General features: G+C 63.7%; 55 protein-coding genes and 1 tRNA gene (1 of these 56 cut by a window edge). 40 read left to right on the top strand and 16 right to left on the bottom strand.

Annotated features, from left to right (window positions below; genetic code table 11):
• A protein-coding gene (gene lepB, locus AX735_RS12560) for a signal peptidase I (RefSeq protein ID WP_066280604.1) crosses the window boundary here: on the bottom strand, nt 1–740 show its 5' portion. Its footprint begins 73 nt before the window's first position; the window shows 740 of its 813 coding nt (coding positions 1–740); its start codon is at nt 738–740; its stop codon lies beyond the left edge, outside the window.
• Nucleotides 741–863: 123 nt separating this feature from the next.
• On the opposite strand from lepB, the gene pgi reads away from it, so the two are divergent.
• A complete protein-coding gene (gene pgi / locus AX735_RS12555; protein WP_082751073.1) occupies nt 864–2,381 on the top strand; it encodes a glucose-6-phosphate isomerase in 1,518 nt (505 codons plus the stop codon).
• A 34-nt stretch (nt 2,382–2,415) separates the two neighbouring features.
• A complete protein-coding gene (gene gor, locus AX735_RS12550; protein WP_066280599.1) occupies nt 2,416–3,762 on the top strand; it encodes a glutathione-disulfide reductase in 1,347 nt (448 codons plus the stop codon).
• Nucleotides 3,763–3,780: 18 nt separating this feature from the next.
• Here gor and AX735_RS12545 read toward each other — a convergent pair whose 3' ends face one another.
• Entirely contained in the window at nt 3,781–5,187 is a 1,407-nt protein-coding gene (locus tag AX735_RS12545) for a helix-turn-helix domain-containing protein (protein ID WP_066280597.1), read from the bottom strand.
• Nucleotides 5,188–5,300: 113 nt separating this feature from the next.
• On the opposite strand from AX735_RS12545, the gene AX735_RS12540 reads away from it, so the two are divergent.
• The 12 genes from AX735_RS12540 (at nt 5,301) to alr (ending at nt 18,744) form a co-directional block, all read left to right on the top strand.
• Entirely contained in the window at nt 5,301–6,827 is a 1,527-nt protein-coding gene (locus AX735_RS12540; RefSeq protein ID WP_066280595.1) for an acyl-CoA carboxylase subunit beta, read from the top strand.
• A 31-nt stretch (nt 6,828–6,858) separates the two neighbouring features.
• Nucleotides 6,859–7,866, top strand: a complete 1,008-nt coding sequence (locus tag AX735_RS25175) for a hypothetical protein (RefSeq protein ID WP_156447495.1) — start codon at nt 6,859–6,861, stop codon at nt 7,864–7,866.
• 4 nt (nt 7,867–7,870) lie between these two features.
• On the top strand, nt 7,871–8,314 hold the full coding sequence (gene mce, locus AX735_RS12530) for a methylmalonyl-CoA epimerase (protein ID WP_066280590.1): 444 nt from the start codon (nt 7,871–7,873) through the stop codon (nt 8,312–8,314).
• Between the two features lie 179 nt (nt 8,315–8,493).
• Complete coding sequence (locus AX735_RS12525) at nt 8,494–9,276, top strand: enoyl-CoA hydratase-related protein (protein WP_066280587.1); 783 nt, start codon at nt 8,494–8,496, stop codon at nt 9,274–9,276.
• Nucleotides 9,277–9,299: 23 nt separating this feature from the next.
• Nucleotides 9,300–11,438: a methylmalonyl-CoA mutase gene (gene scpA, locus AX735_RS12520; protein WP_066280584.1), complete on the top strand. Its 2,139-nt coding sequence runs from the start codon at nt 9,300–9,302 to the stop codon at nt 11,436–11,438.
• Complete coding sequence (locus tag AX735_RS12515; protein ID WP_066280582.1) at nt 11,435–11,785, top strand: hypothetical protein; 351 nt, start codon at nt 11,435–11,437, stop codon at nt 11,783–11,785. Before scpA ends, AX735_RS12515 begins: the two co-directional genes overlap by 4 nt.
• Nucleotides 11,786–11,798: 13 nt before the next feature.
• Nucleotides 11,799–12,794, top strand: a complete 996-nt coding sequence (bioB, locus tag AX735_RS12510; protein ID WP_231750102.1) for a biotin synthase BioB — start codon at nt 11,799–11,801, stop codon at nt 12,792–12,794.
• 7 nt (nt 12,795–12,801) lie between these two features.
• The gene (locus AX735_RS12505; protein ID WP_066280578.1) at nt 12,802–13,668 is read left to right on the top strand and encodes an alpha/beta hydrolase; all 867 of its coding nucleotides are present in this window, start codon (nt 12,802–12,804) and stop codon (nt 13,666–13,668) included.
• Entirely contained in the window at nt 13,647–15,644 is a 1,998-nt protein-coding gene (locus AX735_RS12500) for an acetyl-CoA carboxylase biotin carboxylase subunit (RefSeq protein ID WP_066280575.1), read from the top strand. Before AX735_RS12505 ends, AX735_RS12500 begins: the two co-directional genes overlap by 22 nt.
• Nucleotides 15,641–16,075 carry a hypothetical protein gene (locus tag AX735_RS12495; RefSeq protein ID WP_066280573.1) on the top strand — a complete coding sequence of 145 codons (435 nt, stop codon included), beginning with the start codon at nt 15,641–15,643 and terminating at the stop codon, nt 16,073–16,075. Before AX735_RS12500 ends, AX735_RS12495 begins: the two co-directional genes overlap by 4 nt.
• A 31-nt stretch (nt 16,076–16,106) precedes the next feature.
• A complete protein-coding gene (locus tag AX735_RS12490; protein WP_066280571.1) occupies nt 16,107–17,696 on the top strand; it encodes an MFS transporter in 1,590 nt (529 codons plus the stop codon).
• A 22-nt stretch (nt 17,697–17,718) separates the two neighbouring features.
• A complete protein-coding gene (gene alr, locus AX735_RS12485) occupies nt 17,719–18,744 on the top strand; it encodes an alanine racemase (RefSeq protein ID WP_066280627.1) in 1,026 nt (341 codons plus the stop codon).
• A 106-nt stretch (nt 18,745–18,850) separates the two neighbouring features.
• Here alr and AX735_RS12480 read toward each other — a convergent pair whose 3' ends face one another.
• Together AX735_RS12480 and AX735_RS12475 are read right to left on the bottom strand one after the other, a co-directional pair.
• Nucleotides 18,851–20,023, bottom strand: a complete 1,173-nt coding sequence (locus tag AX735_RS12480) for an acetyl-CoA C-acetyltransferase (protein ID WP_066280569.1) — start codon at nt 20,021–20,023, stop codon at nt 18,851–18,853.
• A 42-nt stretch (nt 20,024–20,065) separates the two neighbouring features.
• The gene (locus AX735_RS12475; RefSeq protein ID WP_066280566.1) at nt 20,066–20,950 is read right to left on the bottom strand and encodes an alpha/beta fold hydrolase; all 885 of its coding nucleotides are present in this window, start codon (nt 20,948–20,950) and stop codon (nt 20,066–20,068) included.
• A gap of 223 nt (nt 20,951–21,173) precedes the next feature.
• Here AX735_RS12475 and phaR point away from each other — a divergent pair, with 223 nt between their 5' ends.
• The 3 genes from phaR (at nt 21,174) to rnr (ending at nt 25,685) form a co-directional block, all read left to right on the top strand.
• Nucleotides 21,174–21,749: a polyhydroxyalkanoate synthesis repressor PhaR gene (gene phaR / locus AX735_RS12470; protein WP_066280563.1), complete on the top strand. Its 576-nt coding sequence runs from the start codon at nt 21,174–21,176 to the stop codon at nt 21,747–21,749.
• A 95-nt stretch (nt 21,750–21,844) separates the two neighbouring features.
• A complete protein-coding gene (gene proS / locus AX735_RS12465) occupies nt 21,845–23,377 on the top strand; it encodes a proline--tRNA ligase (protein ID WP_066280560.1) in 1,533 nt (510 codons plus the stop codon).
• A gap of 58 nt (nt 23,378–23,435) precedes the next feature.
• Nucleotides 23,436–25,685 (top strand): ribonuclease R, encoded by a 2,250-nt coding sequence (gene rnr, locus AX735_RS12460; protein ID WP_082751071.1) that lies wholly within the window; start codon nt 23,436–23,438, stop codon nt 25,683–25,685.
• A gap of 6 nt (nt 25,686–25,691) precedes the next feature.
• On the opposite strand, the gene AX735_RS12455 is transcribed toward rnr, so the two are convergent.
• Nucleotides 25,692–26,147 carry a universal stress protein gene (locus AX735_RS12455; RefSeq protein WP_023838999.1) on the bottom strand — a complete coding sequence of 152 codons (456 nt, stop codon included), beginning with the start codon at nt 26,145–26,147 and terminating at the stop codon, nt 25,692–25,694.
• Nucleotides 26,148–26,278: 131 nt separating this feature from the next.
• Here AX735_RS12455 and AX735_RS12450 point away from each other — a divergent pair, with 131 nt between their 5' ends.
• The 3 genes from AX735_RS12450 (at nt 26,279) to lpdA (ending at nt 29,506) form a co-directional block, all read left to right on the top strand.
• Entirely contained in the window at nt 26,279–27,568 is a 1,290-nt protein-coding gene (locus AX735_RS12450; protein ID WP_066280558.1) for a pyruvate dehydrogenase complex dihydrolipoamide acetyltransferase, read from the top strand.
• Between the two features lie 79 nt (nt 27,569–27,647).
• Nucleotides 27,648–28,088: a hypothetical protein gene (locus AX735_RS12445; RefSeq protein ID WP_066280555.1), complete on the top strand. Its 441-nt coding sequence runs from the start codon at nt 27,648–27,650 to the stop codon at nt 28,086–28,088.
• 23 nt (nt 28,089–28,111) lie between these two features.
• Complete coding sequence (lpdA, locus tag AX735_RS12440) at nt 28,112–29,506, top strand: dihydrolipoyl dehydrogenase (RefSeq protein WP_066280552.1); 1,395 nt, start codon at nt 28,112–28,114, stop codon at nt 29,504–29,506.
• A 36-nt stretch (nt 29,507–29,542) separates the two neighbouring features.
• Here lpdA and AX735_RS12435 read toward each other — a convergent pair whose 3' ends face one another.
• On the bottom strand, nt 29,543–29,989 hold the full coding sequence (locus AX735_RS12435; protein WP_066280624.1) for a globin domain-containing protein: 447 nt from the start codon (nt 29,987–29,989) through the stop codon (nt 29,543–29,545).
• 93 nt (nt 29,990–30,082) lie between these two features.
• Here AX735_RS12435 and AX735_RS12430 point away from each other — a divergent pair, with 93 nt between their 5' ends.
• Both AX735_RS12430 and AX735_RS25170 read left to right on the top strand, forming a co-directional pair.
• Complete coding sequence (locus tag AX735_RS12430; RefSeq protein WP_066280549.1) at nt 30,083–30,511, top strand: Rrf2 family transcriptional regulator; 429 nt, start codon at nt 30,083–30,085, stop codon at nt 30,509–30,511.
• A 261-nt stretch (nt 30,512–30,772) separates the two neighbouring features.
• Nucleotides 30,773–31,303 (top strand): hypothetical protein, encoded by a 531-nt coding sequence (locus AX735_RS25170; RefSeq protein ID WP_137775512.1) that lies wholly within the window; start codon nt 30,773–30,775, stop codon nt 31,301–31,303.
• A 199-nt stretch (nt 31,304–31,502) separates the two neighbouring features.
• Here AX735_RS25170 and AX735_RS12425 read toward each other — a convergent pair whose 3' ends face one another.
• Together AX735_RS12425 and AX735_RS12420 are read right to left on the bottom strand one after the other, a co-directional pair.
• Nucleotides 31,503–32,906 (bottom strand): serine hydrolase domain-containing protein, encoded by a 1,404-nt coding sequence (locus AX735_RS12425; RefSeq protein WP_231750105.1) that lies wholly within the window; start codon nt 32,904–32,906, stop codon nt 31,503–31,505.
• Nucleotides 32,907–32,978: 72 nt separating this feature from the next.
• On the bottom strand, nt 32,979–33,749 hold the full coding sequence (locus tag AX735_RS12420; protein ID WP_066280544.1) for a helix-turn-helix domain-containing protein: 771 nt from the start codon (nt 33,747–33,749) through the stop codon (nt 32,979–32,981).
• Nucleotides 33,750–33,898: 149 nt separating this feature from the next.
• Here AX735_RS12420 and AX735_RS12415 point away from each other — a divergent pair, with 149 nt between their 5' ends.
• From AX735_RS12415 to pip, 3 genes are all read left to right on the top strand, one after another.
• Entirely contained in the window at nt 33,899–35,185 is a 1,287-nt protein-coding gene (locus AX735_RS12415) for a Xaa-Pro dipeptidase (RefSeq protein ID WP_066280539.1), read from the top strand.
• A gap of 101 nt (nt 35,186–35,286) precedes the next feature.
• Nucleotides 35,287–35,625 carry a hypothetical protein gene (locus tag AX735_RS12410; RefSeq protein ID WP_137775513.1) on the top strand — a complete coding sequence of 113 codons (339 nt, stop codon included), beginning with the start codon at nt 35,287–35,289 and terminating at the stop codon, nt 35,623–35,625.
• A 14-nt stretch (nt 35,626–35,639) separates the two neighbouring features.
• On the top strand, nt 35,640–36,587 hold the full coding sequence (pip, locus tag AX735_RS12405; RefSeq protein WP_082751070.1) for a prolyl aminopeptidase: 948 nt from the start codon (nt 35,640–35,642) through the stop codon (nt 36,585–36,587).
• 18 nt (nt 36,588–36,605) lie between these two features.
• Here pip and AX735_RS12400 read toward each other — a convergent pair whose 3' ends face one another.
• On the bottom strand, nt 36,606–37,793 hold the full coding sequence (locus AX735_RS12400; RefSeq protein ID WP_066280532.1) for a vWA domain-containing protein: 1,188 nt from the start codon (nt 37,791–37,793) through the stop codon (nt 36,606–36,608).
• A 151-nt stretch (nt 37,794–37,944) separates the two neighbouring features.
• Between AX735_RS12400 and AX735_RS12395 the strand changes: the two genes are divergently transcribed.
• Together AX735_RS12395 and AX735_RS12390 are read left to right on the top strand one after the other, a co-directional pair.
• Nucleotides 37,945–39,345 (top strand): methyl-accepting chemotaxis protein, encoded by a 1,401-nt coding sequence (locus AX735_RS12395; protein WP_066280529.1) that lies wholly within the window; start codon nt 37,945–37,947, stop codon nt 39,343–39,345.
• A gap of 102 nt (nt 39,346–39,447) precedes the next feature.
• On the top strand, nt 39,448–40,539 hold the full coding sequence (locus tag AX735_RS12390; RefSeq protein WP_082751069.1) for an energy transducer TonB: 1,092 nt from the start codon (nt 39,448–39,450) through the stop codon (nt 40,537–40,539).
• A gap of 14 nt (nt 40,540–40,553) precedes the next feature.
• On the opposite strand, the gene AX735_RS12385 is transcribed toward AX735_RS12390, so the two are convergent.
• The 4 genes from AX735_RS12385 to AX735_RS12370 all read right to left on the bottom strand — a co-directional run bounded on the left by AX735_RS12385 (nt 40,554) and on the right by AX735_RS12370 (nt 44,016).
• Nucleotides 40,554–41,396, bottom strand: coding sequence for an AAA family ATPase (locus AX735_RS12385; RefSeq protein ID WP_060977003.1), 843 nt, complete (start codon nt 41,394–41,396; stop codon nt 40,554–40,556).
• Between the two features lie 141 nt (nt 41,397–41,537).
• Nucleotides 41,538–42,293, bottom strand: coding sequence for a DUF6975 family protein (locus AX735_RS12380; protein ID WP_181265984.1), 756 nt, complete (start codon nt 42,291–42,293; stop codon nt 41,538–41,540).
• 35 nt (nt 42,294–42,328) lie between these two features.
• Complete coding sequence (aroB, locus tag AX735_RS12375; RefSeq protein ID WP_066280525.1) at nt 42,329–43,456, bottom strand: 3-dehydroquinate synthase; 1,128 nt, start codon at nt 43,454–43,456, stop codon at nt 42,329–42,331.
• A complete protein-coding gene (locus AX735_RS12370; RefSeq protein ID WP_081096859.1) occupies nt 43,444–44,016 on the bottom strand; it encodes a shikimate kinase in 573 nt (190 codons plus the stop codon). Before AX735_RS12370 ends, aroB begins: the two co-directional genes overlap by 13 nt.
• Nucleotides 44,017–44,087: 71 nt before the next feature.
• On the opposite strand from AX735_RS12370, the gene AX735_RS12365 reads away from it, so the two are divergent.
• The 5 genes from AX735_RS12365 (at nt 44,088) to AX735_RS12345 (ending at nt 49,635) form a co-directional block, all read left to right on the top strand.
• A complete protein-coding gene (locus AX735_RS12365; RefSeq protein ID WP_066280522.1) occupies nt 44,088–44,297 on the top strand; it encodes a hypothetical protein in 210 nt (69 codons plus the stop codon).
• 4 nt (nt 44,298–44,301) lie between these two features.
• The gene (locus AX735_RS12360) at nt 44,302–46,131 is read left to right on the top strand and encodes a hypothetical protein (protein ID WP_137775516.1); all 1,830 of its coding nucleotides are present in this window, start codon (nt 44,302–44,304) and stop codon (nt 46,129–46,131) included.
• A 3-nt stretch (nt 46,132–46,134) separates the two neighbouring features.
• A complete protein-coding gene (locus AX735_RS12355) occupies nt 46,135–47,055 on the top strand; it encodes a tyrosine recombinase (protein WP_082751068.1) in 921 nt (306 codons plus the stop codon).
• Nucleotides 47,056–47,072: 17 nt separating this feature from the next.
• Complete coding sequence (locus tag AX735_RS12350; protein WP_066280615.1) at nt 47,073–48,020, top strand: acetyl-CoA carboxylase carboxyltransferase subunit alpha; 948 nt, start codon at nt 47,073–47,075, stop codon at nt 48,018–48,020.
• Nucleotides 48,021–48,150: 130 nt separating this feature from the next.
• The gene (locus AX735_RS12345; protein ID WP_066280518.1) at nt 48,151–49,635 is read left to right on the top strand and encodes a M48 family metalloprotease; all 1,485 of its coding nucleotides are present in this window, start codon (nt 48,151–48,153) and stop codon (nt 49,633–49,635) included.
• Nucleotides 49,636–49,690: 55 nt separating this feature from the next.
• Here the strand turns inward: AX735_RS12345 and AX735_RS12340 are convergent, their stop codons facing one another.
• Entirely contained in the window at nt 49,691–49,924 is a 234-nt protein-coding gene (locus AX735_RS12340; RefSeq protein WP_066280516.1) for a Flp family type IVb pilin, read from the bottom strand.
• A gap of 128 nt (nt 49,925–50,052) precedes the next feature.
• Nucleotides 50,053–50,229: a Flp family type IVb pilin gene (locus tag AX735_RS24335; RefSeq protein ID WP_082751067.1), complete on the bottom strand. Its 177-nt coding sequence runs from the start codon at nt 50,227–50,229 to the stop codon at nt 50,053–50,055.
• 89 nt (nt 50,230–50,318) lie between these two features.
• Between AX735_RS24335 and AX735_RS12335 the strand changes: the two genes are divergently transcribed.
• The 8 genes from AX735_RS12335 (at nt 50,319) to AX735_RS12300 (ending at nt 54,016) form a co-directional block, all read left to right on the top strand.
• Nucleotides 50,319–50,750 carry a (deoxy)nucleoside triphosphate pyrophosphohydrolase gene (locus AX735_RS12335; RefSeq protein ID WP_066280513.1) on the top strand — a complete coding sequence of 144 codons (432 nt, stop codon included), beginning with the start codon at nt 50,319–50,321 and terminating at the stop codon, nt 50,748–50,750.
• A 66-nt stretch (nt 50,751–50,816) separates the two neighbouring features.
• A tRNA-Arg gene (locus AX735_RS12330) sits at nt 50,817–50,893 on the top strand.
• A gap of 151 nt (nt 50,894–51,044) precedes the next feature.
• Nucleotides 51,045–52,148: a 4-hydroxyphenylpyruvate dioxygenase gene (gene hppD / locus AX735_RS12325; protein WP_066280510.1), complete on the top strand. Its 1,104-nt coding sequence runs from the start codon at nt 51,045–51,047 to the stop codon at nt 52,146–52,148.
• Nucleotides 52,145–52,693: a VOC family protein gene (locus AX735_RS12320; protein ID WP_066280504.1), complete on the top strand. Its 549-nt coding sequence runs from the start codon at nt 52,145–52,147 to the stop codon at nt 52,691–52,693. Before hppD ends, AX735_RS12320 begins: the two co-directional genes overlap by 4 nt.
• 9 nt (nt 52,694–52,702) lie before the next feature.
• A complete protein-coding gene (locus AX735_RS12315; protein WP_066280498.1) occupies nt 52,703–52,966 on the top strand; it encodes a hypothetical protein in 264 nt (87 codons plus the stop codon).
• A 2-nt stretch (nt 52,967–52,968) separates the two neighbouring features.
• Nucleotides 52,969–53,148: a DUF4169 family protein gene (locus AX735_RS12310; protein ID WP_066280496.1), complete on the top strand. Its 180-nt coding sequence runs from the start codon at nt 52,969–52,971 to the stop codon at nt 53,146–53,148.
• Nucleotides 53,148–53,351 carry a hypothetical protein gene (locus AX735_RS12305; protein ID WP_066280494.1) on the top strand — a complete coding sequence of 68 codons (204 nt, stop codon included), beginning with the start codon at nt 53,148–53,150 and terminating at the stop codon, nt 53,349–53,351. The genes AX735_RS12310 and AX735_RS12305 overlap by 1 nt, the downstream gene beginning before the upstream one ends.
• A 227-nt stretch (nt 53,352–53,578) precedes the next feature.
• Complete coding sequence (locus AX735_RS12300) at nt 53,579–54,016, top strand: hypothetical protein (RefSeq protein ID WP_066280492.1); 438 nt, start codon at nt 53,579–53,581, stop codon at nt 54,014–54,016.
• Between the two features lie 98 nt (nt 54,017–54,114).
• Here AX735_RS12300 and AX735_RS12295 read toward each other — a convergent pair whose 3' ends face one another.
• A complete protein-coding gene (locus AX735_RS12295) occupies nt 54,115–55,020 on the bottom strand; it encodes a haloalkane dehalogenase (protein ID WP_066280490.1) in 906 nt (301 codons plus the stop codon).
• Between the last annotated feature and the right edge of the window lie 391 nt (nt 55,021–55,411).

The following is a 55,411-nucleotide window of genomic DNA, read 5'->3' as shown; positions in this document are numbered from 1 at the left end:
CCGTCGGTCGAGAACACCGTGACCAGTGCGCGGCCGACGAGATATTTCTGCGGCACGATGCCGATGCCCTGGCCTTCGACGGCGGGAAAACGGCTGTCGAGGCTGTTGTCGCGATTGTCGCCCATCAGGAACATGTGCCCCTCGGGCACGATGATCGCCTCGGTGGTGTCGCGCGGCGCGTCGATCAGGTCGAGCACGTTGTAGCTCTTGCCGTTGGGAAGCGTTTCCTGGAAGCGCGGATAGCTGCACACCGCGCTGCCATCGGGCCGGGGCAGCTCGAAGCTGCGGTCATAGCAGCGTGTGTTGGGCGAGACGGGGATAACGAAATCGGAAATGCGCTTCTTCGGAATCGGCTTGCCATTGAGCCACACCACACCATCGCGCATTTGGATGGTATCGCCGGGCAAGCCGATCACGCGCTTGATATAGTCCGCGCTGGCGCCCGGTGGGGCCTTGAAGACCACCACGTCGCCGCGCTCGGGCTGGCTGGCGAAGATGCGACCAGGGATCAAGGGCAGGTTGAACGGCAGGCTGTAGCGCGAATAGCCATAGGACCATTTCGAGACGAGCAGATAGTCGCCGACCACCAGCCGCGGCTGCATCGATTCCGACGGAATATTGAACGGCGAGACGATGAAGCTGCGCAGAATGAAGAAGAAGATCGCGAGCTTGACCAGAAATTGCAGAAAGTCCGCCGTTTCCGACTTGGGCTTGGGCGATGTGGCGGCGGTTTCGGTCATTTTTCCCCTTTGATGACCGCGCAATGCGGCGTCAAGTCCCATCGCGAGCGGGCAAAGCCTCTCGCCAAGCCGGGATCGGCCCGCTAAACCCCGCCCCAGCGCCCCCAGCCTGAAAGGTACATGATGTCCGTCCAAGCCGATGCCATTTGGCAATCGATTGCAGAAATGCCGCGCCCGACCCTGGCCACGCTGTTTGCCGATGATGCTGCGCGGGTCTCAAGCCTGTCGCACCGCATTCCGCTCGCGGGTACCGACATCCTGTTCGATTTTTCCAAGACGCATCTCGATGCCGCGCTGATCAAGAAGTTCGAGGAACTGTCCGCAGCGATGCATCTGGCCGGCATGCGCGACCAGCTGCTCGCCGGCGCCAAGATCAACACCAGCGAGGATCGCGCCGCCGAACATCCGGCCGAGCGGGGCATGGGTGCCGAGGATTCGGTCGAGAACGCCCAGCGGCTGCACGAGCGCATGGCCGCTCTGGTCGATGCGATCGACCAGGGCGTGTTCGGCGAGATCAAGCATGTGCTGCATATCGGTATCGGCGGTTCGGCCCTGGGGCCCAAGCTGATCATCGACGCGCTGTGCCGCGACAGCGACCGCTATGATGTCGCCGTCGTCGCCAATGTCGACGGCGAGGCGCTGTCCGAAGCGGTGGACAAGTTCGACCCCGCAAAGACGCTGGTCGCGATCGCGTCCAAGACCTTCACCACCACCGAGACGCTGATGAATGCGGAAAGCGCGATCGACTGGTTGCGCGGCGGCGGGGTGGAAGACCCCTATGGCCAGCTCGTCGCGCTGACCGCCGCGCCCGAAAAGGCGATGGAGTTCGGCATCGACGAGACGCGCATCCTGCCCTTTTCCGAGACGGTGGGCGGGCGCTATTCGGTCTGGTCGAGCATCGGCTTTCCCGTCGCGATGGCGCTGGGCAATCACGGCTTTGCCGAGTTCCGCGCCGGGGCGCTGGCGATGGACCGGCATTTCGCGACCGCGCCGCTCGCCGCCAACATGCCCGTGCTCGCCGCCTTCGCGGACCTCTATTACGCGCAGGTTCGCGCCTGCCAGACCCGCGCGGTCTTCGCCTATGACGAACGGTTGCGGTTGCTGCCCGATTATCTGCAGCAGCTCGAAATGGAGAGCAACGGCAAGGGCGTGCGCCGCGATGGCTCCCCGCTGGGCAGGGCGAGTGCGCCGATCACCTGGGGCGGGGTGGGCACTGACGCCCAGCACGCGGTGTTCCAGCTGCTGCACCAGGGCACGCATCTGGTGCCGGTGGAGTTCATCGCCTCGCGCCTCAGCGCGCACGAGTTCGACGAGGCGCATCACCGCGCACTGCTGACCAACTGTTTCGCGCAGGGCGCCGCTCTGATGCAGGGCAAGGCGAGCGACGACCCGCAGCGCAGCTATCCCGGCGACCGCCCGTCGATGACCATCCTGCTCGACAATGTCGATCCGCAGAGCCTGGGCGCGCTGATCGCCTTTTACGAGCACCGCACCTTTGCCAATGCGATGCTGCTAGGGATCAATCCTTTTGACCAGTTCGGTGTTGAACTGGGCAAGGAAATCGCCAAATCCATGGGCAACCGCCAGTCCGGCGATTTCGATCCTTCCACCGCTGCGCTGATCGAGGCAGCGGGGCTGTAAGGGACCGATTGACCGATTTCCCAGGAGTTTTTCGATGAGTGATTATGATTACGACCTGTTCGTCATCGGAGCAGGATCGGGAGGGGTGCGTGCCTCGCGCATCGCCTCGTCCTATGGCGCCAAGGTCGCGGTGGCCGAGGAATATCGCGTCGGCGGCACCTGCGTCATCCGCGGCTGCGTGCCCAAGAAGCTGCTCGTCTTCGGATCGCATTTCGCCGAGGATCTGGAAGACGCGCAGAATTACGGCTGGGAGATCGAGGGCACGAAGTTCAGCTGGCAGGTGCTGCGCGACCGCGTGCTGGGCGATGTCGACCGGCTGAACGCCGCGTACAAGTCGACGCTGAGCAACCACAATGTCACGATCATCGAGGAACGCGCGACGATCATCGCGCCGCACCGGGTGAAGCTCGCTAGCGGGCAGGAGATCAGCGCGAAATACATCCTGATCGCGGTCGGCGCGCGGCCCTATGTGCCCGAGTTTCCCGGCTCCGAACATTGCCTGACCTCGAACGAGATGTTTCATCTGGAAGAACTCCCGCGCCGCGCAGTGATCGCGGGCGGTGGCTATATCGCCAACGAGTTTGCCGGCATTCTCAACGGCCTCGGCACGCGCGTGACCGTGGTCAACCGCGGCGACACGATCCTGCGTGGCTATGATGAATCGTTGCGCGACCGGCTGCTGCAGATCTCGATGACCAAGGGCATCGAGTTCAAGTTCAAGGCCCCGTTCGAGAAGATCGAGAAGCGCGAGGATGGCACGCTCGACGTGTTCCTCAAGGGGCATGATCCGATCAACACCGATATCGTGATGATGGCGACGGGCCGGGTGCCCAATGTCGAGGGGCTGGGGCTCGAGCATGTCGGCATCACCACCGACGATCAGGGCGCGATCCCGGTCGATGAATACAGCAAGACCGCGTGCGACAGCATCTATGCGGTGGGCGATGTCACCAACCGGGTGCAGCTCACCCCGGTGGCGATCCGCGAGGGCCAGGCGTTCGCCGACACCGTGTTCGGCGGTACGCCCAAGACGGTGGACTATAACTGCATCCCCACCGCCGTGTTCTCGCAGCCGCCGATCGCCTCGGTCGGGCTGACCGAAGGCGAGGCGCGCAACCGCTATGGCAATATCCGCGTCTATTCGGCCGATTTCCGCCCGATGCGCAATGTCTTCGCGCATCGTGCCGAGCGTGGGCTGTACAAGATGATTACCGAAGAACCTTCGGGCAAGATCCTGGGCCTGCACATGATCGGCCCGGATTCGCCCGAGATCCTTCAGGCTGCCGCGATAGCGGTCAAGGCAGGGCTGACCAAGCAGGCGTTCGACGATACCGTCGCGCTGCACCCCAGCATGGCAGAAGAGCTGGTGCTGATGAAGTAGGCGCGCCGGCGCTGATCGTTACCCGATCCGGTACGGCACCATGCCGCGCCGGTCGGGATCGATCACCAGCGGGCGATCGGTGGGCGGAAAGGCGCGCTGGTCGCAATTGTCGCGCGGGCAGGTGCGGCAGCTGATGCCGATCGGGGTCACGGCCCCGGCAGCAGCCGTATCGAGCCCGTCGGCATAGATGAAATGCCGCGCATGTTCGACCTCGCACCCCAGCGCCACGGCATAGCGGCGCGGCTTGCGGCCATAGCTGCCCGAAGGCTTCACCAGACCCTTGGCCATCGAGACATAGCGTAGCCCATCGGGCGTCTCGGCCATCTGCACCAGGATGCGGTCCGGGATGGCTGCGGCCTCGTGCACCACCCAGAGCGGACACGCGCCACCGAAGCGTGCGAATTGCAGCCGGGTCGCGCTGTGCCGCTTGGTGATATTGCCCGCCATGTCGACACGGCAGAAGAAAACCGGCAGCCCGCGCGCGCCGGGGCGCTGGAGCGTCGAGAGCCGATGGCAGGCCTGTTCGAAGCTCACCCCGAAGCGGTGGGTGAGCTGGTCGATATCGTGCCGGCACGCCATCGCCGCCTCGCGAAAGCGCGCATAGGGCATGACGAGGGCGCCGGCGGCATAATTGGCCAGTCCCACCGAGACCAGCTTCTGCGCCTGCTCGCTTTTCAGCTTGGCATTGGCGGCCAGGATGGCGATGGCAAAGCGCATCTCGTGCGCCATCAGCCGGTGCGCGAGCATGAAATAGCGCGATTCCGGCGCGATGCCTTCGGCCAGAAAGAGCGTCCGGCTGGCGGCATCATATTGGCTGAGCGGCGCATTGGGATCGGCGGCGCGCAGCGGCTTGACCGTGATACCATGGTCGCGGTGCAGCCGCGCGATCAGGCCGTCGGGGTTCAGGTCCTCGCCCAGCTCCTCGGCGATCTGTTCGGCATTGCGGTCGAGCTGATCGATATAATTGCCCGATTCATGAAACCAGTCGCGCACCTCTTCCCAGGGCAGGCGGGCGTTATGCTGCCCCGTCGCCGCGAGGCTGTCGTCGAGCATCGCCGAACGCTCTGCCGCCTGGCGATAGCCCTGATAGAGATTGGTGATGATATGCGCGATTTCCGGATGGCTGTCGCGCAGCCGCGCAAACCGCACCGGATCGACTTCGACCCCGGCGAGCACCGGATCGTCGAGCAGGCTCTGCCAGTTGAGCGAAGGCGCGCCTTCGGGCGCGTCCTCAAGCTCGAAGGCGAAATGGCGCGACAATGCGGTGAGCACCTGCGGCGTGATCGGCCGCTCGTCATTCTCGATCTGGCTGAGATAGCTGGTCGAGATACCCAGCGCCTCGGCCATCGCGGCCTGGTTGAGACCAGAGTGGCGGCGGACGGCGCGGACGCGCTGGCCCGCATAAAGGCGTTTGCGGCGTGACATTGTCCTTGCGGACTAGTTTGCAAACTGGCGGTTTGCAAGTTCGCTATTTAACATTTGCTTGTGGGGGCAAAGGCTGGAAAACAGGCCTCCCGATTTCAGCACAAGAGGATGCGATGCAGGCCATATTGGAAGAACTGGCAGCCCGGCGCGAGAAGGCGCATCTGGGCGGCGGCACCAAGCGGATCGAGGCACAGCATGCCAAGGGCAAGCTGACCGCGCGCGAGCGCATTGACGTGCTGCTCGATCCGGGCAGCTTCGAAGAATATGACATGTATGTCGAGCATAACTGTGTCGATTTCGGCATGCAGGACACGGTGATCCCCGGCGACGGCGTGGTCACCGGATCGGGCACGGTCAACGGGCGCCTCGTCTTCGTGTTCAGCCAGGATTTCACCGTGTTCGGCGGCTCATTGTCCGAACGGCATGCGCAGAAAATCTGCAAGATCATGGACATGGCGATGAAGGTCGGCGCGCCGGTGATCGGCCTCAACGATTCCGGCGGCGCGCGCATCCAGGAAGGCGTGGCGTCGCTGGGCGGCTATGCCGAGGTGTTCCAGCGCAATGTGCTGGCATCGGGCGTGGTGCCGCAGCTTTCCGTCATCATGGGCCCGTGCGCGGGCGGCGCGGTCTATTCGCCTGCGATGACCGACTTCATCTTCATGGTGAAGGATTCGAGCTACATGTTCGTCACCGGCCCCGATGTGGTGAAGACGGTGACCAACGAGGTCGTCACGCAGGAAGAGCTGGGCGGTGCGGTGACGCATACCGCCAAGTCGGGTGTCGCCGATGTCGCTTTCGACAATGACATCGAGGCGCTGCTCGCCGCGCGCGACCTGATCGATTACCTGCCGCTGTCGAACCGCGAGGCATTGCCCGAGCGCCCGACCGCCGATCCCTGGGACCGGATCGAGAACAGCCTCGACACGCTGATCCCGGCCAATCCGAACATGCCCTATGACATGCACGAGCTGATCCGCAAGACGCTCGACGAGGGCGAGTTCTTCGAGATCCAGCCGACCCATGCGGGCAATATCATCACCGGCTTTGGCCGCATCGAGGGCCGCACCGTGGGCGTGGTCGCCAACCAGCCGATGGTGCTGGCCGGGTGCCTCGACATCAACTCGTCGAAAAAGGCCGCGCGTTTCGTGCGCTTCTGCGACTGCTTCGACATTCCGATCATCACCTTTGTCGACGTGCCCGGCTTCCTGCCCGGCGTGGCGCAGGAACACAGCGGCATCATCAAGCACGGCGCGAAGCTGCTCTTCGCCTATGCCGAGGCGACCGTGCCCAAGATCACCGTCATCACGCGCAAGGCCTATGGCGGCGCGTATGACGTGATGGCCTCAAAGCACCTGCGCGGCGACCTCAACTACGCCTGGCCCACCGCCGAAATCGCGGTGATGGGCGCCAAGGGCGCGGTCGAGATCATCTTCCGGGGCAAGACCGCAGACGAGATCGCCGAACGCACCAAGGAATATGAGGCGCGCTTCGCCAACCCGTTCGTGGCCGCATCCAAGGGCTTTATCGACGAGGTCATCATGCCGCATTCGACGCGGCGTCGGATCGCGCTGGGGCTGCGCAAACTGCGCAACAAGGCGCTGGAGAACCCCTGGAAGAAGCATGACAATATTCCGCTTTGACTAGGCTGATCAACTGAAATAGCCTCATGACATGGATACGAGCTCTCAGGCTAACTTGCCAGCGAATACCGCAATTGAAAATTCACGTCTGAAGGCGGTTTTCAATTTCTTTCAGCACATTGGTGAATCTGACACCGGCAAATTTGAGGTCGGAAAAGATTTTGCTCGGCCGTTTTCAGTAGAACGGTCAAATGTTGAAGAAATTGATCTTCATGTACGCAGGAGATTTGAAAAACATTCATTCTTAAACGTGGAGTTTACCGGAAATGTAAAGTTTGCAGATGCAAGTAATCGTAGATTTGATAACTTGGATGATTTATTGCAGGATAGCGCTAATGATAAGGCGCCTGAATATTTATCGTTGCAATGGAAGTCGTTCGAGTTGCTGGATGACGGTAAGCCCCGCCTGGCTAAGGTTTTTGTTATATTCGCTACAGAAAAGAGGAAGGAAAGCGGATCTGCGATATTCAGTAGTATTGGCGATCCAACTTTAGAATTAAGAGTTGAAGGCTCTAGTGATGTTTGGACCGCAGATACGTTTGAGGCGACCAAGCCTTTTTGCGAAAATTTGTGCTTAAAAGCTCCATTTAGTTGGTTAAGAATTTTTGGTGATAATAGTGTGATAATGATCAGTGTCTTGCTGACCTTAACATCCACCTTTGGATATGGACAAATTTGGTGGCGTCAGAGACAGTTGGCGAAAAAGGAAATTGAAATAGAAAAATTGCTGAGTCAATTTGATAATTTGCAGTCTAGCAGGCTACAAATGAGCAAATTGTACGAGGCGATACTGGATCGCCAACATTCTAGCAACATAGATTTTTCCATTGAGACATTTCCATTGTTGATTGCGTCAATGATTGGTGCTTTGTTTTTAGTGCCGCGCATTTTTTCTTATCTTTATCCAAGTTCTTACATTTTCATAGGCATTGCTGGTCGATCCAAGCAGAAATACATCAATATAATTAGATTTGTTGTTGTAAACGTACTGATACTCGGAATACTGTTGCCGGTAATCATGAAGTATGTGTTGGAATAGATATATGAAACTAGGCCGTCTCAACCATATCGGCGTCGCCACGCCCTCGATCGCGGATGCCATCGTGTTCTACCGCGATGTCATGGGCGCGACCAAGATTCACGAGCCGTTCGACCTGCCCGAGCAGGGGGTCAAGGTATGCTTTGTCGATACGCCGGGTGCGGACGGCGCGCTAAACGGGACGCAGATCGAGCTGATCGAGCCGCTGCCGGGCAATGCCTCGATTGCGTCGTTCCTCGAGAAGAACCCGAGCGGCGGGCAGCATCATGTCTGCTATGAGGTGCCCGATATCCACGTAGCCAAGGCGGAGTTCGAAGCCCTGGGCAAGCGCGTGCTCGGCGAGCCGCGCATTGGCGCGCACGGGACGCTGATCTTCTTCGTGCACCCCAGGGACATGGGCGGGGTGCTGACCGAGATCATGGAGACGCCGAAGGGCGAGGGGCATTGATATTGCTCCTCCCCCCTTGCGGGGGAGGATAGGGGAGGTTGCCGACCCAAGTCGGCTACCGGACCTTGGAGAGGGGGGGCTCACCCTCTCCCAGCTTCGACTAGGCGCTTTCAGCGCCAAGTCTTCGCAACCCTCTCCCGTCAAGGGAGAGGGAGGAATAACAGGAGAGAGTTGCAACCATGACCTACGAAACCATAAAGCTCGAGATCGCCGAACAGATTGCCACGATCACGCTCAACGTGCCTGAGCGGCTCAATGCTTGCTCGCTGCAGATGGCGGACGATATCAACGATGCGCTCGACCGGCTGGGCGATGCGCGCGCGCTCGTGATCACCGGCAAGGGCAAGGGTTTCTGTTCGGGGGCGGATCTTTCCGGCGGGCGCGACAGCTCGATCTCGGGCGGGCAGGGCAGCTACAAGGCGCTGACCCAGCATTACAACCCGATGCTGCTCAAGCTGCACCGGCTGCACATTCCGACGATCAGCGCGGTCAACGGGCCCGCAGCCGGCGTCGGCTGCTCAATCGGCCTGGCGCCCGATTTCGTCGTGGCGAGCGAGAAGGCCTATTTCCTGCAGGCGTTCGTCAATATCGGCCTGGTGCCCGATGGCGGTGCGAGCTGGATGCTCACCCGGCTGATCGGCAAGGCGCGCGCGACCGAAATGATGATGCTGGGCGAGAAGATCCCCGCCGCCAAGGCGCATGACTGGGGCATGGTCTACAAGGTAGTCGAGCATGACAGCCTGATGGACGAGGCGATGGCACTGGCGAAGCGGCTCGCCGCGATGCCGACGGTCGCGCTCGGTATCATGCGCAAGAACCTGGTCGAGGCGCTCGAATGCGATTTCCACACCGCGCTCGCCCGCGAGGCCGAAGGTCAGCGGCTGGCGGGCGATACCAATGATGCACGCGAAGGCGCCATCGCCTTCCTGCAGAAGCGCAAGCCGAACTTCACCGGCAGCTGATCCAACACACGGGAAGCAAGAGAATGACCGATACACCCACCACCGCAGACTGGCAGGCGCTGGCCGACAAGGAGGTCAAGGGCAAGGACCTGACCTGGCATACGCCCGAGGGCATTGCCGTCAAGCCGCTCTATACGGCGGAGGACGTATCGGTCGATCCCGGCCTTCCGGGCTTTGCGCCGTTCACGCGCGGGGTGCGCGCGAGCATGTATGCGGGCCGCCCCTGGACCATCCGGCAGTATGCAGGCTTCTCCACCGCCGAGGAATCGAACGCCTTCTATCGCCGTAACCTTGCCGCCGGGCAGAAGGGGCTATCGGTCGCGTTCGACCTCGCCACCCACCGCGGCTATGACAGCGATCATCCGCGCGTCACCGGCGATGTCGGCAAGGCGGGCGTGGCTATCGACACGGTCGAGGACATGAAGATCCTGTTCGACGGCATTCCGCTCGACCAGATGTCGGTCAGCATGACCATGAACGGCGCGGTGATCCCGATCCTCGCCTTCTTCATCGTCGCGGGCGAGGAGCAGGGGGTCGAGCGCAAGCTGCTCGATGGGACCATCCAGAACGACATCCTCAAGGAGTTCATGGTCCGCAATACGTACATCTACCCACCTGAGCCCTCGATGCGGATCATCTCGGACATTTTCGGCTATACCAGCCGCGAGATGCCCAAGTTCAACAGCATCTCGATCTCCGGCTATCACATGCAGGAAGCCGGTGCGACGCAGGTGCAGGAGCTCGCCTTCACCATCGCCGACGGCATGGAATATGTGAAATACGGCGTCGCCTCGGGCCTCGACATCGACAAGTTCGCCGGGCGGCTGTCGTTCTTCTTCGCCATCGGCATGAACTTCTTCATGGAAATCGCCAAGCTGCGCGCCGCGCGCGTGCTGTGGCACCGGGTGATGACCAGGCTCGGCGCGAAGGACGAGCGCTCGAAGATGCTGCGCACCCACTGCCAGACCAGCGGCGTGTCGCTGACCGAGCAGGACCCGTATAACAACGTCATCCGCACAACCATCGAGGCGATGGCCGCGATGCTGGGTGGCACGCAATCGCTGCACACCAATGCGCTCGACGAGGCGATCGCATTGCCCACCGATTTCTCGGCGCGCATCGCCCGCAACACGCAGATCGTCATCCAGGAAGAAACCGGGATGACCAAGGTCGTCGATCCGCTGGGCGGCAGCTATTATATCGAGAGCCTGACCCAGGAACTGGTCGACAAGGCCTGGGAGATCATCGAGCGCGTCGAGAGCGAAGGCGGCATGGCCAAGGCGGTCGCGGCGGGCTGGCCCAAGGCGATGATCGAGGAGGCCGCCGCCGGTCGCCAGGCACGTGTCGACCGCGGCGATGACGTGATCGTCGGGGTGAACAAATATCGCCTCGCCAATGAAGACCTGCTCGAAACGCTCGAGGTCGACAATGCGAAGGTGCGCGAAGGCCAGATTGCGCGGATTAACGCGGTCAAGGCCGCGCGCGACGAGGCTGCGTGCCAGGCCGCGCTCGATGCCCTGCGCGAAGGCGCCAAGGGCAAGGGCAATCTGCTCGAACTCGCGGTCGAGGCTGCACGCGCCCGCGCGACCTTGGGCGAGATCAGCCAGGCGATGGAGGACGTGTTCGGCCGCTATGCAACGCGCCCGACCCCGGTCAAGGGCGTCTACGCCGCGCCCTACGAGGACGACAGCCGCTGGGCGCAGGTGGTCGATGGCGTCAAGGCGGTCGAGCGCCGTCTGGGGCGCAAACCCAAGCTGCTCGTCGCCAAGATGGGCCAGGACGGGCATGATCGCGGCGCGAACGTGATCGCCTCGGCCTTTGGCGACATGGGCTTCGATGTCGTGTCCGGCCCGCTGTTCCAGACGCCGGAAGAGACGGTGGTGCTGGCGCTCGAGACCGGCGTCGATGTCGTCGGTGCATCCTCGCTTGCCGCCGGACACAAGACGCTGATCCCCGAACTGATCCGCGGCCTCAAGGAAGCCGGCCGCAACGACATCAAGGTGATCGCGGGCGGCGTCATCCCGCCGCAGGATTACGAGTATCTGCGCGATGCCGGGGTGCAGGGCATCTATGGCCCGGGATCGAATGTGGTCGAGTGTGCCGCCGATGTACTGCGGTTGCTCGGCCACAACATGCCGCCGCTGCAGGAAGCTGCGGAATGAGCGATGATTCGCCAACGGAAGGCGTCAGGCCGAGCGAGGGGGATCCCGAGCTGCTGCTCTACGATTTCCTCAAATATCTCGCGACGCTGGCGCTGCTCATCCTCGGCGCTGTCCTGTCGCTGTCCGGTTCCGACAGTAGCTTGTCCAGGCGCAACCTTGCGATCGTGATCTTCATCGTCGCAACGGCGGCCTTGATCGCCATTGTTGCCGCCGATCGGGTTGTCGTGCTGCGGATGAAGGGCAAGCCGGTCGACCGCACGGTGAGCTGGTCGCGTGGCGCCTGCATGTGGTTACTGACGCTCGGGACGGGAGCATTCCTGTCCAATTGGGTCAATGCGTTCGAATGAAATGGAAGAATTGATGATGACAGCCCGTACCGACTGGACCCGCGAGGAAATCACCGCGCTGTTCGATCTGCCCTTCAACGATCTGATGTTCGAGGCGCAGAGCGTGCACCGCGCGAATTTCCCGCGCAACGAGGTGCAGCTCTCCACCCTCTTGTCGATCAAGACCGGCGGTTGCCCCGAGGATTGCGGCTATTGCAGCCAGTCCAAGGATGCCGATAGCGGCGTCAAGGCGACCAAGCTGATGGACGTGCAGGCGGTGCTGCAGGCAGCCGCCCAAGCCAAGGATCACGGATCGGGCCGCTTCTGCATGGGCGCCGCCTGGCGCAACCCCAAGGACAAGGACATTCCCAAGCTCGCCGCGATGATCAAGGGCGTGCGCGAGATGGGCATGGAAACCTGCATGACGCTGGGCATGCTGACCCCGTCGCAGGCACGCGCGCTCGCCGATGCGGGCCTCGATTATTACAACCACAATATCGATACCGCGCCCGAGAACTACCCCAATGTCATCACCACCCGGACCTTCGAGGACCGGATGGAGACGCTGGAAAACGTCCGCTCGGCGGGCATCAACGTGTGCTGCGGCGGCATTGTCGGCATGGGCGAGACTCGGGCGGACCGCATCGGCTTCATCCACGCGCTCGCCACCATGCCGCACCCGGAAAGCGTGCCGATCAACGCGCTGGTCCCGGTCAAGGGCACGGTACTGGGCGACATGCTCGCCGATACGCCACTCGCCAAGATCGACGAGATCGAGTTCGTCCGCACCGTCGCGGTGGCTCGCATCACCATGCCGTATTCGATGGTCCGCCTGAGCGCGGGCCGCGAGAGCATGTCGGAAAGCTGCCAGGCCCTGTGCTTCATGGCGGGGGCGAACAGCATCTTCACCGGCGACAAGCTGCTCACCGCGCCCAATGCCGGCGACGACAAGGATGCGGCGCTGCTCGGGAAGCTGGGCCTGAAGGCGATGGCCGCGCAGCCGCACGGGCATCTGGAGGCGGCGGAGTAACGGCCGCATGATCCGCCCGCTCGCCACCCTGATCGGTATCGCCCTGGCCTGCGCTGCGCCCGTCGCCGCGCAGCCGGTGCCGATCAGCATTGGCGAGACGCACACGATCGCGTCGAAGCCGCTGGGTCAGGATCGGGTGGTCAACGTCTATCTGCCAGCGGATTATGCGACATCGGGCAAGAGCTATCCGGTGCTGTATCTGATCGATGGCGGGCTGGATCAGGATTTCCTCCACGTCACCGGCACCACCGCGCTCGGCGCACTCTGGGCGCGGTCGCAGCCGGTGATCGTTATCGGCATCGCGACGCAGGACCGCCGGCGCGAGCTGACCGGGCTGACCCAGGATCCCGAACTGCTCAAGCGCTATCCCACGGCAGGCCATTCCGCCGAATTTCGCGCCTTCATCCGCGACGAGGTCATGCCAATGGTGGCATCGCGCTATCGGACCAATGGCGAGAGCGGCGTGATCGGGGAATCGCTCGCCGGGCTGTTCATCGTCGAGACCTTCCTGGCCGAGCCCGATCTGTTCGATCATTATGCGACGATCAGCCCCAGCCTGTGGTGGGACAGGGCCAGGCTCGTTCAGGCTGCGGCTGGGCTTCTCAAGACACCGATGCTCAAGCCGCATCGCCTGTATCTGACCATCGCCGACGAGGGCGGCGAGATGCAGGCAGCCACCGACAATCTGGTCAAGGCGCTGGCCGCCAACCCGCGCGAAGGCCGCACCTGGTGCTACGCACCGCACCAGCAGCTGACCCATGCCACGATCTACCACAGCGTCTCGCCCGAGGCGCTGCAGTATCTTTTCCCAACTCCGGTCGAGCAAGACCCGCAAAGTGGATTTGACATAGCATGCCAATCACCAAGATCCTGATCGCCAACCGGGGCGAGATCGCCTGCCGCGTTATCCGCACCGCCCGCAAGATGGGCATCAAGACGGTGGCCGTCTATTCGGACGCCGATGCGCGCAGCCCGCATGTCGAGATGGCGGACGAGGCCGTGCATATCGGCCCGTCGCCCGCTGCGCAGTCGTACCTGCTGGCCGACAGGATCATCGAGGCGTGCAAGGCGACCGGCGCGGATGCGGTCCATCCCGGCTATGGCTTCCTGTCCGAACGGACCAGCTTTGCCGAGGCGCTGAAGGCCGCCGGCATCACCTTTATCGGCCCGCCGCCGAACGCGATTGCAGCCATGGGCGACAAGATCGAGTCCAAGAAGCTCGCCAAGCAGGCGGGCGTGAATGTCGTCCCCGGCTTTGTCGGCGAGATCGAGGATACCGAGCACGCGGTGCGCATTGCCAGCGAGATCGGCTATCCGGTGATGATGAAGGCTTCGGCCGGCGGCGGCGGCAAGGGCATGCGCCTGGCCTATAGCGAACAGGATGTCCGCGAAGGCTTCGAGGCGACCAAGCGCGAGGGGCTGAACAGCTTCGGCGATGACCGCGTGTTCATCGAGAAGTTCATCGAACAGCCGCGCCATATCGAGATCCAGGTGCTGGGCGACCAGCACGGCAATATTGTCTATCTCGGCGAGCGCGAATGCTCGATCCAGCGTCGCCACCAGAAGGTGGTGGAAGAAGCGCCATCGCCCTTTGTCAGCCCCGAGATGCGCAAGAAGATGGGCGAGCAGGCGGTCGCGCTGGCGCGCGCGGTGGGCTATTACAGCGCGGGCACGGTCGAACTGATCGTCTCGGGCGCGGACACCACCGGCGACAGCTTCTACTTCCTCGAGATGAACACCCGGCTTCAGGTCGAGCATCCGGTCACCGAACTGGTTACGGGGGTCGATCTGGTCGAACAGATGATCCGCGTCGCCAATGGCGAGCCGCTCGCCTTCACCCAGGACGATATCAAGCTGACCGGCTGGGCGGTGGAAAACCGCGTCTATGCCGAAGATCCCTATCGCGGCTTCCTGCCGTCGATCGGCCGTCTGGTGCGCTACAACCCGCCCAAGCAGAAAAAGGGCGTGCGCGTCGACGATGGCGTGGAAGAGGGCGGCGAGGTCTCGATCCATTACGACCCGATGATCGCCAAGCTGATCACCCATGGCGAAACGCGTCTCGACGCGATCGACCGGCAGATCACCGCGATCGACCGGTTCGAGATCGAGGGACCGGGCCATAATCTCGATTTCGTCTCGGCGCTGATGCAGCACGAGCGCTTCCGTTCGGGCAATATCACTACAGGTTTCATCGCCGAAGAATATCCCGATGGATTCCACGGCGCCCCGGCCTCGCCTGAGCTGCTGCGGCGTCTGGCAGCAATGGCTGCGTTCATCGCGACCGCAGAGGCCGATCGTGCGTTGCGCGTCTCGGATCAGCTCGGCAACCGCCTGGCCCCGCCGTCGGAATGGCGCGTCCGCAAGGGCGATATTGCGATGGAGGTCTCGGTCAGTGAGGACGCGATCGTCGTCGATGGCGAGGTGGTCGATCTGTCGATGGGCTATACCCCCGGCGACCGGCTCGCGGTGGCCGATTTCGGCGACGAGGAAGAGAGCGACGAGCTGGCGGTCAAGGTGCAGCGCACCCGCACCGGCTTTGCGCTCACCGCGCGCGGTGCGACGCACAGCTTCGAGGTGCTGCCGGCGCATGTCGCCGCGCACGCCCGGCACATGATCGAGAAGGTTCCGCCCGACCTGTCGCGCTTCCTGCTCTGCCCGATGCCCGGGCTGCTGGTGAAGCTGCACGTGGCCGAAGGCGACAAGGTCCAGCCCGGCCAGCCGCTCGCGATCGTCGAGGCGATGAAGATGGAGAACATTCTTCGCGCCGAAAAGGCGGCGACCGTCAAGACGATCAGCGCGGCGGAAGGCGACAGCCTGGCGGTCGATGCGGTCATTCTGGAGCTGGAATGATGATCCTGCTGAGTGCCCTGGCCATGGCGGCGACACCGACGCAACGCATCGAGATCATGCCCGAACTGATTGCCGATCTGCCGCGCCAGCAGATCAGCATCGTGGGGCATGATGACAGCGTCCAGCGCTGCGAGGGCGTGCCGTTGACCGGCGTGCTCGCCAAGGCGGGCCTGCCGGCGGTGTCCAAGCTGCACGGCAAGGATCTGCGCAAGGTTGTCGTCGCGCATGCGCGCGATGGCTATGCGGTGGCATTCTCGCTCGGCGAGCTCGACGAAACGCTGGGCAACGCCCGGGTGGTGCTGGTCGACAAGTGCAATTACGAGCCGCTTGGTCAGGAAGACGGGCCGTTCCGCCTGGCGCTTCCGGGCGATCAGCGCGGCGCGCGCATGGTTCGCCAGTTGATTGCGCTGGAAATCCTCTCCATAGACTGACGCCCTAGGGACTGGATGGGGAGAGTGCTGGATGGCCGCAACGGCTGCAGCAGACGGGCAGGATTTTGACGCTAGCCGCGATCGGCTGGTGATTGTCGCATCCTCGCTCGGCACGGTTTTCGAATGGTATGACTTCTTCGTCTACGGGATCCTGGCGACGCTGATCGGCCAGCTGTTCTTCCCGTCGGACAATCCCACCGCCGCCACGCTCGCCTCGCTGGCGATCTTTGGCGCGGGCTTTGGTGTGCGACCGCTGGGCGCGGTGCTGTTCGGTTATCTCGGCGACAAGGTGGGGCGCAAGTACACCTTCCTTGTCACCATCTCGCTGATGGGCGGCGCGACTGCCTCAATCGGTCTGCTGCCGACCTTTGCCACCGCAGGCGTCTGGGCCGCGGCACTGCTGCTGGTGCTGCGATGCCTGCAGGGCCTGGCGCTGGGCGGCGAATATGGCGGCGCGGCGATCTATGTCGCGGAACATGCCCCGCCGGGCAAGCGCGGCCAATATACCAGCTGGATCCAGGCCTCGGTGGCGGGCGGCTTCCTGCTCGCGGTGATCTGCGTACTGGCCACGCGCAAGCTGATGACGCCCGAGGATTTCAACGCCTGGGGCTGGCGCGTGCCGTTCCTGATCTCGATCCTGCTGCTCGCGATCTCGCTCTATATCCGCATGAAGCTGTCCGAGAGCCCGGTCTTCCAGGCGATGAAGGCCGCCGGATCGACCTCCAAGAACCCGTTCATGGACAGCCTGCGCTATCCCGGCAACATCAAGCGGGTGATGGTGGCGCTGTTCGGCGTCGCCGCCGGCCTGACGGTGATCTATTACACCTCGCAGTTCGGCACGCTCTATTTCCTCACCGGCACCGCGCGCGTCGCCGAAGAGGATGCGCTGCTCTACATGGCCGCCGGCGCCACGCTGGCTGCGCCGCTCTACGTATTCTTTGGCTGGCTGTCCGACCGGGTCGGGCGCAAGCGTCTGCTGCTGATCGGCTATGGGTTGACCGTGGTGCTGCTCTTCCCGCTGTTCCACCTGATGGCGCAGGCGGCGAACCCCGCGCTCGAGCAGGCGACCAAGACCTCGCCGGTCACGCTCGCCATGCCCGAATGCGCGTTCAATGCGCTGCAGCGCACGCAGACCACCGAGTGCGGCAAGGCGCTCAATTTCCTCAGCAAGCGCGGCATCAGCTACACCAAGGTCGATGGTGATGCCGTGGCGCTGAGCGTCGGCGGCACGGTCGTGCGCGGCTATGACGAAAAGGCCTATGTCGCCGCGCTGGAAAAGGCGGGCTATCCCGACAAGTCCGATCCGGCCTCGCGCCAGCCCTTGCTGATCATCCTCTCGGTCGCGCTGATGGTGGCGCTGTCGGCGATGACCTATGGCCAGGTCGCGGCGATCATGGTCGAGCTGTTCCCCGCCAAGATCCGTTATACCTCGATGTCGATCCCCTATCATATCGGCACCGGCTATTTCGGCGGCTTCCTGCCCTATATCTCGCAATATATCGTGGCGCGCACCGGCGATGCCTATTCGGGGCTGTGGTACACGATCGCGGTCGTGGTGATGGCGTTCACCGTGTCGCTGATCTGGCTGCCGGAAACCTCGGGGCAGGACGATATTGGCTGAGGCCGCTCAACTGTCGGCGAACATGCGGCTGGTGCTCGATGGCGGGGCGCTGGTCGCCAATTGGCGCGCGCTCGACCGGCTGAGCGGCAGCGCGAGTGCGGGCGCGGCGGTCAAGGCCGATGGTTATGGCCTCGGCGCGGCCGAGGTCGTGCGGCGGCTGTCGGTGGCTGGATGTCGCGATTTCTTCGTCGCGCATTGGGGTGAGGCACAGGCATTGGCCGGAAGGGTCGATCCGGCGCGGCTCGCCGTTCTGCACGGCATCGCGCCGGGCGAGCAGGCCGCGGCGCGTGTCGGGTTTGCGGTGCCGGTGCTCAACAGCGCCGAGCAGATCGCCCGCTGGCGCGAGGCGGGCGGCGGGCGCTGCCATGTGATGATCGATACCGGCATGAGCCGTCTGGGTCTCGACTGGCGCGAGAATATCGCGGGCCTGTGTGCCGGGCTCGATGTCGATCTGTGCATGAGCCATCTTGCCTCGGCAGACGAGGACAGCGCACAGAATGCCGCGCAGCTCCAGCGCTTCGAGACGGTACGCCAGAGCGTGCAGGCCGCGCGCTACAGCTTCGCCAACAGCGCCGGAATCGCGTTGGGCAGAGACTATCATTTCGACTGCACGCGGCCAGGGCTGGCGCTCTATGGCGGCGTGCCGTGCGACGCGCTGGCCGAGCCGATCCGCCCGGTGATGCGGCTGGAGACCAGGATCCTGCAGGTGCGCAATGTCCGCGCGGGCGACAGCATCGGCTATGGCGCGACCTTTGTCGCCGAGCACGACATGCGCATCGCGACGCTGGCGCTCGGCTATGCCGATGGTTTCAAGCGGGCCTTGTCGTCGATCGGCGCGTTCCGGCACGGCGATGCACGCCTGCCGATCCTGGGCCGCGTATCGATGGACCTGACGTGTATTGATCTCGCCGCCGCGCCCAACCTCGGCGAAGGCGACTGGATCGCCGCCGATCTCGTCCTGCCCGAAGTTCAGGCGGTGACGGGCATCAGCCAGTATGAATGGCTCACCCAGATCGGCCGACGGTTCGACCGGATCTGGGTGGATTGAGCGCCTGGACCATATCGCTCGTCATTGCCGCGAACGCGGGAATCCCGCTTGCTTGCAGCGGTAATGCAAAAGCGGGACCCCCGCCTTCGCGGGGGTGACGGGCAGCTTAGCGCTCCACCGTCAGCGCGATGCCCATGCCGCCGCCAATGCACAACGTCGCCAGGCCCTTTTTCGCGTCGCGACGGCCCATCTCGTAAAGCAGCGTGGTCAGCACGCGCGCGCCGCTGGCGCCGATGGGGTGACCGATGGCGATCGCGCCGCCATTGACGTTTACCTTGTCCGGGTCCCAGCCCATTTCCTGCGTCACCGACAGCGCCTGCGCCGCGAACGCCTCGTTCGATTCGATCAGATCGAGATCCTCGACCTTCCAGCCCGCCTTGGCGAGCGCGCGGCGGCTCGCGGAAACGGGGCCGATTCCCATGATCGACGGATCGACGCCCATCGACGCCCAGCTCGCGATGCGCGCCAGCGGGGTGAGGCCGCGCTTCGCCGCGTCTTCCTCGCGCATCAGAACCAGAGCCGCCGCGCCGTCGTTGAGACCCGAGGCATTGGCTGCGGTGACGGTGCCGTCCTTCTTGAACGCGGGCTTCAGGCCAGCGACGCTGTCATAGGTCGCACCGGCGCGGATATACTCGTCCTGATCGACGATCGTATCGCCCTTGCGGCCCTTGATCGTCACCGGTGCGATCTCGTCGGCAAAGCGGCCCTCGGCACGCGCGGCTTCGGCGAGATTCTGCGAACGGACGGCAAAGCGGTCCTGCGCCTCGCGGCTGATCTGGTATTTCTCGGCCAGGTTCTCGGCGGTGATGCCCATGTGATACTGGTTGAACACGTCGGTCAGCCCGTCATAGACCATCGTGTCGACAAGCTTCATGTCGCCCATCTTCTGGCCCGAACGCAGCATCTGCGCGTGCGGCGACATCGACATGTTCTCCTGTCCGCCCGCGATCACGACATCGGCATCGCCATTGGCGATCGACTGGAAGCCGAGCGCAACGGCGCGCAGGCCCGATCCGCAGACCTGGTTGACGCCATAGGCGGGGACTTCCTTGGGCACGCCCGCGTTGAGCGAGGCCTGGCGCGCCGGGTTCTGGCCCTGGGCGGCGGTGAGCACCTGGCCCAGGATCACTTCGGACACCTCGTCAGGCGACAGGCCCGATTGCGCCAGCGCCGCCTCGATCGCTATGCGGCCGAGCTCGTGTGCAGGCGTTGCGGCATAGGCGCCGAGAAAACTGCCGACCGGCGTGCGCTTGGCGGCGGTAATGACGATGCTCGACATGATGGGCGTTCTCCAATGGCTGGGGAGGAAGGATCGTGTTCGTTATGTAGAAGCTTCGTGTGACAATATCCACCGCCTGAGCATCGGCCAGAGCGTGGTCGGCGCGCTGCCGCCGATGACCATGCCGACATGGCCCGATGCCAGCACCTCGCGGCCCGGCACGTCCGGCGAACAGGCGAGCGGCACGATGGCATCGCTGGCCGAGGCGAATTCCATGATCGGCCCGCGCACGGCATCGGGTCCGATGCGAATGCCGTCGACGATCCAATCGCCGCTGCCGCTGCGGTCGTCGCGATAGAGCTGCTCGAACAGCTGCGCGCCGAGCGCGAAGGGCAGGGGCTCGCCGCCATTGGCCCAGTCCTCCACCGCAACGAAACGCCGCGCGCTGGCGCTGTCTTCGGGCATCGCGCCGAACTTGAGATATTTCTCCATCAGCTTGGCCGGCGAGAGCGTCCAGAAGCCGTGCTGCATCACCTCCATCGGCACCAGCCCCATCGCCTCGCAGGCCGGGCCGTGATGCTGCCACATCGCGGTCAGCTCCTCGCGCCGCTTGGCCGGATAGCCGCTGAAATGCCAAGGCGTTGCGATCAGGGTCAGGCTGCGCACCGGGAAATGGCATGCCACCGCCATGGCGATCATGCCGCCGAGGCAATAGCCGACCAGATGCACCGGGCGGCCGATCGCCTGCAGCATCGGCAGCAGCAGCCGGGTGGCGAGATGATCGAGATCGTGATCGCGATGCGCGGGCGCGGTCGTGCCCCAGTCGACTAGCGCCGACGAGAGGCCCTCGCGGCCGAGCCATCCCATCAGCGAGCAATCGGCATCCATGTCGAGCACGTGCGGCGCGTTGATGGGCGAGGGTACGAACACGATCTGCGGGGATGCTGCGCTCTGTTCGAGCGTTAACCCTGCTGCACTGCGCAACATGGCCTTTCCGTGCTGCAGCATGACTGTCCCAGGCTGGCGCAGAAAGCTGCGATCTGCGCGTCCGTAAAGGTCAAGCGCCTGCAAAAGCTGGATCAGGCGCGGGGGATCATCAGCGAGCTGCTGGCGGGCCAGTGCCAGGAAAAGTGGTAAAGGGCGGGGTGCATGTTGCAGTGCACTATGCTGCGGTGCTACAGTCCCATGGGATTGAACGGGAGATGCACGCATGGCCAAGTCTGGCACCTCGGATTCGGATGATGTCATCATCATCAAAAAATACGCCAACCGTCGTCTCTACAACACCCGGTCGTCGAGCTATATCACGCTGGACTACCTTGCCAAGCTGACCCGCGAAGGCAAGGATTTCCAGGTCGTCGATGCCAAGACCGGCGACGACATCACCCATAACATCCTGACCCAGATCATCATGGAAGAGGAATCGAGCGGCCAGCAGATGCTGCCCGTCGGCTTCCTGCGCGAGCTGATCTCGATGTACGGCAATTCGATGCAGTCGATGATCCCACAATATCTCGAAGCCTCGATGGAGGCCTTTCGCAAGAACCAAGAGAAGTTCCAGAGCGCGATGGAAGGCAGCATCAAGAACAGCCCGTTCGCGCAGCTCGCGCGGCAGAATCTGGCGATGTTCGAAGCGGCATCCAGCGCCTTCACCCCGCGCAAGGACAAGCCGGCCAGCCCGGCCCAGCCAGCTGCCGCAGCCTCGTCCGATGACGAAATCGCCGCGCTCAAGGCCCAGCTTTCGGCCATGCAGCGCAAGATCGACGATCTTGTCGACAAGAAATAACCGTTAGGCCGCCTGGAACGGAAACAGGCAATTGCCTGTTGGCTCGGCAGAGCCTAGGCACGCGGGCCTATCTTGATTGCAGGACTGAAATTCACGTGAGCCAGAAGAACGCACTGCCCGTCACCCGGCAGGAAGATTTTGCCGCCTGGTATCAGGCTGTCATCCAGGAAGCCGATCTCGCCGAGGAATCGGGGGTACGCGGCTGCATGATCATGCGCCCCTGGGGCTATGGCATCTGGGAACGCATCCAAATGCTGCTCGACCGCAAAATCAAGGAATCGGGCCACGAGAACTGCTATTTCCCGCTGTTCATCCCCTTGAGCTATTTCGCCAAGGAGGCCGAGCATGTCGAAGGCTTTGCCAAGGAAATGGCGGTCGTCACCCACCATCGGCTGAAGATGGAGGACGGCGCGCTGGTCGTCGATCCCGAGGCGAAGCTGGAAGAGCCGCTGGTCGTGCGCCCCACCTCGGAAACGGTGATCGGCACCGCCTTCTCGCGCTGGCTGCAGAGCTGGCGCGACCTGCCGATCATGGTCAACCAATGGGCCAATGTCGTGCGCTGGGAAATGCGCACCCGCATGTTCCTGCGCACCTCGGAATTCCTCTGGCAGGAAGGCCATACCGCGCACGAGAACGAAACGGACGCGATGAGCGAGACGCTGACGATCCTGCAGATGTACCGCGATTTTGCACAGGGCCCGCTCGCCATGCCGGTGATCGCAGGCGAGAAGCCCGAGAATGAGCGTTTTCCCGGTGCGGTCGCGACCTACTCGATCGAGGCGATGATGCAGGACGGCAAGGCGCTGCAGGCCGGCACCTCGCACTATCTCGGCCAGAATTTCGCGCATGCGCAGAACATCCGCTTCCAGGATCGCGAGGGGCAGTTCCAGTTCGCGCACACCACCAGCTGGGGTGTATCGACGCGTCTGGTCGGCGGGGTGATCATGACGCATGGTGACGACGATGGCCTGAAGGTTCCGCCGCAGATCGCGCCGCACCAGATCGTGATCGTTCCGATGCTGCGCGAGACGCCCGAGGACGAGGCACTGCTCGCCTATTGCACCAAGATCCGCAACGCGTTGATCGATGCCTCGGCGTTCGGCGAGCCGCTGCGCGTGCTGATCGACAAGAAGCCCGGCAAGGCCGGTCCCAAGCGCTGGGGCTGGGTCAAGAAGGGCGCACCGATCATCCTCGAGATCGGTGGCCGCGATGCCGCGGGCGAACAGGTGACGATGCTGCGCCGCGACTCGCTCTATGGCGAGGACGGCAAGCTCGCCAACCAGGCGATGCACTGGGAATCGTTCGTCGGCCAGGCCCCGGCGCTGCTCGACCAGATCCAGACGCTGATGTTCTGCTCGGCCAAGGCGCGGCTCGATGCCGAAATCCGCGAGGACGTGACCGATCTCGAAGGCCTGAAGGCGCATTTCGAGGGCAGCAAGCACCCCGGCTGGGTCGCGGTGGACTGGTGCCGCCCGACCGGCGAGGCGCTGGACAAGGTGGTCGAGCAGCTGAAGGCGCTGAAGCTCACCATCCGCAACACGCCCGAGGGTTCGTCGCCAAAGGGTGCGACCTGCTTCTTCACCGGCGGTGCCGCGGTCGAGCGCGTTCTGCTCGCCCGGGCCTATTGAGCCCGGAGTGGCGGGCGCTCGCTCAGGCAAGGGAAAGCCGGATCGCGCCGCGGCGGGCATGCCCAGTCGTGACGAGATCCTGAAATTCCTCGGCGAGAGCCAGGACGCGGCGGGCAAGCGCGAGATCGCCAAGCATTTCCGGCTCAAGGGCGCGGAGAAGATCGCGCTCAAGGCGCTGCTCAAGGACATGGCCGATGAAGGCCTGATCGACAGCGACAAGGGCAGGGCCTTCCACAAGATGGGCGGCCTGCCCAAGGTCACCGTGCTCAAGGTGATCGAGGCCGACGGACGAGATCTGATCGCGATACCGGACAATTGGCAGGCCGAAGGCGTGCCGATGCCGCGCGTGCGCCTGTCCGAACGCGGGCGCTCTGCGCTCGCTGTCGGCGACCGGGTGCTCGCGCGCACTGAAGAGGCGGGCAGCGGCTATCGCGCCTTCGTGATGAAGAAGCTTCAGCGCGCGAGCGAGCAGCTGCTCGGCGTGGTCGAGAAGGGTGAGGGGCGCAAGCTGTGGCTCAAGCCCGTCGACAAGCGCATCCGCCGCATGGTGCCGATCTCCGATCCGTGCAACGCCGAGCCGGGCCAGCTGGTGCTCGCAGAGCAGCACGGCCAGCGCGACCGGATCAGCGCGAAGGTCACCGAGGTCTTGGGCGAACCCTTCGCGCCGCGCTCGTTCAGCCTGATCGCGATCCATAAATACGGCATTCCGCACGACTTTCCGTCCGATGCCATCGACGAGGCCGAGCGAGCGGCGAAGCTGCCGCTGTCCGCCGACCACCGCGAGGACCTGCGCCATATCCCGATCGTCGCGATCGATCCGGTCGACGCGCGCGATCATGACGATGCGATCTGGGCGACCCCCGACGACGACCCGGCTAATGCGGGCGGCTATCGCGCGATCGTCGCGATTGCCGATGTCAGCTATTATGTCCGCCCCGGCGGCGCGATCGACCGCGCGGCGCGCAAGCGCGGCAACAGCGTCTATTTCCCCGACCGCGTCGTGCCGATGCTGCCCGAGATACTGTCGGCGGACATGTGTTCGCTGAAAGCCGGGCAGGACCGCGCCGCGATGGTGTGCCACCTCGTCATCGACGCATCGGGGAAGCTCAGGAACTGGCGCTTCACCCGCGCGCTGGTGCGGCTGGCGGCCAATATCGCCTATGAGGACGCGCAGGCGGCGATCGATGGGGCGAAGCCGCACGATCTGCAGGACACCGTTCTCAAGCCGCTCTGGGCGTGCTGGAAGCTGCTGTTCATGGCGCGCGAGGCGCGCGAGCCGCTCGATCTCGACCTGCCCGAACGGCGGATCGTGCTCGACGAGGCCGGGCGCATCGTCAGCGTTGCCGTCCGCGAACGCCTCGATGCGCACCGGCTGGTCGAGGATTTCATGATCGCCGCCAATGTCGCGGCAGCCAAGGCGCTCGAGGCGAAAAAGGCGCCGGTGGTCTACCGCGTCCACGAACCGCCTTCGCGCGAAAAGCTGGTCGCGCTCAAGGACTATCTCGCGACGTTCGATATCAGCTTCGCGCTGGGCCAGGTCGTGCGACCCGCCACCTTCAACGGCATCCTGGCCAGGGTCACCGACGATACGGTCAAGCCTCTGGTGATGGAACAGGTGCTGCGCAGCCAGACCCAGGCCTATTACGGCCCGCGCAACATGGGCCATTTCGGGCTGTCGCTCGCCTCCTACGGCCATTTCACCAGCCCGATCCGTCGCTATGCCGATCTGCTGCTGCACCGCGCGCTGGTCGACGCGCACGGTCTCGAGCAGCCGCCCGCGCCGAAGCTCGATCTGCCGCCGATCACCGGCCTGGCCGAGCACGATGCCGCCTCGCTCGACCGGATCTGCGAGCTGATCAGCGGGTTCGAGCGCCGCGCGATGGAGGCCGAGCGCGAGACGGTGGACCGGTATGTCGCCGCGTTTCTCGCCACCAAGGTTGGCGAGATTCACAAGGTCCGCATCACCGGCGTGCAGAGCTTCGGCTTTTTCGCGACGATCGAGGAATTCGGCGGCGACGGGCTGGTGCCCGTGTCGACCCTGGGCGCGGAGCGCTTCTGGTATGACGAGGCGTCGCAGACATTGACCGGCGAAAGCAGCGGCGAGCGCTATGCGGTGGGGCAGCGGCTCGAACTGCGTCTGGCCGAGGCTGATCCGGTGACCGGGGCGATCAAGTTCGAACTGCCCGAGGGCGGCAATTACATGCCCGGCCCGCCGCCACGCAGCAAGGGCCCCGGCAACCGCCCTGGCGGTCGCCCGCCGATCAAGCGGCGCGGCCGTCCCGCCAATATTCGTCATCAGAGCCGCTGAGGCGGATCAGGACATCCGGTCGATTTCCTCGTCGGAAAGTCCGCCAGGCACGATGGTGACGGGGCAGGGAAGGGCACCGGCATCGGCTCCGGCGAAATGGGTGATCAAGGGCCCCGGCGCGCCGGTGGCGGCAGCGCCCAGCACCAGCATGGCAAGGTCCGGGCAACTGGCCATGTAATTGCGGATTTCCTTGGTGGCATCGCCCATCCGCACAGTGATCATCGGGCGCTGTCCCATGTCTTCGAACAGGGTGCCGGCGGCATCGGTGACCAGGGCCTCGGCGCGGCTGCGCGCCTCGTCCTCGATGGTCGCCTGCACGCCGCCCCAGGCAACGAAATCCTGCTTGGGCACGAGCGCCAGGATATGCACCTGACCGCCGGTATGCTGTGCGCGGCGGGAGGCAAAGCGTAGCGCCGTCAGCGCCTCGCTCGTCTCATCCATGATGACCAGATATACCCGCATTTTTTGCTGCCCCGTTTGCTGCGCGGCAGACTGCGCCAAAATGATAGGTGTGGCAAGGGTCTGCCCCCTTGACCCTACGGCTTGAAGCGTCGAGAACGGCGCCGGTCACTGAATCGGGGGAAAGACACCCAATGCCTATCAATCTGAAAATGCCCGCCCTCTCGCCGACGATGGAGGAAGGCACCCTCGCCAAATGGCTGGTCAAGGAAGGCGACACCGTTGCTTCCGGCGACCTGCTGGCCGAGATCGAGACCGACAAGGCAACCATGGAATTCGAAGCGGTGGACGAAGGCGTGGTCGCCAAGATCCTGATCCCCGCCGGAACTGACAATGTGAAGGTGGGCGAGGTGATCGCGATCATCGCTGCCGAGGGCGAGGATGTGGGCGATGCGCCCGCTGCCGCTGCTCCGGCGCCGGCGGCGGCACCCGAACCGGCTCCGGCTGCCGAGGCCAAGGCCGCTCCGGCACCTGCGCCCGCTCCTGCCCCCGCTGCAGCATCGTCGAGCGACGACCGCATCAAGGCGAGCCCGCTTGCCAAGCGCATCGCCGCCGCCAAGGGCCTCGATCTTGCGACGATCAAGGGCACCGGCCCCGGCGGCCGTATCGTCAAGGCCGATGTCGAGGACGCCAAGCCCGGCCAGGCGAGCGCCGCAGCACCCCAGGCTGCGGCTGCGCCCGCTGCTGCCCCAACGCCAGCCCCCGCGGCAGCGGCTGCGCCGTTCACCACCGACATTCCGCACGAGGCGAGCAAGCTCTCGAACATGCGCAAGACGATTGCGCGCCGCCTGACCGAAGCGAAGCAGACGATCCCGCACATCTATCTCACCGTCGATGTGCAGCTCGACAAGCTGCTCAAGCTTCGCGCCGAGCTCAACAAGGCGCTCGAGGCGCAGGGCGTGAAGCTCTCGGTCAACGACCTGCTGATCAAGGCGCTCGCCAAGAGCCTGATCCAGGTGCCCAAGTGCAACGTCACCTTCGCGGGCGACCAGCTGATCAGCTACCAGCGCGCCGACATTTCGGTGGCGGTCAGCACGCCAGCGGGCCTGATCACCCCGATCATCGTCGGGGCCGAAACCAAGGCGGCGGGCGCGATCTCGACCGAGATGAAGGAACTGGCGAACCGCGCCAAGGACGGCAAGCTGCAGCCGCACGAATATCAGGGCGGTACCGCCAGCCTGTCGAACATGGGCATGTTCGGCATCAAGCATTTCGAGGCAGTCATCAACCCGCCCCAGGGCATGATCATGGCGATCGGCGCGGGTGAAAAGCGTCCGTATATCGTCGATGACGCGCTCGGCATCGCCACGGTGATGAGCGCCACCGGCAGCTTCGACCACCGCGCCATCGACGGCGCCGACGGCGCGCAGCTGATGGCGGCGTTCAAGGACCTGTGCGAGAACCCCCTGGGGATGCTGGCTTGAGTTGAGCCGGGCCAGGGGCTGACCTTATAGCCCCTCTCCCATTACGGGAGAGGGGCATTGATGCGGGTGCTGCGATTCTATGACCATCCTCACCTTCCTCTTCCGCCGCTTGCTGCTGCCCACCTGCATCGCCACGCTGGCGAGCCGGTTCGTGTTCACGCTGTTCCAGGAGGGATCGGCGGACCTTAGCGATATGTTCGTCGGCACCGAGGACGCCTATTACACCTTCATCATGGTATTCGCCGTGCTGCTGTGCATGACCGGTGTCGCCTATGCGCTTGATCGCAGCCGCGCGCCGACCTGGCTGCGCCTGCCGCTGCTCATCGGCGTTGCTGCGGAGAGCGGGTTTCTGCTCGTGCTGTTCTTGACCGAGGTGGTCGCCTATGCCGAACTGGCTTACGCGCCGGCCGTCGCGGCGGGCATCGTCTGGATGCTGTGCAATCTCGACCTGATGAAGCGCAGCGCCAAATTGTCTTCCTCCCCCTCCGATGGCCCGCCTGCGGGCGTATCGACCCATTAAGACCGGAAAGAAAGAGACCGCTCATGGCTGAAAGTTTCGACCTCATCGTGCTGGGCTCGGGCCCTGGCGGATATGTTTCCGCGATCCGCGCGGCGCAGCTGGGTCTCAAGACCGCGATCGTCGAGCGCGAGCGGCTGGGCGGCATCTGCCTCAACTGGGGCTGCATTCCGACCAAGGCGCTGCTGCGCACCTCGGAAATCTTCCATTACATGAGCCATGCCGGCAATTACGGGCTGACCGCCGAAAAGGTCGGCTTCGAGCTCGAGAAGATCGTCGCGCGCAGCCGCGCGGTCTCGGGACAGCTCAATGCGGGCGTCAAAGGCCTGATGAAGAAGAACAAGATCACCGTGGTCGAAGGCACCGGCAAGCTGACCGGTAAGGGCAAGATGACCGTGACCCAGGGCGACCAGGTGCGCGAGCTGGAGGCCAAGGAGATCATTGTCGCCACCGGCGCGCGCGCGCGCGACCTTCCGTTCGCCAAGGCGGATGGCAAGAAGATCTGGACCTATCGTCACGCGATGACCCCGACCGAAATGCCGAGCAAGTTGCTGGTGATCGGATCGGGCGCGATCGGCGTCGAGTTTGCCAGCTTCTACAGCGACATGGGCGCGGAAGTGACCATCGTCGAAATGCTCGACCGCATCCTGCCGGTCGAGGATGCCGATGTCAGCGCGTTCATGGAAAAGGCGCTCAAGAAGCAGGGCATGACCATCTTGACCGGCGCGGGCGTCGAGGCGCTGACCAGCGACGGAAAGGGCGTGAAGGCGAAGATCAAGACCAAGGACGGTAAGAGCGAGGAGCACAGCTTCAGCCACGCCATCGTCGCGATCGGCATCGTGCCCAATGCCGAGGATATCGGCCTTGAAGCGCTGGGCGTGAAGACCGAACGCGGCCATATCGTCGTCGATGGCTTCGGCCAGACCAACGTTCCGGGCATCCGCGCGATCGGCGATGTCACCGGCCCGCCCTGGCTGGCGCATAAGGCGAGCCATGAGGGCATCATCGCGGTCGAGCATATCGCGGGCAAGAACCCCCATCCGTTCGAGACCTGGAACATTCCGGGCTGCACCTATTCGCGCCCGCAGGTGGCCAGTGTCGGCCTCACCGAAGCCAAGGCCAAGGAGGCCGGGCACGAGGTCAAGGTCGGCAACTTCCCGTTCATCGGCAACGGCAAGGCGATCGCGCTGGGCGAAGCCGAGGGCTTCATCAAGACCGTGTTCGACGCCAAGACCGGCGAGCTGCTCGGCGCGCACATGATCGGCGCGGAAGTCACCGAGCTGATCCAGGGCTATGTGATCGCGCGCCAGCTCGAGACGACCGAGGAAGACCTGATCCACACCGTCTTCGCGCACCCGACGCTGAGCGAGATGATGCACGAAGGCGTGCTGAGCGCCTATGGTCGGGCGCTGCATTTCTGATCGGGGACGGGGCGGCGCGAACCGCCCCGTTTCGCATCAGGCGGCGATTTCCTCGTACAATGCCGCTTCCTTGCCGATCAGGATGTCGGCGAGGAACCAATAGGCCTCGCCCCAGGCTGCCAGCACCTCGTCGGTCGCGCCTTCACCGATGACGTCGCGGATGGCGGGCAACAGCGCTTCGGCGACATAGGGGTAATGCTCGGCTTTCACGCCGCACTCGACATGCCGCGCGACCATGCGCTGGACGACGGGGGTGAGGTTCTGCAACTTGTCGACATTCTCGGCATAGCCGAGGATCGCAGCGGCAAGGCGCCGCGGCTGCTCGCCCGATTCCTGTGCGGCCTGATCGAACATCTGCTTTACCTCCTCGTTGACGAAAAGGCGCTCGTACATGCGGCTGGTGATCGCGAGCCCATGCTGCTTGAGCAGTGGGGCGGTGCTCTTGACGATGGCGATGGTGTTCTGGGTAAGCGGCTCGGCCATCATGATCCTCCCGGAAAGATGCGTTATGGATGCATCTATACGCGCGCCGAGAAATGATGCAATGAATATGCATGTATTTTGAGGTGAACTGAGATGCGGCTGACTGCGCATACCGATTATGCCCTGCGCATCCTGCTCCACGCGGCGCTGGTGGATCGCGACGGTGGTGGCCTGCTGTCGATTGCCGAGGTCGCGGCGGGTCATGGCATTTCGCGGAACAATGCGATGAAGGTCGTCAACCAACTGGCCCAGGCCGGGCTGCTGGCGACGGTGCGGGGCAGATCAGGCGGCTTCCGGCTCGGTCGAGCGGCAGAGGACATTACCTTGGGCGAGGTCGTCCGGCTCACAGAACCATGCATCCAGCTCGCCGATTGTGACGGCTGCATCCTGCAGAGCCATTGCGGGCTGACGGGCATGCTGCACCAGGCCGCACAAGCATTTCTCAGGACGCTTGACGGCCAGACGCTGGCGATAGCGGCGCGGACCTCGCGCTTGCCGCAGCGCGTTCTAGCTGCTGAGTGAGCACCAGGGTGGAGGCGCACCCCGCTGGCGACCTATGCCATTATTCCGGATAAACTGCTGCGATAAAACGATAAAATGTGAAGCTGTGCGCCATTTGCTGCTGCGGGTATCATTGGCGGGCAGCAAAATAAAAACCAAGAAAAACCATTTATAACATCGAGTGTCCATTTTTATGGACAACTGGTTATGCACAATGTTATAAACAGGCTGTCACGGGTTGTGGCTGGGAGGCTATCCGTCTCCTAATAGGACATCTGTGTCATGGGTACGGCTATTTTTACGGTGATCTTCGCCGGCGTGGTAATATTTGCAGTGCTCACGGTGTGGCAATCGGTTGCCCCTGCTACCGAGCGCATCGCGGCGCTGGCCAATTACGCCCGCCATAATGATGGCCATGATTGGGCCCATGTCTCCTACAGGCCTCGTCCGGTTTTCGTGCCCAACCCGGCACCGGAATTTCCGCTCCCGTCAACCGCAAGCACGCCGGTCGCTCAGGTCTCGATCCCCAAATGGCAGTCGTGGTGCAGGACAGGCTATGTGGCGCCCGCTTCGGTCGCTGCAAAGTGGAAACCCAATCCTCTGCTGAAGACTGGTGCCCGATGCCAGAGCTCTTGGGCTCCGAGGCCTGAAGGTAAGCTGTGCGACATTTTCCCGGACAGCCATTCCAGGGTTGCGGAAACTTCCGATTATGCGTCCCTGGTGTCGCCTCCGCCGCATCTGTCGATCGGCTTTCTGGCGGCGCGATCGGCTGCTCCACGCGGGCTGGGGGCGGGGCAGCGGCTGCTGGCCTGAGCCTGGCCGATGGTCACGGTGACACCGACCCGGTGCCCGTGCTCCCGGCCAAGCGCCACCGTCTCCCCGGCCTATGCCGTGTTGGCATGGACGGTGCAGAACATGACCACCTCATAGCCGGCGGACGGCGCGAACCTCGCGCCTGTCCCGCCGGGTGATAGCAGGCACATGATGATCCGGTGGCTTCGGTCGCTGTAGTTCAGTCGTCTTGGTCGCCCGGCGGGAAAGTGCGCAGGAACCATGCGAAGATGAGCCGGTTGCACACCATATCGTTGGCCCCAAGGCAGATGAATGTCGTGTCGATCGTCGCGTAATGATGAACCGCCACGTCCATGCCATAGGCAGTCCCGCCATGCCCCCAGCTCGCCTCCGGCCCGGAATTCACGACGAAGCCCAGGCCATACCACGGCGTGTCGCCCGCCATGGTTGCCAACTCGAAAAGTTCGGGCGGTAGCAGCTTGCCGGTTGGGAGTGTCCCGAAGAACCGTGCCACGTCGTTCGCGCTGGCAACCCCTCCACCCGCTGCCGATCCGCGCCAGGGGAGCGTATCGGTATTGGGCACTTTCGCTTCCTGCTCGCCAAAATAGCGGGTGAAGCCCAGCGGCACCTCATCCAGATGGTCGCGATCCGGAAAGCCGCTATGCGCCATCCCGGCGGGTGCAAAGATATGGGCTTGCACGTAATCCGCATATGCCATTCCCGATACGCGCTCGATCACCGCTCCCAGCAAGATGAAACCGTAATTGGAATATTCGGTCTTGCTCCCTGGCGGAAACTCGGGGGGACGCCCGCCGTTGATCTCAATCATGTCTGCCAGGGTGCGGACCCGCGCACGGTTTGCGCCCTCATCGCGGCCCAATATGCCGATATCTCCCGCGCCACCGCGATGATTGAGAAGCTGCCGGATCGTGACCTTTGCCATTTCGGCATTGGGATATTCGGTCAGATAGCGCCCGATGGGAGCATCCAGCTCCACCTTGCCCGCCGCCACAAGCTGCAGGATGCTGACCGCAGTGAACATCTTGCCGGATGAGGCCAGCAGCATCGGCGTGTCCAATGTGATGGCCCTGCCGCTCCCCGGCCGCACCTCGCCCCAACTGGCCGCGAATAGCCTTTTCCCCTCGCGCTCGACGATGATCGCGCCAGCAAATTCGCCGCGTTGGGCAAGCCGGTCCGCAACCAGCCGCGTTGCCTGGATTGCTCCATTGTCGGGCAGGGGCATGGGGCGCAGATCAAGGGTCTTCAGCTTTGAATCGCCGGCATTCGCAACAGCCAGTTTCAGCCTTTGCAGTCCGGGCAGGCATTTCTGGCGGAGCAGCACCTCCATGCTGGTCGAGGTCTTGGCCTTGAAATGGTCGACTGCAAAGCCGCAGCTGTCTTCTGCCTGTTCGAGCGCGAAGAGCGGGTTCGGGTCATCGGCATGCTGACGATAGAATGCCTGGATTTCGGCGCGATTGCCGCTGTTGATGGCCGTGAGCCAGGCATGGAAGGCAGCGTCGAGAGATGTCGTGGGGTGGGCTGAGGCATGCAGTGGCAGGTCCTGCGCCGCTATCGGACAAGAGCTTGAGGCAAGCACAAGGGCCGCCAGCATGGGCGTGATCATCTTGAACAAGGCGAATTCCCCTTCAGGGACGGTTGGGCTGGGTTGCTGGCAAAGGGGCAGGATGGCGCGGTGTCACCCGACCGTAATACCCACTACGACCCACCTGCCATCCTCGCGATCCAGTGTCACCGTCTCCACCGCCTCGGCCTTGTTGGCATAGACCGTGCGGAACTTGACCACCTCATAGCCTGAGGGCGGGGCAGGGAGGTTGTCATGGGCAAGCAGGGTGCGCGACACCGCCTTGCCGTAGCGAGCATGGACCTGCTCGGACACCTCGGACCAGACCTGCAGCGTGTTGAGCTGGCGGAAGGTGCTTCCGGTGGCGGCATAGCTTTCCGCCCATTTCTTCTGCTCCACGAGCGCGAGGAACTGGCGCGCGGCATCGACCACCTGCTTGTCGGCCACCGGCCCAGCGGGCTCGGCGGTGGCGCTGGTGGCGGTGATCAGGGGAAGCGTGGCAAAGGCGATCAGTCCAAGGGCCAGGGTCATGGCAAGCGCTCCTATCATCAGGCGGCGGCGCCTCAGTGGCGCACCGGCGCCGGGCTGCGGCGCGGCACCATGATCGCCCGAAGTGCTTTGCAGCGCCTCCCCGATAACCATGTCCCCAAGCCTTTTTGGGGGCGCTGCGCCATCCTCGGCCTGGTGCAGCAAGCGCGCTGCCTCGCGGCTGCTCGAGACCGCCATCTTGCGCCGCGCTTCACGCAACCGTTCGTTGATCGTGTGCACCGAAAGGTTCAGTTCGCGCGCGATCGACTTGGCGTCATGGCCGCAGACGATCAGCCGCAATGTCTGCTTTTCCTTCTCGGTCAACGACCAGGGCAGATCGGGCAGGGGCGTATCCATGGCCACGATGCTAGGCCCCGCTCAAGGGCACGGCCACCCCAAAAAATTTGTGGAAGGGGCAAGGCCGAGGGTTTCGCTTGCCTGTCACTCAAGGCCTTGTAATCGTGTGAAACGAACAACGCCGCGAACGCGCGGCAAGGGGGTCTGACATGAAGAAATCCGTTCTCTCGATCGTCGCGGCACTGGCCGCGGCGGCTGTCACCGTATCGGCGCAGGAAGCACCGCAGCGTTCGGTGATCACGGCGGCGAATATGGTCGACGTCGTCACCGGCAAGGTCACCGAATATCCCGCGATCTTCGTGGAGAACGGCCGCATTACGTCGATCGCCGATGCGCGCACGGTACGCTGGGGGTCGGACGTCGAGCATATCGACCTGTCCGGCAAGACTCTGCTGCCGGGACTGATCGACATGCATGTGCATCTGGACAGCTCGCCCACCTATGGCGGCTATAACAACCTCCAGTTCACCGATCGTTTCTGGAGCTTCGTCGCTGCCGCCAATGCGCGCGCGATGCTCGAGGCAGGCTTTACGACCGTGCGCAATGTCGGGTCCGAGGGCTATAACGATGTCGCGCTCAAGCAGGCGATCGGCGAGGGCTGGGCGGTGGGGCCGCGCATCGTGCCGGCGGCGCATGCGCTCGGCGCGACCGGCGGGCATTGCGACCAGACCTATCTGCCGCCTTCGTTTGCGGCCAAATCGCCTGCGGTGGGAGATGGTCCGGTCGAACTGCGCCAAAAGGTGCGCGAGCAGCGCAAATATGGCGCCGAGGTGATCAAGGTTTGCGCCACAGGCGGCGTGTTCTCGCGCAATACCGAACCGGGCCAGCAGCAGCTGTCCGAAGAGGAACTGCGCGCGATTGCCGACGAGGCGCATCAATGGGGCCTTCGCGTCGCGGCGCATGCACATGGTGCCGCGGGCATCAAGGCGGCGATCCGCGCCGGGATCGACACGATCGAGCATGCCAGCCTGGTCGATGACGAGGGCATCCGTCTTGCGGCCGAACGCAAGCAGCCGGTCTGGTTCTCGATGGATATCTTCAACACCGACTATACCCAGGCCGAGGGCGCGAAGAACGGCGTGCTCGAGGACAATCTGCGCAAGGACCGTGAAGTGGCTCAGATCCAGCGCGACAATTTCCGCAAGGCGCACCGCGCGGGCGTGAAGATGGTGTTCGGCAGCGATGCCGGCGTGATGCCGCACGCCACCGCCGGGGGGCAGTTCAAGGTCATGGTCGAATATGGCATGACGCCGCTCGAGGCCATCCGTGCAGCCACGCTCAATGCCGCCGAGGCGCTCGGCAAATCGCAGGATGTCGGCGCGATTGCCGTAGGCCGCTTCGCTGATATTGTTGCGGTCGATGGCGATCCGCTTGCCAATGTGCGCGAGCTGGAAAGCGTCGATGCGGTCGTCCAGGGCGGCGTTCGGATTCGCTGAATTTATGCGGTAAATTGCCGCAACATTGGCGCAAATCCGCTTTCGCGCGGGCAGGCGGAGTGCTAATTGCTGCGCACAATCTGCTTTCTGGGGAGAAGAGCATGAGTCTCACTGCGATGATCGCCATGGCAATGACCATGGCTGCTGCGGATCCGGTCGATACCGCCCGCAAGGAGTTCAACGACTGCCTGACCAAGTTCACCAACGAGAGCCTGGACGCGAAAAAGGCGCAGTCCGATTTCACCAAGGAATCGGCATCGGCCTGCTCTGCGGAAAAGACCAAGCTGATCGACCTGATGGTCAAGGCCGAGATGCAATATGGCGGCAAGAAGGCTGAGGCCGAAAGCTATGCCAATGAAGAGACGCAGATGATCATCGACAGCTATGTCGGCAGCTACGGCGATTATCTCGCGAGCAACACCCGGCACGGCAAGCAGTAAGGGCTCTGCGCCCGGTGCGGACGCTCTACCCGCCGATCGAGCCCTATGCCAGCGGCCTGCTGGATACAGGTGACGGCCACCAGGTCTATTGGGAGCGGGTCGGCACGCCAGGCGCCAAGCCTGCGGTGTTCCTCCACGGCGGTCCGGGCGGCGGTTGCTCGCCCGACCATCGGCGGCTGTTCGATCCAGCGCTTTACGATGTGCTGCTTTTCGACCAGCGCGGGTGCGGGCGTTCGACGCCCCATGCCGCGCTGCATGCCAATACCACCTGGCACCTCGTCGCCGATATCGAGCGGCTGCGCGAGATGGTGGGCGCTCCCGACTGGCTGGTGTTCGGCGGGTCCTGGGGATCGACGCTGGCGCTCGCCTATGCGCAGACGCACTCCAGCCGCGTTTCGCAGCTCGTGCTGCGCGGAATCTATATGTGCACCAAGCCCGAGCTCGACTGGTTCTACCAGTTCGGTGTCTCGCAGATGTTCCCGGACAAGTGGGAACGGTTCACGGCGCTGATTCCCGAGGACGAGCGTGACGATATGCTCGCAGCCTATCACCGCAGACTCACCGGTGACGATCCGGAGCTGCAGGTCCTGGCCGCACGAGCCTGGAGCCTGTACGAGGGGGAGACGGTCACGCTGCTTCCCGATCCGAGGCTTACCGAGCAGCATGACGACGGGCATTATGCGCTCGCCTTCGCGCGGATCGAGACCCACTATTTCGTCAATGGCTGCTGGCTCGAGCCCGAGCAGCTGTTGCGCAATGCATCGAGGTTGAGCGGTATCCCGGGGACGATCGTGCATGGCCGCTACGACATGCCGTGCCCGGCCCATTATGCCTGGGCGCTGCACAAGGCATTGCCGCACATGGATTTCCACCTGATCGAAGGGGCCGGGCATGCCTATTCGGAGCCCGGCATCCTCGACCAGCTGATTGCAGCGACCGATCGTTACGCGGGCAAGGTCTGATCGCGCGCCCGCGCCTGCTCAGTTGCCGTGCTTGCGCACCAGCTCGCGCATCGCATCGTCCAGCCCTTCGAGCGTGAGCGGATACATGCGGTCCTTCATCAGGTCCTTGATCATCCGCACCGATTGCGAATAGCCCCACTGGTTCTCGGGCACCGGATTGAGCCATGCGGCGGCGGGATAGGTGTTGATCACGCGCTGCATCCACACCGCGCCGGCCTCGTCGTTGAAATGCTCGACCGATCCCCCCGGATGGCTGATCTCGTACGGGCTCATCGAGGCATCGCCGACAAAGATCACCTTATAGTCATGCCCGTATTTGTGCAGGATGTCCCAGGTGTTGGTCCGCTCGGTAAAGCGGCGGCGGTTGTCCTTCCACACGCCTTCATACAGGCAGTTGTGGAAATAGAAGAATTCCAGATTCTTGAACTCGGTCGTCGCGGCCGAGAACAGTTCCTCGCACAGCTTGATGAACGGGTCCATCGATCCGCCGACATCGAGGAACAGCAGCAGCTTGACCGCATTGTGCCGCTCGGGCCGCATGCGGATGTCGAGCCAGCCCTGGCGCGCGGTGCCGTCGATGGTGCCGTCGATATCGAGCTCGTCCGCCGAACCTTCGCGCGCGAAACGGCGCAGGCGGCGCAGCGCCACCTTGATGTTGCGGGTGCCCAGCTGACGGGTCGAATCGAGGTTCTGGTATTCGCGCTTCTCCCAGACCTTGATCGCGCGCTTGTGCTTGCTTTCGCCGCCGATGCGCACGCCTTCGGGATTGTAGCCCGCATTGCCGAACGGGCTGGTGCCGCCGGTGCCGATCCACTTGTTGCCGCCCTGGTGGCGCTTTTCCTGCTCCTCGAGCCGCTTCTTCAGCGTCTCCATGATCTCTTCCCAGGACCCGAGCGACTTGATCTTCTCCATCTCCTCTTCGGAGAGGAACTTCTCGGCCACCGCCTTCAGCCAATCCTCGGGAATGGTGGCGCTGTCATTGCCCTGGAAGGTCATCTCCAGGCCCTTGAACACCTTGGCAAAGACCTGGTCGAACCGGTCGAGCAGGCCTTCGTCCTTCACCAGCGTCGCGCGAGAGAGATAATAGAATTCCTCCGGGCTCTGTTCGATGACCTGCGCATGGAGCGCTTCGAGCAGGATGAGATGTTCCTTGAGCGACACCGATATGCCGGCGCTGCGCAATTCGTCCATGAAAGAAAAGAACATCGCGGGTCCCTGCTGCTTTACGTTTCCGTCAGCCTTGAACGATGCCTGCAGTCAGCTCGTCTGGCAAGCGCGAAGCGTCACGGCGCTCGTTTTACCCGGCCTTAACCATAAGCCGTTACGTCATGCCATCACGCCAGTGCAAAGGTCCCTGATGGAGCAGCATCGCATTATTCCGCCAGACAGCGATGCCCTCCAGCAAATGGCGGAAAGCTGCGGCGAATCGGTTATTGGTGCATCGCGGGTCGGCGGGATCGTCACGGCGGTTCGCGATCGCATGGCCCTGCTCGGCGAAAAGCGATCCTATCTCGAACAGATCGCGCGCAACCTGGCACAGGAGCAGGAGCAGGTGGTCGTCGCGACCACAAGCGCGCGCGAAATGAGCAAGGCGGCTTATCGCAACCTTGCCGAGGGTTCCGATACCATGCAGGTCTCGGCGCTCGAGCTGCACGATCTGATCTCGCTGATCCAGGGCCTCGGGGAAGACGTCAAGCGCTTTGCCCATGCGATGGACGACGTGATCCTGGCCAGCCGGACGATCGATGCGATCGCGCGCTCGACCAACATGCTCGCGCTCAACGCCGCGATCGAGGCCGAACGCGCTGGCGCCGCCGGCGCGACCTTCGCCGTCGTCGCTGCCGAGGTGAAGAAGCTGGCGCAGGACACCCGCCAGGTCACGGACCGGATCGCCGGGACGATGCATTCGCTCAGCACCGAGGCCGGGCATTTCATGGCGCAGGTCGAACGGGGTGTCGAGCAGAGCCGCAGCGCGCAGCGGCACCTGGAAACGATCGACGTCACCATCCGCCAGGCCGGCAACATGATGCGCGAAGTCGCTGCAAAGGCGGATGCGATCGCCGATTCTAGCACCGGCGTTCGATCCGATACGGGCGAACTGTGCGACAATCTGTTCGTCTTCATGGAAGATGTCGCCGGGTGCAGCAACCAGCTCGACGATGCGCTCAGCCAGAGCAATGCGCTCGAAGGGCTGTCCAATGTCGTCTTCAACCAGCTGCTCCACACCGGGCTGTCGCACCGCGACAATCCCTTTGTCGAACTGGCGGTCTCGACCTGCGACGAGATCAGGGACCTTATCGAGGCAGCGATCGATGGAGGTCAGATCACCGAGGCGGATGTCTTCGACCGCGATTATCGCCCGCGCGGCGAACCTGGCCTGAACCGTTTCGACAACCGGTTCAACGACTTTGCCGACGCACGCATCCGCCCGATTCTCGACCGCTTCTGGGGCCAGGACAACCATGCCTATGGTGCGGTGATATCGAACGAGGACGGCTATCTGCCGACCCATATCAGCGAGCGTTCGCATCAGCCGACCGGCGATCACCAGCATGACGCCGCACATTGCCGCAACCGGATGATCGTCCTCGACCATACCACCATGGGCGCCATCGCGCACAAGCACGACCGCTATTATGCTGCGGTCTATCGCTTCGAGCCGACCGCCAGCGACGGCTGCATCCTGCGCAACATCTTCGTGCCGCTGTGGATCAAGGGCCGCTACTGGGGCAATTTCGAGCTGGCTTATATCCGCTGAACCATGAACTGCCGCCAGAGCGGTTTCATCTCGCCGCATTCTACGCGGCCGGACGCATGAGAACGCTCGTCAATCAACGTCGGGCGTGGCACCCTTCCGGGCATGATCAGACTTTTCGCGCTCGCCTTGCCCTTGCCATCTGCCGTCGCGGTGCCGCCACCGCCGATCGTGATTGCGCCGTCACCTGCTCCCGCTGCCGCATCGCTGCTATCGTGGACGCCAGGGGATGTGAATTGCGGCGGCACGGCTGCGAGTGTCGTTCGGATCGAGCGACCCTGGCTGCAGAGGGTCTACCCCAACAGCGCAAAGTACGCGCCTGTCAGTTTTACATTCGACATAGACGCCAATGGTAGGCCCCTGGCCATTCGCAAGGGGGATGCGGCGATCCCCTTTGGCATAGCGGATGATCTGGGACCGGCGCTGGCCGCCACCCGGTTCAGGCCGGGCCAGGCGAAAACGGGCTGCACGATCGTCTATTCGCCTCAACTGACGGCGATCGATGATGCGCCGCTATCGGCGCTGATGGCATATGCTGCCAATCCGGTCTCCGGTCCTCTACCTCCCGAGGCCTGGAAACGTATTTATGAAACCGGAACATGCAAGGGCGACTCGGTGGCGGGCCTGCGCAACCGGGCATTTCCGAATTTTCGCGCGATCCCTGCGGAGCCTGGCGTCCGGGACTGGTCGATGGTTGGCTATGACGTCGGACAGGATGGAGCATCGATCAATATCGAGACGCTTGCCAGTTCGGGCAATGCTGCGCTCGATGAGGCCAGCCGGGCTGCAACAGCCGAGACGCGATACTGGTCGGGAGCGTTTACGGGGTGCCGATTCTCTTACTGGCGCTCCGCCGGCACGCTGCCTGCGCCACCGGCACCAGAAGAGGACGCGTTCCGGCCTGCCGGTGCTACCTGTCCGGAACGTCGCGATTGGGCAACCCCGCCTGTTTTGCGCTTTCCCGAGCCCTATCGTCGCCGGGCTATCGAGGGATGGGCGGTGGTGACCTATGATGTCGCCCCCTGGGGTGAAATCAACAATGTACAGGTCAAGGCCAGCCAGCCGAGCGCAGATTTCGGGACCCAGGCGACGGTGGTGTTGCGGTCTGCGCGAGTGAAGGCAGGGACAGGCGCAGTCGGCTGCGTCGAACGGGTGCGGTTCGCGATGGAACCGGACAAGGCCGAAACCGCACCCTGACAAAGGTCCGAAGATCAGCTGTTGCGGCGCGCCATGAAGGCGAGGCGTTCGAACAGCATTACGTCCTGCTCGTTCTTGAGCAGCGCGCCGTGCAGCGGCGGGATCGCCTTGCTGGGGTCGCGCGACTGCAGCACCTCGAGCGGCATGTCCTCGTGCAGCAGCAGCTTCAGCCAGTCGAGCAGCTCGCTGGTCGAGGGCTTCTTCTTGAGGCCGGGCACCTCGCGCACGTCGTAGAAGATCTCGAGCGCCTTCTGCACCAGGATCTTCTGGATGCCGGGGAAGTGCACGTCGATGATCGCCTGCATCGTCTCGCGATCGGGGAACTTGATATAGTGGAAGAAGCAGCGGCGCAGGAACGCGTCGGGCAGTTCCTTCTCGTTGTTCGAGGTGATGACGACGATCGGACGCTCCTGCGCCTTCACCAGTTCCTTGGTCTCGTAGACGTAGAATTCCATCCGATCGAGTTCCTGCAGCAGGTCGTTGGGGAACTCGATATCGGCCTTGTCGATCTCATCGATCAGCAGCACCGGCAGCTGGGGCGAGGTGAAAGCCTCCCACAGCTTGCCCTTCTTGATATAGTTGGCGATGTCGTGGACGCGCTCGTCGCCCAGCTGGCCGTCGCGCAGGCGGGCGACCGCGTCATATTCGTACAGGCCCTGCTGCGCCTTGGTGGTCGACTTGATATTCCATTCGATCAGCGGGGCATTGGCAGCTGCCGCGATCTGGTGTGCCAGCACGGTCTTGCCGGTGCCGGGCTCGCCCTTGACCAGCAATGGGCGGCGCAGCGCAACCGCGGCATTGACCGCTACCTTGAGGTCGTCGGTTGCAACATAGTCGCTGGTGCCTTCAAAACGCATGAGCCTCGCCTTCCTGCCGCTATTAACTGTGCGTTTAAGCGATAAGGGGCTTGCGCGGGCTTGGCAAGCCGCGACAACGATTTCGACTTTACGTTTACGTTTGCGTCAGTCTGGCTCTGCCGGGCGCAGGCGCTTTGCGGATCAGAGCCCGTCCTGCTGACGGCGCGCTTCGGCGCGATCGGCCAGCATGTCCCAGAAGGTGCGGTGCTGTACCAGCATCTGCGATGCGCCGAAGCCCATCGCGCGACCGATGGAGCGGTCGCTGCCGATCATGGCCGCCAGGTCCAGAGTCTCCTCGCGCGAGGGCAGGGTGGAGGGGCGCGGCTCGAGACCGGTCCGCTGGGCGATAACGTCGAGCACGTCACGGATGATATGCCAATCGAGCACCAGGGCAAAGGCTGCACCCAGCGCGCAGCCCTGCCGGTCCGACTGGGACAGCGCATTGAGCGCGCCGCGCAGGTTGATGATCGCCGGCGTGCACTTGTCCTGTCCCGGCGTGCTCGTGATCGGCCCGGCGGCGACGGTGAGCTTGGTGAGCAGCGCGCGTTCGCCGACAAAGGCCTCGCACGCCCGCGCGAGCCATTTGCCGACCTGCGGATCGGCGCTGCGCGTCGCGGCATAATCGATCAGGCCAGGATAGCGGCCGTGAAGCAGGCACAGGAAATGGGCGGCATCGGCCAGGTCCATCGGCCGCGCCGGGGCGACTCGATCCGCCAGACGCGCGACAAACACATGGGTGTCGCTCATGCCCAGAGCGAGCGCGGCTTCCAGCGAGCGCGGCGGAGCCGCCTCGGGCTGGGCGCGATCAAAGGCTCCTGGCTGGATAAACGACACGCGTTCAAGGCTCCGCTGGCTCGAGGCAAAGGTGTGGCAGGCAGACGCGCGGTCTGCCCCCACACCCGCCTTCTAGCGCATCGTCCTAAAGAGAAGGTTTACAAGGACGGCGCCGGTGCGGCGACGCGGTGCTGTTCGTCGAGGAATTGCGCCACGTCGTCTAGTTCGACATCATGCGCGACGAAGGTGCTGCCGATCCCGCGCAGCAGCAGGAAGGGCAGGGTGCCGCCCGACATCTTCTTGTCGTGGCGCATATGGTCGACCAGCGCATTGCCATCGGCGGTGACACCAGCATCGGCAAGCGTCACCGGCATCGCGCAGGCTGCCAGATGCGCTGCGACCCGGTCAGCATCGCGCGTTTCGCACAGACCGCGCCGCGCCGAATACCGCAGCGCCAGCACGATGCCGACTCCGACCGCCTCGCCATGCAGCAGCCGCTCGCCAAAGCCGGTATCAGCCTCGAGCGCATGGCCGAAGGTGTGGCCAAGGTTGAGCAGCGCACGCCGGTCCTTCGTTTCGCGCTCGTCCTCGCCGACGATCCGCGCCTTGGCGGCCACCGAGGTGACGATCGCATGCTCCAGCGAAGCGCAATCCTGCGCCAGTACGGCCTGTCCGTTCGCTTCGCACCAGTCGAAGAACGGCGCATCGTCGATCAGCCCGTATTTGACGACCTCGGCATAGCCAGCGCGCATCTCGCGCGAGGGCAGGGTGCCCAGCACCTGCGGATCGATCAGCACGAATTTTGGCTGGTGGAAGGTGCCCACCAGATTCTTGCCCGCTTTGGTGTTGATCGCGGTCTTGCCGCCGACCGAACTGTCGACCTGCGCCAACAGAGTCGTCGGTACCTGCACGAAATCGCAGCCGCGTTTCACGATCGAGGCGGCAAAACCGGTCAGGTCGCCGATCATGCCGCCGCCCAGTGCGAAGATGGTGTCGCTGCGCTCCACGCCCATCGCGAGCAGCCAGTCGATCAGGTGCGCCAGTTCTGACCAGCTCTTGCTCGCTTCGCCCGCCGGAACGATATGCAGATGCGCCTCGACGCCGGCGCTGGCGAGCTGCGCCTCGATGCGCGGCCAGTGATGTGCGGCGACGTGGGAATCGCTGATCCAGAGCGTCCGCCCGCGGCGCGTCCATGGTGCGATATGCCCAGCGATCTGGGCAAGCGCACCGGCCTCCACCAGAATGTCATAGCTGCGCTGGCCCAGCGCGATATTCAGCCGTGCCATCGAGCCAGTCCTTCCAATATTGCTGTAACGGTGCGGTGGTGCGGCCCATCCTTGCTGCGCACATGGATCTGTGCCTCCGCATATATGGGGTTGCGCTGTTCGGCCAGGCGGGTGAGCACCTCGGCCGGATTGCCGTTGCGCAGCAGCGGCCGGGTATTGCGCCGACTGACTCGCTCGACCAGCGTGCGAATATCGGCATCGAGCCAGATCGCGATGGCACCCGACAGGATGAGCGCACGCGTCTCCTCGTTCATGAACGCGCCGCCGCCGGTGGCGATCACGCGCGGCTGTCCGTCGATCAGCCGTGAAATCACCCGGCGCTCGCCATCGCGGAAATAGGGCTCGCCAAAACGCTCGAAAATCTCTGCAATGGTCATGTGCGCGGCCTTCTCGATCTCCTCGTCGGCATCGACAAAGCCGATGCCAAGATCGTTTGCCAGCCGCTTGCCGACCGTCGACTTTCCCACGCCCATCAACCCCACCAGCACCAGCGGCCGGTCGAGCCATCGCATGATATCCCCGGCCAGCCGCGCAGGGTCTGATTTTCGGTTCTGCAGCATTGCCGCGCAGCCTATAAATAGGCTAGGCGGTGGCGCAAGTTATCTTGACTTGGACGGAGAATATCCTGGCTATGGCCATTATCGGACAGAATTATGCACGGCGCAGGCGGCCCAAGGGCCCGATCATTCTGGTGTTGATCGCCGTTGCCCTGATCGGTCTGCTGGCTCTGGCATGGTCGCGTGGTGGCGAGGTGCCGACCCAGCGCGTCGAAAAGTCGATCCCGCTGCCTGCTGCGGCCAAGAGCGGAGCCGCTGCCGGCTCCACCCAGTCCGAGGGCTGAATTCATGCGGCGGGGGATGGTGCTGGGCTGTGTCAGCCTGCTGGCGTTGGCGTTTGTTTCCGCGCCGGTGATCGGGCAGAACGAGGCGCCTGAATCGCTGCTTCCGCCAGGCTTCAACGATCCCGCGCCCGCGCCTTCGCAGTCCGAGCCGCCGCCTCCTGCCGAGCCGGGTCGTACGGTTACGCCGGTCCCTGGCACGGCCGTGCCATTGCCGACCGCGCCGCTGCCGACGCTCGCCGGCCAGGATGCGCCGACCGACGAGGAGCTGAGCGAGGAACTCGCCAAGCTGCAGGAAGAGCTTGAAGCACAGATTGCACTGACCCAGTCACTGCCGCCGAGTGCGCGGCGCTCGCTCGATCTGATCGGACCGCTGACCCAGGCCAATGGCGGGTTTGCGGCCTCCTCGCTGGGCAATATCGGTGGGCTTTACGCGCAGACGCTGGTGCGCAGGACCAGCGGCCGCATCGTGTCTCGCTGGGCCTCGCTCGGCCTGCAGAAGCTCCTCCTGAGCGAACTTGCGACCCCGCAGGGCCTCAATGGCGCCAATTGGGCCGCAGAACGCGCAGCGCTGTTGCTGCGCATCGGTTCGGCCGATGGCGCGGTGCGCATGGTGCAGGCGGTCGATCCGCCGGCCGCGACGCCACGCCTGCTCAATGTCGCGCTCGACAGCTATGTCGCGTCGGCCGATCCGCTCGGCATGTGCCCGCTGCTGCCCTTTGCCGGAGAGAGCGCCAAGGGCAACCAGTGGCAGCTGATCCGCGCGATGTGTTCGGGCTTTTCGGGTGAGGGCAGTGCAGCGCGCGAGCAGATCGACCGGGCGCGCCGGCAGGGTGCGATGGACCGCATCGATGTCGTGCTCGCCGAGAAGATCGTCGGTGCGAGCCTCAACGGCAGGCGCGCGGTCACGGTGCAATGGGACGATGTCGATCAACTCACCCGCTGGCGCTTCGGCCTGGCGCTGACCGCCGGGATCGAGCCGCCCGAGGCGCTCTATGCGCGCGCCGACCGCAATTTCCAGGCTTGGCGCGCACGCGCTCCGATGGCCCCGCTCGCCTCGCGCGTGCAGGCCGCCGATGTCGCGGCGGCCATGGGTATGCTGTCGAGCGCCGATATGGTCGATCTCTACGGCGCCACCTTCGACGATCCGGGCACCGACGAAGCGCTGCGCGACCGGATGGCGCTGCTGCGCACGGCCTATGTCGCGACCGATGCCGATGACCGGGTCCGCGCGATGCGTGCGCTCTGGGACCGGTCGGAAAACGCCTTTGTCCGCTATTCGGCGCATATCCTGACCGCACATGCAGCGGCGCGTGTCGTGCCGTCGGAGGATTTGGCGGATTATGCCGACGATCTGATCGTCTCCATGGTCTCGGCAGGCTTCGACACCAGCGCGGCGCGCTGGCGGTCGGTCGCGGAAGAAGGCAGCCTCGGCTGGGCGGTGCTTGCGGTCGCGGTTCCGGGACGCGCGCAGGTCGCCGCGTCCGATGTCAGCAGCTTTTTCGACAATGACCAGAGCAATGAGGCGCGCAAGAGCGCGTTTCTGGTCGCTGGTCTTGCCGGGCTGGGACGGCTGAGCAGTGCTGACCGCGATTCGCTCGCAGAGGACCTGGGCATCGGTTTCGGCGGCGAAACCCGCTGGACCCGCGCGATTGCCGCTGCTGCCGCTGAAGGCAATGACGGGCTGGTGACGCTGCTGGTCGGCATGGGCATGCAGGGCAATGACTGGTCGGCGATGACCCCGCGCCAGCTCTATCATGTCGTGGCGGCGCTGCGCACGGTGGGACGCCAGGCCGAAGCGCGGATGATTGCAGCCGAAGCCGTCAGCCGCGCCTGATCGGTGGGCAGCGAAGACGCCTGGCTGATCGACCGCTTCCTGGAAATGTTGGCGGCCGAGCGCGGCGCTTCCGCAAACACACTGGCAGCCTATCGTCGCGATCTCGAACAGGCGTCCGAAATTCTGGGCGGTCGGCTGGCGCAAGCCGACGAGACCGCGCGCACGACGCTCGACCATCATTGGCGCTCACTCGCTGCCAGCAGCCTGGCACGCAAGAGCTCGTCGTTGCGCGGCTTCTTCGCCTTCCTGGAAGACGAGGGGCTGGGCGTCGATGCCCGGAAAGCGCAGGCCATGCTGGCGCGGCCCAAGGTGCAGCGCCCGCTTCCGAAGATCCTGAGTCATGACGAGATCGCGCAGCTGTTCGCGCTCGCCGAGGAGCGCGCTGCCGCCCCGGAGGCGCGCGCTGCCGACATCCGCCTGCTCGCCCTGCTGGAACTGCTTTACGGATCGGGGTTGCGCGCCAGCGAACTGGTCGGCCTGCCGCGCAGCGCGGCGCTCGCCGGACGGCCGCTGCTGGCGATCACCGGCAAGGGGGGCAAGCAGCGGCTGGTGCCAATATCGGGGCGCGCACGCGAAGCGCTGCAGCGCTGGTTGGCGGTGCCTTCGTCCAATCCGCGCTGGCTGTTCCCTTCGCGCACCGGGCATATCAGCCGTATCCGGCTCTACCAGCTGATCAAGGAATTTGCCGCCAGCGCCGGAATCGATCCTGCGCGTGTCAGCCCGCATGTGCTGCGCCACGCCTTTGCCACGCATCTGCTCGAAGGCGGCGCGGATCTCAGGACCTTGCAGACCTTTCTGGGCCATGCCGATATCGCGACGACGCAGATCTATACCCATGTCGACAGCCGCCGCCTCGTCGAGCTGGTCAACCGCCGCCATCCGCTCGCGAAGATGAATCTTGCCGAGCGGCGGCGGCAGGGCTAGGCGATTGCGTCATGAGCATGACAAGCTATCTGGAATTCGAAAAGCCGATCGCCGCGCTCGATGCGCGCATCGCAGAGCTTCGTGAAACCGCCGATACGGGCGAGATCGATATCGAGAGCGAGATCGAACGCCTCGCCGCCAAGTCGCGCAAGCTGCTGGCCTCGACCTATGCGGGCCTGACCCCGTGGCAGAAGACTCAGGTCGCCCGCCATCCGGCGCGGCCGCATTTCAAGCATTATGTGGCGGGCATGTTCGACGATTTCCTGCCGCTGGCGGGCGACCGCGCCTTTGCCGACGACAAGGCGATCATGGGCGGCTTTGCCCGGATGGGCGAGCAGCGCGTCGTCGTGATCGGCCATGAAAAGGGCGACACCACCGAAAGCCGCATCCGGCACAATTTCGGCATGGGCAAGCCCGAGGGCTATCGCAAGGCCATCCGACTGATGGACCTGGCCGACCGGTTCGGCCTGCCGGTGGTGACCCTGGTCGATACATCGGGTGCCTTTCCCGGCGTCCAGGCCGAAGAGCGCGGCCAGGCCGAGGCGATCGCTCGCTCGACCGAACGCTGCCTGACGCTGGGTGTGCCGATGGTTGCGGCGATCGTCGGCGAGGGCGGCTCGGGCGGTGCGGTGGCGCTGGCCTCGGCCGAACGCGTGCTGATGTTCGAACACGCCGTCTATTCGGTGATCTCGCCCGAAGGCTGCGCCTCGATCCTGTGGCGCACCGCCGACAAGGCCGCGGATGCGGCCGAGGCGATGCAGGTGACCGCAGCGGACCTCAAGCGGCTCAATGTCATCGACCGGATCGTCAAGGAGCCGGTCGGCGGCGCGCATCGCGACCAGGCCCAGGCGATTGCAGAGCTGGGCAAGGCCATCCGCGAGGAGCTGGAAGGCCTCAAGAAGCTGAGCCCCGCCGAACTCAGGGCCGCGCGCGAAGCCCGCTTCCTGGCGATCGGCGCGCTCTGACGTTCACGTAAAATCGTCGCAACCGCTCGGCGATCGCATCGTTGTGCGGGCATCGCCATTTGATCCTGCGCGTGCCTGGCGGCATGATGCGCATCAACTGGCATGGCCGGAGACGATAAGGGAGAGCGATATGGCGGCACGGTTCAAGCATCTGGCAATCATGGCGGCGGCTGGTGCTGGCACCATCGCGCTCATCGGCCAGTCCGTCGCGCCCCGGGCGGAAGCGCTGGCGATGCAGGCCCAGGCGATAACCGCCCAGGAAAAGCGCCAGGGCGCGGAAGTGCACCCCAAGCTGCTCGAGGAGTTCGGCGGGGCCTATCAGGTGCCGCAGACCAGCTATGTCGTGCAGGTGGGCAAGGGCATTGCGGTCCAGTCGGGTCTCGGCAATGCCCGCGACGATTTCACCGTCACCCTGCTCAACAGCCCGGTGAACAACGCCTTCGCGATTCCCGGGGGCTATGTCTATGTGACGCGCCAGCTGATGGCGCTGATGAACGACGAGGCCGAGCTGGCCGGGGTGCTGGGCCACGAGGTCGGCCATGTCGCCGCGCGCCATTCGGAAAAGCGCCAGAAGGCGGCGCAGCGCAACAGCATTATCGGCCTGCTGGGGCAGATCGGCGCGGCGGTGCTGCTCGGTGACGGCGCGGCAGGCCAGATCGGCCAGCAGATTTTCGGCACCGGTTCGCAGCTGCTGACGCTCAAATATTCGCGCAAGCAGGAAGAAGAGGCCGACGATCTCGGCGTGCGCTATCTGAGCCAGGCCGGTTACGATCCGCTGGCATTGTCGACGATGCTGGCTTCGCTCGCGGCGCAGCAGGCGATCGACGTGCGTTCGCAGGGCGGCGATGCCCGTTCGGTGCCCGAATGGGCAAGCACCCATCCCGATCCGGCGCGCCGCGTCAGCCGCGCAGCGACGGTGGCGCAGAAGTTCAGCGGCAGCACGCGCAACCGCGACGTCTTTCTCAGCCGTCTCGACGGGCTGCTCTATGGCGACGATCCGAAACAGGGCGTTGTTCAGGGGCGCCAGTTCCTCCATCCAGAGCTGGGCCTCAAATTCGCTGTGCCTCAGGGCTTTGCCATGCAGAACGGCACCAGCGCGGTGACGATCAACGGTCAGTCCGCCCAGGCGCAGTTCACGCTCGGCCAATATTCGGGTGACCTGTCACGCTATGTCGACCAGGCCTTTGCGGGGCTTGGCAGCAGCAATCAGCGAATCAATTATGGGCAGATCCAGCGGACGACGGTCAACGGTATCCCCGCCGCCTATGCGACTGCGCGCGTCAACGCCAACCGGCAACTCGTCGATGTGACGGTGTTCGCCTATGCCTTTGCCAACAACCGGGCCTATCATTTCGTCGCGCTGACCCCGGCTGGCCGCGCCGATGTGTTTGCGCCGATGTTCCAGAGCGTACAGCGGCTGGCAGGCGCCGAGGCTGCGCAGATCAGGCCGCGGCGCGTGCGTGTGGTCACCGTGGCCCGCGGCGATACCGTGCAGCGGCTGGCCGCGCGCATGGCCTATGACGATCTGAAGGTCGAGCGTTTCCTGGCGCTCAACGGCCTGTCCGGTAACGCGGCGCTGGCGCCTGGGCAGAAGGTCAAGCTGGTAACGTACTGAGGGCACAAAAAAGGGCGGCATTGCTGCCGCCCTTCCTTGTCGATTGAGCCAGGGCTCAGCCGCCGGTGCTGGTGCTGCCGCCGCTGGTGCCGCCGCTGGTGCCGCCGGAGCTGCCACCAGCCGACTGAGTGGTCAGCTTCGAGCTGACGGTGTTGAAGGTGGTCGACAGGTTGGTACCCAGCGAGCTCATGGCGGTGATCGCGGCGACGGCGATCAGAGCGGCGATCAGGCCGTACTCGATGGCGGTTGCGCCCTTCTTGTCGGCGAAAAGATTGCGAATGGTCTTCATGTCAGGTCTCCTGTTCGAGGTCTTCACTTCCCCGTCCGATCTGGCGAATTGAGATTGGACGGTTTGGGGTTAGATCAAAAAGCTTTCCATTTTCCTAAGAGTGGCCGGGCTGTCTGAAATTCCGACACTTACTCTTCCTTCGGGACGATCTTCTCCTCGACAAAATCCCACATCCCGATGGTCTTGCTGGCCATCGAGCTCATCGAAACGATGATGGTAATGCCGATAAGGGCCACGATCAGGCCATATTCGATTGCGGTTGCGCCGCGCTTTGATCTGGCCAAGAGAGTCAGAAAGTGCAGCATGGTGCTTCCGTAAAATGGCCGGGGTCCCATCTGCCCCCCTCGCAATTTTGCAAATTCGACTTACCAAAAAGTTAAGGCGCGCCGATCCAATGGAAAATTATCCGACACTCTTCCCCGTTGTGGCGGGGCTCATGCTCGATGCCGAGGGCCGCATCCTGGTGCAGCAGCGCCCCGAAGGAACTGCTATGGCGGGGCTGTGGGAGTTCCCCGGCGGCAAGATCGAACCAGGCGAGACGCCGGAACAGGCCCTGGCGCGCGAGCTCGCCGAGGAGCTCGGAATCGCGATTCTGCCGGAAGAGTGCGAGCCGATGACCTTTGCCAGCGCCTCGCTCGGCCAGCGCCACCTGATCCTGCTGCTGTTCCGGTGCCGCGTCTGGGCGGGCGAACCGCGGGCGCTCCACGCCACCGCCTTGCGCTGGGCGACGGTGGACGAATTATACCAGCTGCCGATGCCGCCTGCAGACCTTCCCCTCCTGGCGATCATCGCGCAATCCCTGGATGGACAGCCGGTCGGTGCATGATTTTTCGAAATGGCAGAAAAAGGTGTTGCCAAGCCTATCTTCGCTGACTATTGGCAGCCCTCCAACGCGCCCGTAGCTCAGCTGGATAGAGCATCAGACTACGAATCTGAGGGTCGGACGTTCGAATCGTTCCGGGCGCGCCATTTTCCAAAATCGCTATACACAGTGATCCAGCCCGCCTTGCGGGACCCGCTTCGGCGCGCGTGTTCGCCGCAATCAGATGGTTTCATTTGACACCAGTTTGGGGTGTGCTATCGTTTGGGCAGAACAGATATCCTGCAGGAGTGCGCGGCAATGGCTGACCTTTTCGAAAACCCCTTGGGCCTGGACGGGTTCGAGTTCGTCGAATTCTGCGCGCCCGAAAAGGGCCTGCTCGAGCCGGTGTTCACCGCGATGGGCTTCACCCGCATCGCGCAGCATCGTTCGAAGGACGTCCACCTCTGGCGGCAGGGCGATATCAACCTGATCGCCAATTACGAGCCCGCCAGCCCGGCAGCCTATTTCGCCGCCGAGCATGGTCCTTCGGCCTGCGGCATGGGCTTTCGCGTCAAGAATGCGCGCGACGCCTATAAGGAAGCGCTGGCGCGCGGCGCGGAGCCGGTGGAAACCAAGACCGGCCCGATGGAGCTGCGCCTTCCCGCGATCCGCGGCATCGGTGGCGCGATCATCTATCTGATCGACCGCTATGCCACGCTCGACAATCCCGATGCGCTGTCGATCTACGATATCGATTTCGAATATCTGCCGAACGTCGATCGCTTCCCCGTCGGCGCGGGCTTCAAGATGATCGATCACTTGACCCACAATGTCTATGGCGGCCGCATGGACCATTGGGCCAAGTTCTACGAGCGCGTGTTCAACTTCCGCGAGATCCGCTTCTTTGACATCAAGGGCGAATATACCGGCCTCACCAGCCGCGCGATGACCGCGCCCGACGGCCGCATCCGCATCCCCTTGAACGAGGAAGGCGCGAAGGGCGGCGGCCAGATCGACGAGTTCCTGCGTGCCTATAATGGTGAGGGCATCCAGCATATCGCCTTCATCTGCGACGACCTGATCGCGTGCCTCGACCGCATCAAGGCGCTGGGTGCGCCGCTGATGGCGCCGCCGCCCGCAACCTATTACGAGGCGCTCGAAGAGCGTCTGCCCGGCCATGGCGAGCCGGTCGAGGAACTGCAGTCGCGCGGTATCCTGCTCGACGGATCGACCGAGAACAACGATCCGCGCCTGCTGCTGCAGATTTTCGGTCAGCCGCAGATCGGCCCGGTGTTCTTCGAGTTCATCCAGCGCAAGAAGGATGAGGGCTTCGGCAACGGCAATTTCACCGCCCTGTTCAAGTCGATCGAGGAAGACCAGCTGCGCCGCGGCGTGCTGAAGGTGCAGGAACCGGCGGAATGACCGCGCCCTTCGCGCTGTCGCGCATCCATCACGTCGCCTATCGCTGCAAGGACGCGAAAGAGACGGTCGAATGGTACGAGAAGGTGCTGGGCATGACCTATACCAGCGCCTTTTCCGAAGACCATGTGCCGTCGACCGGGGCCTATGATCCCTATATGCACGTGTTCCTCGATTGCGGCGGCGGCAATGTGCTCGCCTTTTTCGAACTGCCGCAGCAGCCCGAAATGGGCCGCGATGCCAACACCCCCGAATGGGTGCAGCATATCGCCTTCGAGGTGCGCGACATGGACGCATTGCTCGCGGCCAAGGCGCATATCGAGGGGCTGGGCATCGATGTGCTGGGGCCAACCTTTCACGGCATCTTCCGCTCGATCTATTTCTTCGACCCCAATGGCCACCGCGTCGAGCTCGCTTGCAATATCGGCAAGCCCGAGCATTACGAGGAGTTGAAGCGCGTCGCGCCGCTGATGCTCGACGAGTGGAGCCGCACCAAGAAGGCGCCGCGCCATGCCGACTGGTTGCACAAGGATCCCGATGCAGCCTAAAGGTCGTTCATGACCTTTGAAGACCAGCTCGAACGCTATTTCGGCACCCGCGATCCCGCCGCCATTGTCCCGCAGGCGGTGGATGCAGCGATCGAGCGGATGCAGGTCGATCTCGGACTGACGACGGTCCCGGGCGAACGCTTTGCCTTGTGGTGCATGCTTTTCATGTTTGGCCGGGCTCCCGATATCGACCAGACCTTTGCCGATCGGGCCGAGCGCGATCTGGCGCGCGACTTCATCGAAATGTCGGAGCAGACAGGGCAGGGGGGCTGACCATGGCCGAGATCATCAACCTCAGACAGGCGCGCAAGGCCATCAAACGCAAGCAGGGCGAAGCCACCGCCGCTGCCAACCGCGCCAAGTTCGGTCGCACCAAGGCCGAGCGTCTGAGTCATGCGAGCGAGCAGGCGCGCGCGTTGCGGCTGCTCGATGGCGCGAAGCGGGAGCAGGACTGATGCGCTCGACATCCGATCAGGTCAGCGTCCGCCTCTACCATCTCGACGGCGAGGCCGAGGGCGGCGCGGCGTCCACCCTGTTCTACGGCCCACTGTCCGAAGCGCTGCGCCTCGCCGAACTCGAACCGGCGGAAGTGCAGGAAGGCCTGTTCATCGCCACCGACAATGATGTGGTGGCGTATCTGGATTTGATCGAGGGGTGAGGCTGGACTTTCGTTGGCATCTTAAGCCTTACCACCCGCATTCATCCTGAGCAGCGGGCGTCAGCCCGCGAAGTCGAAGGACCCGCGCCGACGCTGGCCATATAGCGGGGCCTTCGACAAGCTCTGGCTGAGCGGAGGTAGTGGACGTGTGAACCTTTAACGATAAGATAATTCGATCCGGAAACGACACCGTTGCCTTCACTGGCTTTACCATCCAAAAGCTTTCAATGACGACTGCAACTGTAATTCGCTGGAGCCCCGTCGATCACGCTCCGGAACTGCCGCTCAGCGCTTTCAATCTTATCTGGAGCAGCAGCGGGTCTCTGATTCTTCAGGGTCTTTACCCCACTGAACTAAACCCCCCAACGAAGGGGATTGTTCTGTCGTTCAGCAACACTTATGCCTTCATGTCGTTTGACGAATTCTCTGACTATCTCAACGGCATGAAGGTCGAAGTTCCTGCCTTGGTCAAACCTGTCCCCTACGGAGGTTGTTGGCCCTTTTTGGAAGTTCTCGGCTCGCCCTGGTTGCGTGAAGTGGTGGAGCGTAACGGGACATTGGCAGTTACAGACTTTCGGCACTGGGTGATTGTAGCGCGTAACCATACTCTTCACGTCATGGAGCATTCTCGTAGCGCCCCGACGTTCGAGGGTTGGCTCCAATAAGAGTGCCTGAACGTCTGATCCCCACGCGACTTCAGCTATCCAATTTCAAACCTTTGTAGCGACCGCGCAGATCGGGTCGATCGATGTGCCAACCGAGCCTATCCCCGCGCTTGCCCCGCCACGTCGAGAATGCACCGCACGAACCCCTGTGGATCGTCCTCCTGGATGAAGTGACTGCCGCTCAGCGTGCAGTGATTCTGCCCTCTGGTCCCCGGCACGCGACCGACGAACAGCGCGTCGCCGCCGCGGGTGATGGGGTCGCGGTCGCTGAAGCAGCACAGGAACGGCTTCTCCCAGCGGTCGAGCACCTCCCAGGCTTTCAGCTGATCGGGCACCGCGACATTCGGCCCCAAAGGCACAAAACTTGGGAAAATGCGCGCGCCCGCCTTGTATCGGCCATTGGGGAAGGGGGCGTCATAAGCGGCGATCTCGGCATCGGAGAGCGTGCGCGCCGTGCCCCTGGCGATGATCCTGCCGATGGGGAACACCGGGCTGTATTTGGAAAAGGCCCGCCAGATCGCAAAGGCGCGCGGCGCATCCTGGCCCGCAGGCAGGCCGCCATTGGAAAGCACCACGCCGTTGAACCGCTCGGGCATTTCCGAGACGAGCCTGAGGCCGATCAGCGATCCCCAGTCCTGGCACGCGAGCGTGATGTTCCTAAGGTCGAGCTTCTCGATCCAGCGGCGAATCCAGGCGACATGGCGCGCATAGCTATAGTCGCTCTTTTTCGCGAGCTTGTCCGACTTGCCGAAACCGATCAGGTCGGGAGCAAGGACGCGATAACCGGCGTCTGCCACGGGGCCGATCATGAAGCGATAGAGATAGCACCAGCTCGGCTCGCCATGCATCATCAGCACGACAGGAGCCTCTCGCGGTCCTTCGTCGACATAATGCACGCGAAGCCGGGTGCCGTCGGTCGGGTCAGCGATCTCGGCATAATGCGCTGCGAAGGGAAAATCGGGAATGGCGGCGAATCGCGCATCCGGCGTTCTCAAGACCTGCATGACATCTCCCAAAGCCAGGATTATTATGGCATGGCGAATGACATAATATTTGCGCGGATGCAAACGCGGCTTTAGCAACCGTTTCGCGCGGGGTGGGTTTACGGGAGTATCGGCCTCCAGCGCGGAGAGGGTGAGGCCTGAAAGCCATGGCAGCGCGGCTCCGGTCCCACACCAGGGCCGGAAAAATTCCGCTGCCTGAAAAAAATCTGCAAAAAGGGTTTGACCCGACTCACATCACCCCATATAGGCCGCTCCACCGGCGGGGACGCACTGACGTTTCCTCGGTCGCCAACAGATACGGATGTCCAATCCCCCGGACGAAAGAACGGGGAGGGTTGGTTGTCCGCTGTTTTTGTCTTGGTGAGATCTTTGACATTGTAGGTTTAGATGA

It is taken from the genome of Blastomonas sp. CCH1-A6 (assembly GCF_001556365.1).
Taxonomy (GTDB): Bacteria; Pseudomonadota; Alphaproteobacteria; order Sphingomonadales; family Sphingomonadaceae; genus Blastomonas; species Blastomonas ursincola.
The sequence above is the reverse complement of the archived record's forward strand: the minus strand, read 5'-3'. Positions and strand labels throughout refer to the sequence as shown.

What these genes read in the sequence shown, in the direction of transcription:
- pgi (WP_082751073.1), top strand. Translation starts at nt 864, where the DNA reads ATGTCCGTCCAAGCCGATGCCATTTGGCAATCGATTGCAGAAATGCCG.
- gor (WP_066280599.1), top strand. Translation starts at nt 2,416, where the DNA reads ATGAGTGATTATGATTACGACCTGTTCGTCATCGGAGCAGGATCGGGA.
- AX735_RS12545 (WP_066280597.1), bottom strand. Translation starts at nt 5,187, where the DNA reads ATGTCACGCCGCAAACGCCTTTATGCGGGCCAGCGCGTCCGCGCCGTC.
- AX735_RS12540 (WP_066280595.1), top strand. Translation starts at nt 5,301, where the DNA reads ATGCAGGCCATATTGGAAGAACTGGCAGCCCGGCGCGAGAAGGCGCAT.
- AX735_RS25175 (WP_156447495.1), top strand. Translation starts at nt 6,859, where the DNA reads ATGGATACGAGCTCTCAGGCTAACTTGCCAGCGAATACCGCAATTGAA.
- mce (WP_066280590.1), top strand. Translation starts at nt 7,871, where the DNA reads ATGAAACTAGGCCGTCTCAACCATATCGGCGTCGCCACGCCCTCGATC.
- AX735_RS12525 (WP_066280587.1), top strand. Translation starts at nt 8,494, where the DNA reads ATGACCTACGAAACCATAAAGCTCGAGATCGCCGAACAGATTGCCACG.
- scpA (WP_066280584.1), top strand. Translation starts at nt 9,300, where the DNA reads ATGACCGATACACCCACCACCGCAGACTGGCAGGCGCTGGCCGACAAG.
- AX735_RS12515 (WP_066280582.1), top strand. Translation starts at nt 11,435, where the DNA reads ATGAGCGATGATTCGCCAACGGAAGGCGTCAGGCCGAGCGAGGGGGAT.
- bioB (WP_231750102.1), top strand. Translation starts at nt 11,799, where the DNA reads ATGATGACAGCCCGTACCGACTGGACCCGCGAGGAAATCACCGCGCTG.
- AX735_RS12505 (WP_066280578.1), top strand. Translation starts at nt 12,802, where the DNA reads ATGATCCGCCCGCTCGCCACCCTGATCGGTATCGCCCTGGCCTGCGCT.
- AX735_RS12500 (WP_066280575.1), top strand. Translation starts at nt 13,647, where the DNA reads ATGCCAATCACCAAGATCCTGATCGCCAACCGGGGCGAGATCGCCTGC.
- AX735_RS12495 (WP_066280573.1), top strand. Translation starts at nt 15,641, where the DNA reads ATGATGATCCTGCTGAGTGCCCTGGCCATGGCGGCGACACCGACGCAA.
- AX735_RS12490 (WP_066280571.1), top strand. Translation starts at nt 16,107, where the DNA reads ATGGCCGCAACGGCTGCAGCAGACGGGCAGGATTTTGACGCTAGCCGC.
- alr (WP_066280627.1), top strand. Translation starts at nt 17,719, where the DNA reads ATGCGGCTGGTGCTCGATGGCGGGGCGCTGGTCGCCAATTGGCGCGCG.
- AX735_RS12480 (WP_066280569.1), bottom strand. Translation starts at nt 20,023, where the DNA reads ATGTCGAGCATCGTCATTACCGCCGCCAAGCGCACGCCGGTCGGCAGT.
- AX735_RS12475 (WP_066280566.1), bottom strand. Translation starts at nt 20,950, where the DNA reads ATGTTGCGCAGTGCAGCAGGGTTAACGCTCGAACAGAGCGCAGCATCC.
- phaR (WP_066280563.1), top strand. Translation starts at nt 21,174, where the DNA reads ATGGCCAAGTCTGGCACCTCGGATTCGGATGATGTCATCATCATCAAA.
- rnr (WP_082751071.1), top strand. Translation starts at nt 23,436, where the DNA reads ATGCCCAGTCGTGACGAGATCCTGAAATTCCTCGGCGAGAGCCAGGAC.
- AX735_RS12455 (WP_023838999.1), bottom strand. Translation starts at nt 26,147, where the DNA reads ATGCGGGTATATCTGGTCATCATGGATGAGACGAGCGAGGCGCTGACG.
- AX735_RS12450 (WP_066280558.1), top strand. Translation starts at nt 26,279, where the DNA reads ATGCCTATCAATCTGAAAATGCCCGCCCTCTCGCCGACGATGGAGGAA.
- AX735_RS12445 (WP_066280555.1), top strand. Translation starts at nt 27,648, where the DNA reads ATGACCATCCTCACCTTCCTCTTCCGCCGCTTGCTGCTGCCCACCTGC.
- lpdA (WP_066280552.1), top strand. Translation starts at nt 28,112, where the DNA reads ATGGCTGAAAGTTTCGACCTCATCGTGCTGGGCTCGGGCCCTGGCGGA.
- AX735_RS12435 (WP_066280624.1), bottom strand. Translation starts at nt 29,989, where the DNA reads ATGGCCGAGCCGCTTACCCAGAACACCATCGCCATCGTCAAGAGCACC.
- AX735_RS12430 (WP_066280549.1), top strand. Translation starts at nt 30,083, where the DNA reads ATGCGGCTGACTGCGCATACCGATTATGCCCTGCGCATCCTGCTCCAC.
- AX735_RS25170 (WP_137775512.1), top strand. Translation starts at nt 30,773, where the DNA reads ATGGGTACGGCTATTTTTACGGTGATCTTCGCCGGCGTGGTAATATTT.
- AX735_RS12425 (WP_231750105.1), bottom strand. Translation starts at nt 32,906, where the DNA reads ATGATCACGCCCATGCTGGCGGCCCTTGTGCTTGCCTCAAGCTCTTGT.
- AX735_RS12420 (WP_066280544.1), bottom strand. Translation starts at nt 33,749, where the DNA reads ATGGATACGCCCCTGCCCGATCTGCCCTGGTCGTTGACCGAGAAGGAA.
- AX735_RS12415 (WP_066280539.1), top strand. Translation starts at nt 33,899, where the DNA reads ATGAAGAAATCCGTTCTCTCGATCGTCGCGGCACTGGCCGCGGCGGCT.
- AX735_RS12410 (WP_137775513.1), top strand. Translation starts at nt 35,287, where the DNA reads ATGAGTCTCACTGCGATGATCGCCATGGCAATGACCATGGCTGCTGCG.
- AX735_RS12400 (WP_066280532.1), bottom strand. Translation starts at nt 37,793, where the DNA reads ATGTTCTTTTCTTTCATGGACGAATTGCGCAGCGCCGGCATATCGGTG.
- AX735_RS12395 (WP_066280529.1), top strand. Translation starts at nt 37,945, where the DNA reads ATGGAGCAGCATCGCATTATTCCGCCAGACAGCGATGCCCTCCAGCAA.
- AX735_RS12390 (WP_082751069.1), top strand. Translation starts at nt 39,448, where the DNA reads ATGATCAGACTTTTCGCGCTCGCCTTGCCCTTGCCATCTGCCGTCGCG.
- AX735_RS12385 (WP_060977003.1), bottom strand. Translation starts at nt 41,396, where the DNA reads ATGCGTTTTGAAGGCACCAGCGACTATGTTGCAACCGACGACCTCAAG.
- aroB (WP_066280525.1), bottom strand. Translation starts at nt 43,456, where the DNA reads ATGGCACGGCTGAATATCGCGCTGGGCCAGCGCAGCTATGACATTCTG.
- AX735_RS12370 (WP_081096859.1), bottom strand. Translation starts at nt 44,016, where the DNA reads ATGCTGCAGAACCGAAAATCAGACCCTGCGCGGCTGGCCGGGGATATC.
- AX735_RS12365 (WP_066280522.1), top strand. Translation starts at nt 44,088, where the DNA reads ATGGCCATTATCGGACAGAATTATGCACGGCGCAGGCGGCCCAAGGGC.
- AX735_RS12360 (WP_137775516.1), top strand. Translation starts at nt 44,302, where the DNA reads ATGCGGCGGGGGATGGTGCTGGGCTGTGTCAGCCTGCTGGCGTTGGCG.
- AX735_RS12350 (WP_066280615.1), top strand. Translation starts at nt 47,073, where the DNA reads ATGACAAGCTATCTGGAATTCGAAAAGCCGATCGCCGCGCTCGATGCG.
- AX735_RS12345 (WP_066280518.1), top strand. Translation starts at nt 48,151, where the DNA reads ATGGCGGCACGGTTCAAGCATCTGGCAATCATGGCGGCGGCTGGTGCT.
- AX735_RS12340 (WP_066280516.1), bottom strand. Translation starts at nt 49,924, where the DNA reads ATGAAGACCATTCGCAATCTTTTCGCCGACAAGAAGGGCGCAACCGCC.
- AX735_RS24335 (WP_082751067.1), bottom strand. Translation starts at nt 50,229, where the DNA reads ATGCTGCACTTTCTGACTCTCTTGGCCAGATCAAAGCGCGGCGCAACC.
- AX735_RS12335 (WP_066280513.1), top strand. Translation starts at nt 50,319, where the DNA reads ATGGAAAATTATCCGACACTCTTCCCCGTTGTGGCGGGGCTCATGCTC.
- hppD (WP_066280510.1), top strand. Translation starts at nt 51,045, where the DNA reads ATGGCTGACCTTTTCGAAAACCCCTTGGGCCTGGACGGGTTCGAGTTC.
- AX735_RS12320 (WP_066280504.1), top strand. Translation starts at nt 52,145, where the DNA reads ATGACCGCGCCCTTCGCGCTGTCGCGCATCCATCACGTCGCCTATCGC.
- AX735_RS12315 (WP_066280498.1), top strand. Translation starts at nt 52,703, where the DNA reads ATGACCTTTGAAGACCAGCTCGAACGCTATTTCGGCACCCGCGATCCC.
- AX735_RS12310 (WP_066280496.1), top strand. Translation starts at nt 52,969, where the DNA reads ATGGCCGAGATCATCAACCTCAGACAGGCGCGCAAGGCCATCAAACGC.
- AX735_RS12305 (WP_066280494.1), top strand. Translation starts at nt 53,148, where the DNA reads ATGCGCTCGACATCCGATCAGGTCAGCGTCCGCCTCTACCATCTCGAC.
- AX735_RS12300 (WP_066280492.1), top strand. Translation starts at nt 53,579, where the DNA reads ATGACGACTGCAACTGTAATTCGCTGGAGCCCCGTCGATCACGCTCCG.
- AX735_RS12295 (WP_066280490.1), bottom strand. Translation starts at nt 55,020, where the DNA reads ATGCAGGTCTTGAGAACGCCGGATGCGCGATTCGCCGCCATTCCCGAT.